The sequence below is a fragment of the Amycolatopsis sp. PS_44_ISF1 genome (genome assembly GCF_032335455.1).
GTDB lineage: Bacteria > Actinomycetota > Actinomycetes > Mycobacteriales > Pseudonocardiaceae > Amycolatopsis.
This window is the reverse complement of sequence record NZ_JANUXO010000002.1, coordinates 55,971-113,641: the sequence shown is the minus strand read 5'-3', so window position 1 is coordinate 113,641 and position 57,671 is coordinate 55,971. Positions and strand designations below refer to the sequence as shown.

At 72.1% G+C, this 57,671-nt stretch carries 39 protein-coding genes and 2 pseudogenes (2 of these 41 cut by a window edge); 12 read left to right on the top strand and 29 right to left on the bottom strand.

Annotated features, from left to right (window positions below; translation table 11 throughout):
* From NYF13_RS15600 to NYF13_RS15570, 7 genes and pseudogenes are all read right to left on the bottom strand, one after another.
* Nucleotides 1-8,985, bottom strand: partial view of an SDR family NAD(P)-dependent oxidoreductase gene (locus NYF13_RS15600; RefSeq protein ID WP_315657526.1) — the 5' portion only. It extends 8,931 nt beyond the left edge of the window; only the first 8,985 of its 17,916 coding nucleotides appear in the window; its start codon is at nt 8,983-8,985; the stop codon falls past the left edge of the window.
* 287 nt (nt 8,986-9,272) lie between these two features.
* Nucleotides 9,273-10,150: pseudogene (locus tag NYF13_RS15595) on the bottom strand (IS5 family transposase).
* A 38-nt stretch (nt 10,151-10,188) separates the two neighbouring features.
* On the bottom strand, nt 10,189-10,953 hold the full coding sequence (locus NYF13_RS15590) for an alpha/beta fold hydrolase (protein WP_315657524.1): 765 nt from the start codon (nt 10,951-10,953) through the stop codon (nt 10,189-10,191).
* A 20-nt stretch (nt 10,954-10,973) separates the two neighbouring features.
* Entirely contained in the window at nt 10,974-13,736 is a 2,763-nt protein-coding gene (locus NYF13_RS15585; RefSeq protein ID WP_315657521.1) for an AAA family ATPase, read from the bottom strand.
* Nucleotides 13,733-14,281, bottom strand: coding sequence for a hypothetical protein (locus tag NYF13_RS15580; RefSeq protein ID WP_315657520.1), 549 nt, complete (start codon nt 14,279-14,281; stop codon nt 13,733-13,735). The genes NYF13_RS15585 and NYF13_RS15580 overlap by 4 nt, the downstream gene beginning before the upstream one ends.
* A 669-nt stretch (nt 14,282-14,950) precedes the next feature.
* Entirely contained in the window at nt 14,951-16,165 is a 1,215-nt protein-coding gene (locus NYF13_RS15575) for an FAD-dependent monooxygenase (RefSeq protein ID WP_315657518.1), read from the bottom strand.
* Nucleotides 16,153-17,130, bottom strand: a complete 978-nt coding sequence (locus NYF13_RS15570; RefSeq protein ID WP_315657517.1) for an NADP-dependent oxidoreductase — start codon at nt 17,128-17,130, stop codon at nt 16,153-16,155. The genes NYF13_RS15575 and NYF13_RS15570 overlap by 13 nt, the downstream gene beginning before the upstream one ends.
* 127 nt (nt 17,131-17,257) lie before the next feature.
* On the opposite strand from NYF13_RS15570, the gene NYF13_RS15565 reads away from it, so the two are divergent.
* Nucleotides 17,258-18,130, top strand: coding sequence for a helix-turn-helix transcriptional regulator (locus NYF13_RS15565; protein WP_315657515.1), 873 nt, complete (start codon nt 17,258-17,260; stop codon nt 18,128-18,130).
* 361 nt (nt 18,131-18,491) lie between these two features.
* Here the strand turns inward: NYF13_RS15565 and NYF13_RS15560 are convergent, their stop codons facing one another.
* Together NYF13_RS15560 and NYF13_RS15555 are read right to left on the bottom strand one after the other, a co-directional pair.
* Nucleotides 18,492-18,668, bottom strand: coding sequence for a hypothetical protein (locus NYF13_RS15560; RefSeq protein WP_315657513.1), 177 nt, complete (start codon nt 18,666-18,668; stop codon nt 18,492-18,494).
* 300 nt (nt 18,669-18,968) lie between these two features.
* Entirely contained in the window at nt 18,969-19,373 is a 405-nt protein-coding gene (locus NYF13_RS15555; protein WP_315657512.1) for a hypothetical protein, read from the bottom strand.
* A gap of 89 nt (nt 19,374-19,462) precedes the next feature.
* Between NYF13_RS15555 and NYF13_RS15550 the strand changes: the two genes are divergently transcribed.
* Together NYF13_RS15550 and NYF13_RS15545 are read left to right on the top strand one after the other, a co-directional pair.
* Nucleotides 19,463-19,777 (top strand): hypothetical protein, encoded by a 315-nt coding sequence (locus tag NYF13_RS15550; RefSeq protein ID WP_315657510.1) that lies wholly within the window; start codon nt 19,463-19,465, stop codon nt 19,775-19,777.
* Nucleotides 19,778-19,798: 21 nt separating this feature from the next.
* Nucleotides 19,799-20,128, top strand: a pseudogene (locus NYF13_RS15545) (transposase); the annotation flags it as partial.
* Nucleotides 20,129-20,689: 561 nt separating this feature from the next.
* Here the strand turns inward: NYF13_RS15545 and NYF13_RS15540 are convergent.
* From NYF13_RS15540 to lanKC, 5 genes are all read right to left on the bottom strand, one after another.
* On the bottom strand, nt 20,690-22,783 hold the full coding sequence (locus NYF13_RS15540) for a prolyl oligopeptidase family serine peptidase (protein WP_315657509.1): 2,094 nt from the start codon (nt 22,781-22,783) through the stop codon (nt 20,690-20,692).
* The gene (locus NYF13_RS15535) at nt 22,780-23,985 is read right to left on the bottom strand and encodes an MFS transporter (RefSeq protein ID WP_396287334.1); all 1,206 of its coding nucleotides are present in this window, start codon (nt 23,983-23,985) and stop codon (nt 22,780-22,782) included. The genes NYF13_RS15540 and NYF13_RS15535 overlap by 4 nt, the downstream gene beginning before the upstream one ends.
* A gap of 65 nt (nt 23,986-24,050) precedes the next feature.
* Nucleotides 24,051-24,146: a class III lanthipeptide gene (locus NYF13_RS15530; protein WP_315657507.1), complete on the bottom strand. Its 96-nt coding sequence runs from the start codon at nt 24,144-24,146 to the stop codon at nt 24,051-24,053.
* 62 nt (nt 24,147-24,208) lie between these two features.
* Nucleotides 24,209-24,301, bottom strand: a complete 93-nt coding sequence (locus NYF13_RS15525; RefSeq protein ID WP_315657505.1) for a class III lanthipeptide — start codon at nt 24,299-24,301, stop codon at nt 24,209-24,211.
* A gap of 87 nt (nt 24,302-24,388) precedes the next feature.
* Complete coding sequence (lanKC, locus tag NYF13_RS15520) at nt 24,389-26,944, bottom strand: class III lanthionine synthetase LanKC (protein ID WP_315657503.1); 2,556 nt, start codon at nt 26,942-26,944, stop codon at nt 24,389-24,391.
* Between the two features lie 228 nt (nt 26,945-27,172).
* Here lanKC and NYF13_RS15515 point away from each other — a divergent pair, with 228 nt between their 5' ends.
* Both NYF13_RS15515 and NYF13_RS15510 read left to right on the top strand, forming a co-directional pair.
* Nucleotides 27,173-29,890, top strand: a complete 2,718-nt coding sequence (locus NYF13_RS15515) for an AAA family ATPase (RefSeq protein ID WP_315657501.1) — start codon at nt 27,173-27,175, stop codon at nt 29,888-29,890.
* 383 nt (nt 29,891-30,273) lie between these two features.
* Nucleotides 30,274-30,561, top strand: coding sequence for a hypothetical protein (locus tag NYF13_RS15510; RefSeq protein ID WP_315657500.1), 288 nt, complete (start codon nt 30,274-30,276; stop codon nt 30,559-30,561).
* Between the two features lie 453 nt (nt 30,562-31,014).
* On the opposite strand, the gene NYF13_RS15505 is transcribed toward NYF13_RS15510, so the two are convergent.
* Genes NYF13_RS15505 through NYF13_RS15490 form a run of 4 tightly spaced genes read right to left on the bottom strand, consistent with a single transcriptional unit; the run spans nt 31,015 to nt 36,261 of the window.
* Entirely contained in the window at nt 31,015-32,211 is a 1,197-nt protein-coding gene (locus NYF13_RS15505) for a P1 family peptidase (protein WP_315657499.1), read from the bottom strand.
* Complete coding sequence (locus tag NYF13_RS15500; protein WP_315657497.1) at nt 32,208-33,584, bottom strand: APC family permease; 1,377 nt, start codon at nt 33,582-33,584, stop codon at nt 32,208-32,210. Before NYF13_RS15500 ends, NYF13_RS15505 begins: the two co-directional genes overlap by 4 nt.
* Nucleotides 33,581-34,468, bottom strand: coding sequence for a carbon-nitrogen hydrolase family protein (locus tag NYF13_RS15495; protein ID WP_315657496.1), 888 nt, complete (start codon nt 34,466-34,468; stop codon nt 33,581-33,583). Before NYF13_RS15495 ends, NYF13_RS15500 begins: the two co-directional genes overlap by 4 nt.
* A gap of 53 nt (nt 34,469-34,521) precedes the next feature.
* Nucleotides 34,522-36,261, bottom strand: a complete 1,740-nt coding sequence (locus NYF13_RS15490; RefSeq protein ID WP_315657495.1) for a hypothetical protein — start codon at nt 36,259-36,261, stop codon at nt 34,522-34,524.
* Nucleotides 36,262-36,482: 221 nt separating this feature from the next.
* Here NYF13_RS15490 and NYF13_RS15485 point away from each other — a divergent pair, with 221 nt between their 5' ends.
* From NYF13_RS15485 to NYF13_RS15475, 3 genes are all read left to right on the top strand, one after another.
* Nucleotides 36,483-37,370 carry a LysR family transcriptional regulator gene (locus tag NYF13_RS15485; RefSeq protein WP_315657494.1) on the top strand — a complete coding sequence of 296 codons (888 nt, stop codon included), beginning with the start codon at nt 36,483-36,485 and terminating at the stop codon, nt 37,368-37,370.
* Between the two features lie 169 nt (nt 37,371-37,539).
* Nucleotides 37,540-38,166, top strand: a complete 627-nt coding sequence (locus NYF13_RS15480; protein WP_315657491.1) for a TetR/AcrR family transcriptional regulator — start codon at nt 37,540-37,542, stop codon at nt 38,164-38,166.
* Complete coding sequence (locus NYF13_RS15475; protein WP_315657488.1) at nt 38,163-39,767, top strand: carboxylesterase family protein; 1,605 nt, start codon at nt 38,163-38,165, stop codon at nt 39,765-39,767. The genes NYF13_RS15480 and NYF13_RS15475 overlap by 4 nt, the downstream gene beginning before the upstream one ends.
* 159 nt (nt 39,768-39,926) lie before the next feature.
* On the opposite strand, the gene NYF13_RS15470 is transcribed toward NYF13_RS15475, so the two are convergent.
* Entirely contained in the window at nt 39,927-40,433 is a 507-nt protein-coding gene (locus tag NYF13_RS15470) for a 2'-5' RNA ligase family protein (RefSeq protein WP_315657487.1), read from the bottom strand.
* A complete protein-coding gene (locus NYF13_RS15465) occupies nt 40,430-41,665 on the bottom strand; it encodes an MFS transporter (RefSeq protein WP_315657485.1) in 1,236 nt (411 codons plus the stop codon). The genes NYF13_RS15470 and NYF13_RS15465 overlap by 4 nt, the downstream gene beginning before the upstream one ends.
* Nucleotides 41,666-41,852: 187 nt before the next feature.
* Between NYF13_RS15465 and NYF13_RS15460 the strand changes: the two genes are divergently transcribed.
* Both NYF13_RS15460 and NYF13_RS15455 read left to right on the top strand, forming a co-directional pair.
* Nucleotides 41,853-42,605: a nucleotidyltransferase domain-containing protein gene (locus NYF13_RS15460; protein ID WP_315657483.1), complete on the top strand. Its 753-nt coding sequence runs from the start codon at nt 41,853-41,855 to the stop codon at nt 42,603-42,605.
* Entirely contained in the window at nt 42,602-43,939 is a 1,338-nt protein-coding gene (locus tag NYF13_RS15455; RefSeq protein WP_315657482.1) for a GMC oxidoreductase, read from the top strand. Before NYF13_RS15460 ends, NYF13_RS15455 begins: the two co-directional genes overlap by 4 nt.
* A 193-nt stretch (nt 43,940-44,132) precedes the next feature.
* Here NYF13_RS15455 and NYF13_RS15450 read toward each other — a convergent pair whose 3' ends face one another.
* The 7 genes from NYF13_RS15450 to NYF13_RS15420 are packed head-to-tail and all read right to left on the bottom strand — an operon-like array spanning nt 44,133 to nt 53,940.
* Nucleotides 44,133-44,390, bottom strand: a complete 258-nt coding sequence (locus tag NYF13_RS15450) for a phosphopantetheine-binding protein (protein WP_315657479.1) — start codon at nt 44,388-44,390, stop codon at nt 44,133-44,135.
* Nucleotides 44,387-45,256, bottom strand: coding sequence for a phytanoyl-CoA dioxygenase family protein (locus tag NYF13_RS15445; protein WP_315657476.1), 870 nt, complete (start codon nt 45,254-45,256; stop codon nt 44,387-44,389). Before NYF13_RS15445 ends, NYF13_RS15450 begins: the two co-directional genes overlap by 4 nt.
* Nucleotides 45,253-46,734: a condensation domain-containing protein gene (locus NYF13_RS15440; RefSeq protein WP_315657474.1), complete on the bottom strand. Its 1,482-nt coding sequence runs from the start codon at nt 46,732-46,734 to the stop codon at nt 45,253-45,255. Before NYF13_RS15440 ends, NYF13_RS15445 begins: the two co-directional genes overlap by 4 nt.
* Nucleotides 46,731-50,054, bottom strand: a complete 3,324-nt coding sequence (locus NYF13_RS15435; RefSeq protein ID WP_315657472.1) for an amino acid adenylation domain-containing protein — start codon at nt 50,052-50,054, stop codon at nt 46,731-46,733. Before NYF13_RS15435 ends, NYF13_RS15440 begins: the two co-directional genes overlap by 4 nt.
* A 13-nt stretch (nt 50,055-50,067) precedes the next feature.
* On the bottom strand, nt 50,068-50,928 hold the full coding sequence (locus tag NYF13_RS15430; protein ID WP_315657470.1) for a phytanoyl-CoA dioxygenase family protein: 861 nt from the start codon (nt 50,926-50,928) through the stop codon (nt 50,068-50,070).
* Nucleotides 50,925-52,676: a thiamine pyrophosphate-binding protein gene (locus NYF13_RS15425; RefSeq protein ID WP_315657469.1), complete on the bottom strand. Its 1,752-nt coding sequence runs from the start codon at nt 52,674-52,676 to the stop codon at nt 50,925-50,927. The genes NYF13_RS15430 and NYF13_RS15425 overlap by 4 nt, the downstream gene beginning before the upstream one ends.
* A gap of 31 nt (nt 52,677-52,707) precedes the next feature.
* The gene (locus NYF13_RS15420; RefSeq protein WP_315657467.1) at nt 52,708-53,940 is read right to left on the bottom strand and encodes a hypothetical protein; all 1,233 of its coding nucleotides are present in this window, start codon (nt 53,938-53,940) and stop codon (nt 52,708-52,710) included.
* A gap of 568 nt (nt 53,941-54,508) precedes the next feature.
* On the opposite strand from NYF13_RS15420, the gene NYF13_RS15415 reads away from it, so the two are divergent.
* Both NYF13_RS15415 and NYF13_RS15410 read left to right on the top strand, forming a co-directional pair.
* Complete coding sequence (locus NYF13_RS15415) at nt 54,509-55,846, top strand: condensation domain-containing protein (protein WP_315657465.1); 1,338 nt, start codon at nt 54,509-54,511, stop codon at nt 55,844-55,846.
* Nucleotides 55,847-55,885: 39 nt separating this feature from the next.
* Nucleotides 55,886-56,944 carry an LLM class flavin-dependent oxidoreductase gene (locus NYF13_RS15410; RefSeq protein WP_315657463.1) on the top strand — a complete coding sequence of 353 codons (1,059 nt, stop codon included), beginning with the start codon at nt 55,886-55,888 and terminating at the stop codon, nt 56,942-56,944.
* A 43-nt stretch (nt 56,945-56,987) separates the two neighbouring features.
* Here the strand turns inward: NYF13_RS15410 and NYF13_RS15405 are convergent, their stop codons facing one another.
* The gene (locus NYF13_RS15405; RefSeq protein ID WP_315657462.1) at nt 56,988-57,278 is read right to left on the bottom strand and encodes an isoamylase; all 291 of its coding nucleotides are present in this window, start codon (nt 57,276-57,278) and stop codon (nt 56,988-56,990) included.
* Between the two features lie 202 nt (nt 57,279-57,480).
* Nucleotides 57,481-57,671 carry the final stretch of a hypothetical protein gene (locus NYF13_RS15400; RefSeq protein ID WP_315657460.1) on the bottom strand. It continues 238 nt past the right edge of the window, so 191 of the gene's 429 nt are visible here — the last part of the coding sequence; the start codon falls outside the window, past its right edge; the stop codon is at nt 57,481-57,483.

The window sequence follows — 57,671 nt, the reverse complement described above, 5'->3', positions numbered from 1 at the left end:
CACCCAGACCGGCGCGGCGGTGCGGGTGGCTTCCCCCGTGACGACGGTGGGGTGGCCGGCCAGGTCGCCGAGGCCGCGGACGGCGTCTTCGGCGCTGGTGCCGAGCACGACCGCGCGGTGTTCCCACGGGGTGCGGTCGGCCAGCGCGCGGGCAACGGCGGGAAGGGCAGGGCTCGCGGGCTTTTCGGTGGACGCAGCATCGCCGGTGCCGGAAGCGCGGTCCGCTCGCTGGCCGGCCTCGAGCGCCCCCGCGAGCCGGGCTGCCGCTGCCTCCAGCGCCGGCGCCGAGCGGGCCGACAGCACCAGCGGCACCCACTGCGACCGCACTCCTCGGGGCTCCTCCCCCGCGGCCGGCGGCTCGGGCGGCTCGGGCGGCTCCGCCAAGATCACGTGCGCGTTCGTCCCGCTCAGCCCGAACGCCGACACCCCGGCCCGCCGCGGCCGGTCCACCTCGGGCCACGGCCGCGCCCGGTCCAGGACCCGGACCGCGCCCGCGGTCCAGTCCACGTGCGGCGACGGCGAGTCCGCGTGCAGCGTCGCGGGCAGCCGTCCGTGCCGCATCGCCAGCAGCATCTTCAGCACCCCGGCCATCCCGGCGGCCGCCTGGGTGTGCCCGAGGTTGGACTTCACCGACCCCAGGTACAGCGGCTCCGAACGGTCCGCGCCGTAGGCCGCGAGCAGCGCCTCCGCCTCGATCGGGTCGCCCAGCGCCGTGCCGGTGCCGTGCGCTTCCACGGCGTCCACCTCCGACGGGGCCAGCCCGGCGCTCGACAGCGCCGCCCGGATGACCCGCTGCTGGGCCGGTCCGCTGGGGGCGGACAGCCCGTTGGAAGCCCCGTCCTGGTTGACCGCCGTGCCCGCGACCAGGCCGAGCACCCGGTGCCCGCGGCGGCGGGCCTCGGCGAGCGGTTCGAGGACCACCACCCCGGCGCCCTCGCCCCAGCCGGTGCCGTCGGCACCCGCGCCGAACGCCTTGCAGCGCCCGTCCGGGGCGAGGCCGCCCTGGCTGGAGAAGTCCACGAACAACTGCGGCGTCGACAGCACCGTCACCCCGGCCGCCAGCGCGAGCGAGCACTCCCCCGCCCGCAGCGACTGCACCGCCAGGTGCAGCGCCACCAGCGACGACGAGCACGCCGTGTCCACCGTGACGGCGGGCCCGGACAGCCCGAGCAGGTACGAAATGCGCCCGGACAGCACGCTGGCCGAAGTCCCGGTCACCAGATGGGCTTCGGTGTTCTCGGCGCCCGCGCGCAGCAGATCGGCGTAGTCGCGCAGGTTTGACCCGACGAACAGGCCGACGTCCCGGCCGCGCAGCCCCGGCGCCGGGATGCCCGCGCGTTCCAGGGCCTCCCAGGTGATCTGCAGCAGCAGCCGCTGCTGCGGGTCCATGGCCAGGGCCTCGCGCGGGGAGATGCCGAAGAAGTCCGCGTCGAACCCGGCGACGTCGTCGAGGAACCCGCCGGTGCGGACGTGGCTGGTGCCGGGGTGCGCCGGGTCCGGGTGGTACAGCGCGCCGAGGTCCCAGCCGCGGTCGGCGGGGAATTCCGTGATCGTGTCGGTCTCGTCGGAGAGCAGGTCCCACAGCCGTTCCGGCGTGTCGGCGCCGCCGGGGAACCGGTAGGCCATGGCCACGACGGCGATCGGCTCGCCCGCCGCGGCGGAGGTCCGGGCCGGGGCGGCCGGTTCGCCGGCCCCGTCGAGGTAGCGGACGACGTCCGCGGGCGTCGGGTGGTCGAACACGAGCCCGGCGGGCAGGTCCACGCCGAGGCGCGCGGCCAGGCGGTTGCGGAACTCGACCGAGGCCAGCGAAGTGAACCCGAGGTCGGCGAAGGTCAGCGTGGGGTCGATCGCGGCGCCGGACGGGTGGTCGAGCACCGCGGCGGCCTGCGCGAGCACGAGATCGCGCAGCCGCGCCGGGTCGATCCGCGGCGACGGCGCCGCGTCGATCCCGCCGGAGAGCAAGCCGGTCCGGGACGCGGGCGAATCGGCTTCGCCGGACAACGAGCCGGGCCGGGCGGCAACCGGCCCGGCGAACTCGCCCGGCGGCAGACCGGGCCGGGCGGCAACCGGCCCGGCGAACTCGCCGAACAGCGGGCTCGGCCGGGACTCGGCCAGCCGCGGCCAGTCGACGTCCGCGACGACCGCAGTGGGTGCCTCCGTGCCGAGCAGCGCGTGCAGCGTCGCCAGCGCGGGCGCCGGCCGAAGCGGTTCGAGGCCGATGCGGCGGAAGTGCCCCTGCACCGGCCCGGCCATGCCGTCCCCGGCCCACGGCCCCCACGCGACGGCCGTCGCGGGCAACCCGGCCGCGGCCCGCGACTCGGCCAGGGCGTCGAGGTACGCGTTCGCGGCGGCGTACCCGGCCTCGCCGATGTCGCCGACGACTCCCAGCACCGACGAGAACATCACGAAGGCGGAAAGATCGAGCCCGGCCGTCAGCTCGTGCAGGTTGCGCGCGGCCGTCGCCTTCGCCCGCGCGACCGCCCGGATCCGCTCGGGTGTGAGCGAGTCGATCAGGCCGGCGTCCACGACCCCCGCGGCGTGCACCACCGCGGTGAGCGGGAACTGCGCCGGAATCCCGTCGAGGACGCGGGCGAGCGCGTCCCGGTCGGCGGCGTCGCAGGCCTCCACGGTGAGGCGGGTCCCCGGGGCAGCCAGGCCGGCCGGCACCTCACCGCCGGTACGGCTGAGCAGGAGCAGGTGCCCGGCACCGAGCCCGGCCAGCCACCGGGCCACCTGCGTGCCGAGCGCACCGGTGCCCCCGGTGATCAGGACGGTCCCCCGCGGCCGCCAAGCGGGCTCCCCGGCCGGGAGCACGGGCCCCTCGGCCAGCCGCCGGACGTGCACGCCGGACGCGCGGATCGCGAACTGGTCCTCGCCACCGGGCGCGGTGAGCACCGCGCACAGCTCGTCGAGCGCGGCCGGTCCGGGCTCGCGCGGCAGGTCCACCGCGCCGCCCCAGCGGGACGGCACCTCCCGGGCCAGCACCCGGCCCAGGCCCCAGACGGGCGCCTGCTCCGGATCGACCGGCTCGTCGGCCACGCGTTGAGCCCCGGCCGTGACGCTCCAGAGCACCGCCGCACTGCCGAGGTCGCCCAGCGCCTGCACGAGCGACACGGTCGCGGCCGCACCACCGTCGCCGTCCTGAGCCAGCAGGGACAGCACGCCGTCCGCCGGAAAGTCCTTCAGCCGCGAGGCAATCGAGTCACGGTCCACAGTAGATACATCCACTGTGGACAAATTCATACCGCGCGCGACGAGACCGTCACGAAGCTCGCCGACCGGCGCGCCCGGCGGTGCGACGAGCAGCCACCGCCCGGCGGGCACCGCGCGCGGCAGCGGCGGGAGCGGCCGCCAGGCGGTCCGGTAGCACCGGGCGGTCGCGATCGGGCTCGAAGTCGTGGCGGACAGCCAGAACCGGCGCCGCTGGAACGCGTAACCCGGCAGATCGACCGTCCGGGCACCGGTGCCCGCGAAGTACGCGGACCAGTCCACCTCGCCACCGCGGCCGTGCACCCGGGCCAGCGCGCCGACGAGCGAGCGGACCTCCGGGCGCTCGCGGCTCAGCAGCGGCACGCAGGCGACGTCCGCGGGCAGCGTCTCGGCCACCATCGGCGCCAGGACGGCGTCCGGTCCGAGCTCCACCAGGACCGCGGAGCCCGCCTTCCGCAGCGCGACCACGGCGTCGGCGAACCGCACCGCGTCCCGCGCGTTGCGCAGCCAGTGCGCGGGCGTGCGCAGTTCGTCGGTGGCCGCGGCCCCGGTCGTGGTCGAGACGACGTCGAGGACCGGCTCGCGGTACTCCACCGACGCCAGCACTTCGCCGAACTCGGCCAGCATCGGCTCGATCAGGGTCGAGTGGAACGCGTGGCTGACGCTGAGCCGCTTCGTGCGCACCCCGCGCGCGGCCAGCTCCGCCGCCGCCCGGGTCACCGGCTCCTCGGCGCCTGAAAGGACCACCGAACGCGGGCTGTTGACGGCGGCGATCGAGACACCGTCGGTCAGGGACGCGCGCACGTCGGCTTCCGCGGCCGCCACGGCCACCATGGCGCCGCCTTCGGGCAGCGCCTGCATCAGCCGGCCCCGCGCGGCCACGACCTCGCACGCGTCCGGCAACGACCACAGCCCGGCGCAGTACGCGGCGCTCAGCTCACCGATGGAGTGCCCGGCCAGCCGGTCCGGCCGCACGCCCCAGTGCTCGAGCAGCCGGAACAGCGCGACCTCGATCGCGAACAGCCCGGCCTGGGCGTACTCGGTCCGGTCGATCAGCTCACCGTCCTCGCCGAACACGACGTCGGCGAGCCGGCGGTCCAGGTGGCGGTCCAGCTCCGCGCAGACCTCGTCGAACGCGGTCGCGAACACCGGGAACTCGCCGTACAGCTCGCGGCCCATGCCGGCGCGCTGGGCGCCCTGGCCGCTGAACACGAACGCGACCGGGCCGCCGGCGGCGCGGTCCGGCTCCCCGAGCCCGGCCAGCGCGCGCAGGGCCTCGTCCCGGTCGGCGGCCACGACCGCGCCGCGGTAGGCCAGCGCGGATCGCGTGGTGGCCAGAGAAAGCGCGACGTCGGTCAGGTCGGCGCCGGGCTCGGCCTGCAGGTGCGCGCGCAGCCGCCCGGCCTGCGCGCGCACCGCGTCCGGATCGGCGCCCGAAAGCAGCAGCGGCACCACGGCCGGCCGGTGCCGGATGGGCGTCGGCGCGGGGGGCGCCGCGGGCGGCTCGGCCAGGACGACGTGGGCGTTGGTGCCGCTGATGCCGAAGGACGACACCCCGGCCCGGCGCGGGCGGCCGGTCGCCGGCCACGGCTCACCCTCGCTCAGCAGCCGGACGGCCCCGGCGGCCCAGTCGACCTTCGGCGTCGGCTCGCCGGCGTGCAGGGTCGCGGGCAGGAACTCGTGCCGCAGGGCCAGCACCATCTTGATCACGCCGACGACGCCGGCCGCGGCCTGCGTGTGCCCCAGGTTGGACTTCGCCGACCCCAGCCGCAGCGGCTCGGCCCGGCCGTCGCCGTAGACGGCGAGCAGCGCCTCCGCCTCGATCGGGTCGCCCAGCGCGGTGCCGGTGCCGTGCGCCTCCACGGCGTCCACATCGGACGGTGCCAGCCCGGCGGACCCGAGCGCCCGCCGGATCACCCGCTGCTGCGCCGGCCCGTTCGGCGCGGTGAGGCCGTTGGACGCGCCGTCGGAGTTGACCGCGCTCCCGGCCACCACCGCGAGCACCCGGTGGCCGCGGCGGCGGGCATCGGACAGCCGTTCCAGCACGAGCACGCCCGCGCCTTCGGCCCACCCGGTGCCGTCCGCGGCCGAGGAGAACGCCTTGCACCGGCCGTCGGCGGCGAGGCCGCCCGCCGACGCGAACTCGGCGAACAGCCCGGGACCGGCCATCACCGCGACGCCCCCGGCGAGGGCGAGGTCGCATTCACCGTCCCGCAGGGCGCGGGCGGCCAGGTGCAGCGCCACCAGCGACGAGGAACACGCGGTGTCCACGGTCACCGCCGGCCCTTCCCAGCCGAAGGTGTAGGCGACCCGGCCGGAGAGCACGCTCGCGGTGGTCCCGGTCAGCAGGTAGCCCCGCGACTGGTCGGTGCCCTCGTGCAGGCGCGGGCCGTACTCCTGGGACATCGCGCCGACGAACACGCCGGTTTCGCTGCCGCGCAGCGCGTCCGGCGCGATCCCGGCGCGTTCGAGCGCCTCCCAGACGGTCTCGAGCAGGACGCGCTGCTGCGGGTCCATGGCGGCGGCTTCCCGCGGGCCGATGCCGAACAGCGCCGGGTCGAACTCCGCCGCGTCGAGCAGGAACCCGCCGCGGCGCGGGACGCCCGCGTCGAGCGCGGCCAGGTCCCAGCCGCGGTCACCGGGGAAGCCGGACACCACGTCCCGGCCCTCGCGCAGCAGGTCCCAGAACTCCTCCGGCGAGCCGACGCCACCGGGCAGCCGGCAGTGCATGCCGACGATGACGACCGGGTCGTCGCCGTCGACGCGCACCGCGGGCCCGGCTTCGGCGGCGGACTCGCCGGCGAGCAGGCCGTCGAGGTGGCGGGCGAGCGCGTCGGGCGTCGGGTGGTCGAAGACCAGGCCCGGGACCAGCCGCAGCCCGGTGGCCCGGGTCAGCCGGCCGGCCAGTTCGACGCCGAGCACGGAGTCGAGGCCGAGTTCGCGGAAGGTCAACGCGGGCAGGACGTCGTCGTGCCCGTCGGTGCCCAGCACCGCGGCGGCTTCCTCGCGCACCAGCTGCAGCAGCGCGGACCGGCCACGGGTCCGCCGCGGTGCCGGTGCGGGCGCGGTCGCCTCGATCGGGGCGGGCGCGCCTCGCGGGACGGCACCCGGCCGCAGCCAGAAGCTCCTGCGCTGGAACGCATAGGTCGGCAGCGCGGTCCGGCGGCCGCCGGACGCGGCGAGCACCGCGGTCCAGTCCACCTCGACGCCGGCCACCCAGGCCGCCGCGAACGCGCGCAGCAGCCGCTGCGGACCGCCGTCGAAACGGCGCAACGACGACAGCGTGACGGCGTCGGCTTCGGCGTGCTGGACCGTCTCGGTGAGCCCGACGACGAGCACCGGGTGCGGGCTCATCTCGGCGAACGCCGTGGTCCCGGCGGCCAGCAGGGTCCGCGTGGCGGCCTCGAACCGCACCGGCTCGCGGAGGTTGCGGTACCAGTAGCCCGCGTCCAGCTCGGCGCCGTCGGCGACCGCGCCGGTCACCGACGAGACGAACGTCGTCGTGCCCGCCCGGGGCCGCACCGGCGCCAGCACCTCGAGCAGGTGCTCGCGCAGCTCTTCGACCTGGGCGGAGTGGGACGCGTAGTCGACGGCGACGCGCCGCGCGCGGACGTCCTGCTCCTCGCAGTGGCGCAGGAGCTCGTCCAGGGCGTCGGCGGTGCCGGAGACGACGGTCGCGCCCGGGCCGTTCATCGCCGCGATGCCGATCCGGCCCTCCCAGGGGCCCACCAGCTCACGGGCGCGCTCGGCCGAGATCGGCAGCGACACCATGCCACCCCGTCCGGCCAGGCGGGCCAGCGCGCGGCTGCGCAGCACGACCACCCGCGCGCCGTCTTCGAGCGACAGCGCACCGGCCACCACGGCGGCGGCGATCTCGCCCTGGCTGTGCCCGACGACCGCCGCGGGCACCACGCCCGCGGCGCGCCAGACGGCGGCGAGCGACACCATCACCGCGAACAGGACCGGCTGGACGACGTCGTCGCGGTCCAGCGGCCCGGCCAGCTCCTCGAAGAGGTCCCACTCGACCAGCGGCGCCAGCGCGTCGGCGCACGCGCGCATCGAAGCGGCGAACGCGGGCGAGGACGCCATCAGGTCCAGGCCCATCGCCGTCCACTGCGAACCCTGGCCGGGGAAGACGAACACGGTGTCCCCGGCCGGGCCGGCCGGCCCGGTCACGACCTGGGCGGCCGGGCGCTGCTCGGCGACCGCGGCCAGCCCCGCCCGCAGCTCGTCCGGGCCGGCGCCCACCACCACGGCCCGGTGGCGGAACGGCGAGCGGGTCGTGGCCAGCGAGACCGCGACGTCGGCGGCGGGCAGGCGTTCGGCGTCGAGCCGGTCCACCAGTGCCGCGGCCTGCCCGGGCACGGCGTCCGCGGTGTGCCCGGACAGCATCCAGGGCGGCGCGGTGCCGGGGCCGAGGACGGCCGGGGTGTGCAGCCGGGCCACCACCGCGCGGGGGCGGCCCGCCTGACCGGTGAGCACGACGTGGCAGTTGGTGCCGCCCATGCCGAACGAGCTGACGCCGGCCACCAGCGGCCCGTCCGCCGGTGCCCACGGTTGCGCCCGCACCTGCACCGCGAGGTTGAGCCGGTCGAGCGGGATGGCGGGGTTGGGGTCGGCGAAGTTCAAGCTGGGGAACAGTTCCCGGCCCCGCAGGCTCAGGGCCACCTTGATCAGCCCGGCGATGCCGGCCGCGCCTTCGAGGTGCCCGATGGTGGTCTTCACCGAGCCCACCGGCAGCGGCGCGCCCGCGGGCCGGGACTCCCCCAGTGCCGCTCCGAGGGCCGCCGCTTCGACCGGGTCGCCCAGCGGGGTGCCGGTGCCGTGCAGCTCGACGTAGCCCGCGGACTCCGGCGGCAGCCCGGACCGGCGGAAGGCCCGGCGGATCACGGCTTCCTGGGCGGCCCGGTCCGGCGCGGTCAGGCCGGTGCCGCCGCCGTCGTTGTTCACCGCGCTGCCCGCGATCGCGCAGTAGACCGGATCGCCGTCGGCGAGGGCGTCGGAGAGGAACTTCAGCAGGACGAACCCGCCGCCCTCGCCGCGGACGTAGCCGTTGGCGCGGGCGTCGAAGGTGTGGCAGACCCCGTCGGGGGAAAGCGCACCGAGGTGCGCGACGGCCAGCGTGCCTTCCGCGGTGAGGTTGAGGTTCACCCCGCCGGCGAGGGCAGCCGTGCATTCGCCGCGGCGCAGGCTTTCCGCGGCCAGGTGCACGGCGACCAGCCCGGACGCCTGCCCGGCGTCCACCACGACGCTCGGGCCCCGCAGGCCCAGCGCGTACGACACGCGGTTCGCGATGACCCCGCGGTGCAGGCCGGTCAGGCTGTGGTGGCCGAGCGCGCCGGGGCCCTGGCTCTGCACGATGCCGCTGTAGTCGCCCGACATGGCGCCGACGAACACCCCGGTGTCGCTGCCGCGGAAGCGGTCCCGGACGATCCCGGCGTCTTCGAACGCCTCCCAGCCCAGCTCCAGCATGAGCCGCTGCTGCGGATCCATGGCGAGGGCCTCGCGCGGCGAGATCCCGAAGAACTCCGCATCGAAGAGGTCGACCCCGTCGACGAACCCGCCGCGCAGGCCCCCGACGGCGGCCACGTCGGCGGCGGCGTCACCCAGGTTGGCCCGGCGCTCCGGCGGCATGTCGGTGATCGCGGACTCGCCTCGCCGCAGCAGTTCGGCGAAGCGCTTCGGCCCGGCAGCGCCGGGGAATCGGCACGAGACACCGGCGATGACGATCGGATCGGTCGACGGCACCGCTTCGCCGTTGCCAGACTCAGCCACTCGCGTGTTCCTCACCAGGTCGGATGGGCACCTTCAGCAGACGCGGCCACGCTAAGCCCCGAGCAAGACCCCTCGGCCCCCTAACGGCGGCGGGTGGTCCACACATCCGCGCCCGGCCGGGCGGCGAACCGGAAAATCGCCGGCGACCGGGAAGGTCGTCGGCAATCGCGGAATCCCGCCGCCGCCGCGCGGCGGGCGGAACCGGTTGCCGGTGCGGGGAAACCGCCGCCGGTTCCGGGGTGACCCCCTAGCCCGGCGGGCCCACCCCCTAGGAGCTGTCCTGTAAGTCATCGGAGCCAGAGCACGATGGCAGCGATGGTCGGTTCGGCCTGGTAGTAGGCGGCGCGTTTGGCGTAGCGGGTGGCCAGGTCACGGAACTGTTTGAGCCGGTTGAAGCAGCGTTCAACGACATTGCGCTGCTTGGAGACCTCAGCATCGAACGCGGGCGGCCGTCCGCCCCGGGAGCCTTTGGCGGCGCGGCGGCCGATCTGATCGGCCCGTTCCGGGCTGACGAAAGCGATCCGCCGGTCGCGCATCGCCCGCCGGGTCGAAGGATGCGAATACGCCTTGTCCGCGATCACCGTCTCCGGTCGGCAACGCGGACGCCCGGGCCCGAGGCGGGCGACGCCGATGCCATCCAGCAGCGGCAGCAGGTGCGGGTTGTCCCCGGCTTGGCCTGGGGTAAGCAGGATCCGTACCGGCAGGCCTCGCCCTTCGACGGCACGATGGATCTTGGTGCTCAGCCCGCCGCGGGAGCGTCCGAGTCCTTCTCCGTCGCAGGCAAGGGCGTCGATCCCGTCGCTGCATCCCCTTTTTTCCGGGCGCCGGCCGAGTGCTGGTGGGCCCAAACCACGCTCGAGTCCACCGAGATGATCCACTCGAGACCGCCGACGGCGTCGTCTTTGACGATCACCCGGTCGAGGATCCGCTCCCCGGTGCCGTCCCTGGTCCACAACCGCAGCCGTTCATGCGCAGCTTTCCCGGGACCCTAGCGGCCGGGCAGATCCCGCCACGGGGCACCCGTGCGCAGCTTCCACAGGATCGCATTGATCACCTGCCGGTGATCGCGCCACCGCCGCCCACCGCCTTGCTGCGCTGGCAGCAGCGACTCGATCACCACCCACGCCCTCTCCGTCAACTCACCCCGACCAACCACCGGGCACAACCATCAGAAGTCCAGCTCAACCACTTGCAGGACACCCCCTAGCCGGCCCGGCGGGCCGTGGTGAGGGTTTCGGCGATCGCGCCGGTCATCCGGGCCGCGTGCGGCACCAGGTAGAAGTGGCCGCCGGAATACGTCCGCAGGCTGAACTCGCCGGTCGTGTGCCGGGCCCACGCCCGCGCCTCGTCGAGGGTCACCTTGGGATCGGCGTCGCCGGTGTGCACGTGGATCGGCGCGCGCAGCGGGCCGCCGCCGCCGAAGCGGTAGGTCTCCGCCGCGCGGTAGTCGTTGCGGATCGCCGGTAGCGCCATCCGCAGGATCTCCTCGTCCTCGAAGATGCGGGCTTGCGTGCCGGACAACGCCTTCAGGTCCGCGATGAGCCCATCGTCATCCCTCAGGTGGGTGAACTCCTCCCGGACCTCCGACGGTGCGCGGCGGCCGCTGGCGATCACCGCCGCCACGTCGGTGCCCGCCGCTTCCAGCCGGCACGCGACCTCGAAGGCGAGCGACGCGCCCATGCTGTGGCCGAACAACGCCAGCGGCCGGTCGCACCACGGCGCCAGCACGGGGACGAGCGCGTCGGCGAGCTTCCCGATGTCGTCGACGAGGGGCTCGTGGCGGCGGTCCTGCCGCCCGGGGTACTGGACGCACAGCACGTCCAGCCCCGGCGACAACGCCCGGGAGAGCGGGAAGAAGAAGCTCGCCGAGCCGCCGGCGTGCGGTAGGCAGACCAACCGCACCGGCGCCTCCGCGGCGGGGTGGAAGCGGCGGATCCAAGGGTCGCCGGCGGGTGTCGCACTGCTCATGCGCGTTTCCTTCGAAGAGGTCAGGCGGTTTCGGTCCGCGCCGGCCACAGCAACCGGGCCAGGTCCTCCCGGCGGGTGACCTGCAGCTTGCGGTAGACGCGGGTGAGGTGCTGCTCGACGGTACTGGTCGACAGGTGCAGGCGCGTGCCGATCTGGCGGTTGGTCATCCCCGACGCGGCCAGCGCCGCCACGCGCCCTTCCGCGTTGCTCAGCTCGTAGCGCGTCTGCACGTGCTCGTCGCCGAGCAGGTCGGCCAGGTCGAACCGGTAGCCCTCGCAGAGGATGCGGCGCACGTCCTCGACGGCCTCGCAGTCTTCGGCGATCTCCATGGCTTCCCGTGCACCTTCCTGCGCCTGCTTGGTGTCTCCCCGGGAATACCGCTCGTTGCTCAGCTCCGCCAGTGACAGCGCCAGTTCGAGGGCGTGCCCGGACTTGCGCAGCAACGCGACGGACTCCCGCAGCATACCGGCGCGGGCGTCCGGTTCGGACAGCCGCGCGAGCAGTCGCAGCGAGACGCCGCGCATGGCACCCGGCTCCCCGCGGCGGCGCCGGCTCTGCTCGTCGAAGAGGGCCTTGGCTTCGTCGGTGCGGCTCAGCGCCGCGTGGACCAGGCCCGCGCCCAGCCGCCACGGCGCGATCACCGCGCGGTCGAGGCCCCACTCCCGCATGAGCCGGCCGCACCGCTGGAAATCCTCCAGCGCCGCGAAATGGCGTTCGGTCCGCAAAGCGTACAGCCCGCGGGCATACAGGTAGTTGAGGCCGAAAGCGGTCTCGAACGTCCCCGCCGGCATCGGCCGGCGCAGGTGCTCGGCGGCCTCGGCGTACCGGCCGAGGCCGCTGGCCGCAGCGACCAGAATGCTCTGCGGGTAGGCGATCACCACGCCCCAGCCCCGGTCGGAGATCAACGCCAGTGCCTCGTTCGCCCGCGCTTCGGCGGCCCTCAGCCTGCCCTGCCGCAGCGCGATGTCCGCCGACACCCCGAGCACGATCGCTGACAGCGTTGTCAGGTTGTGACGCCGCGCGTGGCCGAGCAGGTTCTCGCACCAGTACCCGGCGCGGTCGAGCCGGTCGGCGTAGACCAGCGCGAGCAGCGCGGCGAACACCGACTCGTCCGCGTGGCTGCCCATTTCCGTGCTCTGCAGGACGAACTCGGCGCTCGAGCAGTCGGCACCGACCCCACCGGTCAGCACCGACACCAGCGCGGTGGCCGCGTGCAGCCGGAGGTCACCGGTGGCGTCCGGTTCCCGGGACCGCCCCCGCTCGGCCGGGTCGGCGGCGAGCGCGGTGTCGCGCCGGGGGTGCAGGTACTGCATCCAGTGGCGGGTCGCGTTGAGGGCGTCCTGCGTGGCCGGTGTGCGGCCGGCCCGCACGGACTCCATCCACTCCACGACTCCGGCGGCCTCCTTCACCCGGCCGTGCCACAGGAGGTAGCCGGCCAACCGGCCGGCGTCCTGATCGCCGAGGTGGCCGGCCAGGAGCGCTTCGCGCAGCGAGGGCAGGTAGCTGGCCGCGGCCCGGGGGTTCGTGTGCCACTTGATCCGCGCGAGCAGCCCCAGGCTGCGGGCCCGGGTGTGCTCGTCGACCTCGGCGCGCAGGGCGAACTCCAGGTAGGCCGCGGCCCGGTCCAGCTCCCCGGCCACGCGGGCCTCTTCGGCGGCCTCCACCAGCACTTCGACCGCCCAGGGGGCCGGCGACTCCTTGGTGGCCACGAGGTGGCGGGCGACCGCGTCGCCCGCCGCCCCCTTTTCGTGGAGGAGTTCGGCGATCTTCCCGCGCAGCCCGGCCTCGATCGCCGGCGCCATGGTCTCCAGCACCGCCGTCCGCGCCGCCGCGCTGTGGTAACCGCCGTCCGGCCCGAGCACCCCGGCCGCCACGAGCGCCTTCACCGACTGGTCCACGTCGTCCGCGGGTGCGACGAGCAGCTGCGGGACGAGCTCGTGGTCGCCTTGCTCGCGCAGCAGCGCCAGCGCCTGGGCCACCGCACGCATACCGGCCCCGCCGCGGTACAGGCAAGCCGACACCGCGTCCCGGAACCCGCGCCCGCCCGGGCGCACCACCCCGTCCGCCACCGCGTCCTTGAGGAGTCCCTTCAGCAGCAGGGGATTTCCGCCGGAAGCACGGTGCAGCACCTCCACCTGGCCGCTCAGCCGGTCGTCCCCCGGGTACCACCGGGCCATCGCCTCGACCCCGGCCCGGCTCAGCGCACCGACGTCGAGCGACTGGATGCGGGCGCGCCGGGTCAGCTCGGCGTCGAACTCGGTCAGCCTCCCGCTCAGGTGGTCGGCCACGCCGAAGAGGAACAGAATCGGCGCGGCGACGAGCCGGCGCTGAACGTAGAGCAGGTTCTGCAAAGACGCGTCGTCGGCGAAGTGCAGGTCGTCCACGCAGACCACCAGCGGCCCGGACCCCAGCCGCTCGACCAGTGCCTTGTGGAGCAGCTCGCCCATCCGCAGAGCCGCCGGCGGCTCGCCGGCCGGTTCGCGCGGGCCGCCGCCGAGGTCGTCGAACAGCTGCCGGACCAGGGCCTGCGGGCACGACTGCTCGGCCAGTGACCCGTTCGCGGTCAGCACGCCGGTCCCGCTCGCGGCGCAGTGGGTGACGAACTCCCGGATCACCGCGGTCTTACCGGTGGCGACGGGCCCGCGGACCACGACCGTCTGGCTGTGGCCCTCCGCCGCCGAACGCAGGAGCCCGTCGAGGTCGGCCAGCAGATCGTCCCGTTCGACGAGATCCGCGCCGGGCGCGGCGTGGTCCCTCTCGTGGGTGCCTCCGGCCGTCCTCACAGCGCGGTGTCGGCGGCGTGCGCGTCCCGGAAGCAGTTGATCAGGTCGACCTGCACCCAGTCCTCACCCTGCTGGACGAACCCCCGCTTGCGGTAGTGGTCGGGCGTGACGGGGGTCAGCTCCTCCTGGAAGACGAACGGCTGGCCGAAGGCGACGTACTCGCCGACACAGCGCAGCGACCCGTCCTCCCAGCCCTGGCACGTCGTGGTCCCGTGGTTGCCCCAGTCGTCGATGTAGTGGGAGAAGAACTTCTCCGCGACGCTGTTCCACCCGAAGGTCCACCGCACTCTGATCCCCGGCACGGGAATCACCTGGGTCATCTCGTAGTAGTGGCCGCCCGCGACGGCCTTGGTGTTCCAGGACGCCGTCCCGGAGGTCGGCGGCTCGCTGGTCAGGTTGACGTACTCACAGCGGAAGTCGCCGAGCAGGAAGTCCAGTTCGCGCAGTTGCGCCGCCGGCTCCGGAGCCGAAAAGCCCGCCACCGCGGCCTCCGCCTCAGCGCCGGTGAGCACGTCGGCAGGAATGGAAGATTCGTCGACGGTCATGTGGGCTCCCGAGATTTTCACACAATATTGATGGCACAATGACGCCGGCCCTTCGGCCAAATGGCGGTAATCCGTCTTGGACTCAGCGACTCGGCCCAGCGCTCACCTGAGCAATGGCGATCGAGACAACGAGGAAGGCGAGCCGCCACCCCGCGGCCCGGTTCCCGTTCACCGGCACCAAAATCGTGCCCGCGCCGCAGCAACTTTAGCCAGTCGACCCGACTCGCTGAACCGGGCGCCTCCCACTGAAGTCGTTCGGGTCACCGGGAGGGTACAGACGGGCAACCGCGCCACTACTACAGTGCGCGGCGCTGTCCGGACACCGACATTCGGGTGAATCCGATCATGCTCCCGAACGCATGGTTGCGAGTCATTTTTTGTCATCCTTGACATCGGTGATCACGCACGTTAAAAGCGGGCCACCAACGCGTTCGTTGCGTAACGGCAATACCTCGGTAAACGACAGCCGGTCACAATTCACGCGATGGTAACGGTGAGAGCACAGTGGACGGTACAGTGGACGGTAAGCTCACTCGCCTGCACTCAACCTGCCGGACGGCGGGCCGCCTCGCAGCGAGCTTCCAATCGCCCGTCGTAACCGCCGACGACGAGGTACCAGCGGAATATCCAGCGTTCGGTTACCTGAAGCCGGTATCACCGGCAATCGGCTCAGCTCGGTGGAGTGCCTGCATAGTCCCGGATGCGCACCGATTCGTACGTGCCGGCGCCGCCGCTGTTGAGCTTCGCCATCACCTTGGCCACGCCTGCCGGCATGGCCGAAACCAGCCGCGCACCGTAGACGAAAGCCCGTACGCCGAAGCTGGTGGCTGGGATGATCGTGCGGAGATCGCTCTGTGCGAAAGCGCGGCTCTTACGCACCACGTCCTTCATTTCCTTTTCGTACGCGTCGAAAGCTCGCACGTGGTCTCCTCCTGCCGAGGCCAATTCGCCGGCCAACACGTACGCGCCGAGCACGGCGAGGCTGGTTCCTCCCCCGACGGCGGGGCCAGGACAGTATCCGGCGTCACCGACCAGGGTCACGCGACCACGCGACCACGGCTCGAGATCGAGCTGGCTGATCGAGTCGAAATAGAAGGCATTCGGGTCGTCGAGCGTGGCCAGCCAACGGTCGACCTGTGGGTGCATACCGGCGTAGGCTTCCCGCACCAACTGCTTCTGCCGTGGAATGTCCCGGTGGTCGAGGTCGGGCTGGTGGTCACGGCGGAACAGGAAAATGGCCCGGGCGTCGGCGAGGTTTCGGGCGGTGTAGCACGCGGCAGTACGGCCGGGGCCGAAGTGGGCGACCGTCTCGCCACTGCCGGGACCCAAATCCTTCGGCAGCGAGAGGATGGCCAGGTAGGCGCCCATGAACCTGGTCGAGCCGCCCTCGTCGCCGAACACGAGCCGGCGGACGTTCGAGTGCAGGCCGTCGGCGCCCACGACCACATCGAACCGGCGCGGGGCAGCGCGGGAGAAAGTGACGTCGCCGTCGGGTGAGATACCGGTGATCGAGTCGTCGAAGAGGTACTCGGCGTGCTCACGGCCGGCGTCGTAGTAGATCTTGCTGAGGTCGTCACGCATGACCTCGACGTCCCGATCGGACGATGCCTGAAAGATCTTCGTCAGGTCGGCCCGGGCCGGCCGGTGCGCGCCCTCGCGATGGAGAGTCAGCTTCTTCGAATCGATCGCCACCGCCTCGACCTCAGGCAGCACGCCCATTCGCTCGGTGATGTCGACGGCGGGCCGGTACAGGTCCACGGCGTGGCCGCCGGCCTTCCGCAATTCCGGCGATCGTTCGACGACCGTGACGTCGAACCCGTACCGGCAGAGCCAGTAGGCCAGCACGGGACCGGCGATGCTCGCACCAGAGATCAGAATGCGCATGACTGCTTTCCGGCCTTCCCGGCGATGCGGATTACGTGCTTGCCGAGGACACCGCCGCGCTCGAAAGCGTTCTGTGCGGTGGCGACGTCGGCCAGAGGGTAGACGTGGTGGATCACGGGGCGCAGCGCGCCGGCCGAGACGTGGGCGGTGAGATCGCGTAGCAAGGCCGAGCGAGGATCGGCGCTGAAGGTGCGAATCCGCCGCGACCGGTGAACGCTGGAGAACGTGATCGCGCGAAGAGCCGGGCCGGACAGCACTACGGTGGCCATCCGGCCTCCTCGGGCCAGCCGGCTGCGGTAGCGGGGTAGCTGCGTGCCGACCGTGTCGATGATCACGTCGAACGGGCCGATGTGCTCCGGTGTGGTCGCGCTGCGGTCCAGCACGAGGCCGGCACCGAGCTCGCTCAGAGCCGTTGCGTGCCCGTCGGCGGCCAGGGCCGTGACGAAGGCGCCCATCGAGTGGGCCAACTGCACCGCTGCGGTGCCGACGCCGCCCGCCGCGCCTCTGACGAGCACCCGCTCGCGGGAGGTCAGTCCGATGATGTCGGTCAGCGCGATCAAGGCGGTGCTGCCCCCCACGACCAGTGACGCGGCCTCGACGCCGGAAAGGGTGGCGGGAGCGGGAGCGATGCGGTCGGCGGGAACGACCACGTACTCCGCGGCTCCGGCGAGGGTGTGCCGGCGCCGCGGGTGCACCGTCCCCCACACCCGGTCCCCCACCCGGTGATCCTCGACTCCGGGCCCGGTCCGGACGACGACACCCGCGAAGTCCAGGCCCACCCCGATGGGGAACGTGCGGCCGGACACCACTTTCACGCGGCCGGACCGCACGAGGACGTCGTGGCCGTTCACGCTCGACCCTTCGACGGCCACGAGCACTTCGCCCGGCCCCGGGGCCGGGCGAGCGGTCTCGGCGATCCGGATGACGTCCGGCGCTCCGAACCCGGTGATCTGCGCGGCTTTCACGGCACGTCCTCCCCTGGCTGATCCGATGTGCCACCCATCGTCGGGCCGGCTGAGGTGGTCTCGGTCGTTCCGTTCATCCTGGGTCGGCCAGACCCACCCTGAGCGGGACTGGGGCACAATGGCGATCATGAGCGACGAGGCCCGGCGGGCGCTGGCCGACTTCCTGCGGGTGCGACGCAGCCGCGTGCAACCGCAGGACGTGGGGTTGGAGCCGGGCCCACGGCGCCGCGTGGCCGGGCTGCGCCGGGAAGAGCTCGCGCTGCTGGCCGGGGTGAGCCCGGACTACTACCAGCGCATGGAGCAGGGCCGTGATGTGCGCCCCTCCGACCAGGTCCTCGACGCCATCGCCCGTGCGCTCCACTTCTCCGAAGAGGAGTCGCGGCACCTGCACACCCTCGCGTCCGCAGCGCGCAAACCGCCCCCAGCCGCCGGCCGCTACTCCACGGAGGAAGTGGCAGCGACTACCAAGCGGCTGCTGCACGGAACACCGACCCCGGCGATGGTCATCAGCCGCTTTCTGGACGTGCTCGCCGGCAACCCGCTGGCCGATGCCGTCCTCGGAGCTTTCACCGACCTGCCCCGCGACGAGCGGAACCTGCTCACGCTGCTGCTGCGGCCGGAGGCCAACCGGAACTGCCCGGATTGGGGGACGACCATCGCGGAGCTGACCGCGATGCTGCGGACCCAGGTTGCCGCCGAACCGAATCACCCGCGAGCGGTGGAGCTGGTGGGCCGGCTGTCGGAACTCAGCGCCACGTTCGTGTCGTTGTGGTCCCGCCACGACGTCGACGACACGACCCGCGGCCACATGCGGATCCTCCACCCCCTGGTCGACGAACTGCGGCTGGACTGGGATGCCTACCCGGTCCCGGACTCCACCGGGCAGATGCTCATCGTCTTCACCACCGAGCCCGGCAGCGTGGACGATCATCGGCTGCAAAGGCTGAAGGACCTGCTCCCCACCGGCGCCGCGCCCGTCTCACCGCCGCGGCACCCCTGACGCCGCGAACGAGCGCCTTCGCCGGGTGACACCGGCCGCCCCCTGATCGGGGGGCACGAGGACACGGCTGGCCACGAGCCACGCCGACCAAAGGTGGGGCCGCCGGCTGCGAGACCACGGGTGAGGGTGGGGACATCGATACCGACCCAACTCCCCGGTGGCGCCTGTCCACCCGGCTGGCCGCATGTGTTTTGGAGCAGCAGGCCCAGCCGAAGTCCCTGTCTGACCGCGAGGGCTCGATCGTGGGCGCCGAGCTTCTCTTGGAGCCAGCGGCTACGGGCCTTCACGACGGAACCGGCGGGCGGCGCTTACCGGACCACCCGAAGCGCCGGCCCCCAGGATCAGTCTGCCGCGACAAGACCTACCGGATGGCGATCACCCGCGACGACGCAGCCAGCCCGGCTGGGTCGCGTTCGAGCCCTCCAGCACGACCGGTCTTGCTCACGACGAGGTGGTGCCGACCGTCCACGCCCAGGACGGCCAGCACCACAACCGACACCGGCAACCCCGGGCCACCCGGCCCGGACGGTCTGCTCACCGGAAAACCCGGCCGGCTGGCCGTACTCCGAGCACCCAGATCGGCCCCGTCGAGGTCACTCTCCGGCTTCACCAGCAGCCACCCGCACTGACACCAGCCACTGGGACACGCGCGCAGAACGCACCCACGAGAGCCCCACCGGCAAGCTGGCTATCACCTCGATCTACAGCGGCGAACCACAGACACCGACCGTCCCGGCAGGCCACCTCAGCCTCCGCGTCTCCGTCAGAAACCGAGCCGACGCCTCCACCCAGCCGACACCACCGGACGCCGCGGTCGAGCACCACCACAGGACAGCCCCTAGCCGCAGGCGGGCATGCCCCCATCGGGACCTTCATTGGCGTACACGAGAAGAGCTCGTTGATCCAACAACCGCTGCATCCTGATGTTCCCGTCGGTGAAAAGGAGAAATTGATCGAAGTTTCGTTCGAGTGTTTGCGCCGCCAGCGAAAGGAAGACACGTTCGGTATCGTCGGCAGGGATATTGATCCTGTGCATCTCCGTGTATTCCAGGTCGTGATAACTGAGCAAACCATCTGGCTGGACCGCCGTGCCGGTCTCTTCGCCGGTGACCGTGTCCACCCAGTAAAAGTACTGCAGGACCTTACTCGCAGCGTCTTTGCAACTGTTCCAGACGCTTGCGTTCGCCGGCGCGCCGACTGTGTTCACAGCCACACTGAGACCCAAGGTCGTCGCCAGCGCCACCGCAAGAGTAGATGTCCTGGATGATTTTTGAAATAATTGCGTGAGCATATGCACCCTTTGCTTGATTTTCAATCCGATTCGGTAACGGCATGATTGTCACCGTCTGCGGTTTTCCTGAAGCCTCGAAGCGCGAGCTGGCGCAAGATTTTTACGCCACCAGCACCCCATCAGGCCCGAGCGCGGGCGGTCGGTCTCGACAACTCGAACGTCGCCCGGCCGCCCCATCCCGTCATCTGCGCGGCTCGCATCACACCGTCTTCCCGATCGATTTCGTCCCACCCATCGTCGGCGCCGCCGCCGCGAACTCGATCGTTCCCGTCATCCTAGGACCGCGGGACCCACCCACCCCGTTACCTTTTTCGCAGTTCCTGCTCGAGGAGCTGTGGGCACCAGGCCCGGCATGACTGACGCCCCCGGTCGAACCCATGATCCGGGGGCTGGTGTCACCGGGTCTGGTGGCCAAGCTGAAGGCCGTGTTCGACAGGCTTGCCGCGCACGGACCACTGCTGATCGTGGTGGACCAACCGGCCACGATCGGTGCGTTGCCGGGCACGATCGCCCGCCCCGCCGGTCACCGGGCCGCTTACCGGCCCGGCTTGGCGATGCACCGCATCGCCGACCTCTACCCCGGCCGCGCCAAGACCGACGCCCACGGCGCGTTCATTATCGCCGACGCAGCACGCTTGCTGCCGCACACGCTGCGCCCGGTCGACGTCGGCGACGACGCATCGGCCGAACTGGAGGTGCTAGTCGGTGTCCGGTAAGTCATCGGAGCCGGAGCACGATGGCGGCGATGGTCAACTCGGCCTGGTAATAAGCAGCGCGTATGACGTAGCGGGTGGCCAGGTCACGGAACTGCTTGAGCCGGGTGAAGCAGTGTTCGACCGCGGTGCGCTGCTTACCGGACCTCGGCCTCGAAGACCGGTGGTCTCCCGCCGCGCGAGCCTGTGGCGACGCGGCGGGCGATCCGGTCATCCCGCCCCGGGCCGACGAAGCCGACCCGCCAGTCCCCGCATCGCCCAACGGGTCGAGGGATGCGCATACGCCTTGCCCGCGATCACCGTCTCCGTCCGACACCGCCGCAGACGCCCTGATCCGGACCGGGCGACAAGAGCGAGGGCTTCGATGACGTCGCCGCATCCCCCCTTTCTCCCGGGCACCAGCGGCTGGTGCGTCCGGACCACGCTCAAGTCCACCGAGGTGATCCACTCAAGGTCACCGACGGCGTCGTCTTCGACGATCACCCGGTCCAGGATCCGCTCCCAGGTGCCGTCCTCGGTCCACGACCGCCAGGTATCCCGGCCCGCCCCCACGGTTCATCCGGTTTTTTCCGCGTGCTCCACGGCTTCCTCGCCGCAGAGCAGGTGAAGTCCCGTCTCGTGGGCGAGGAAGGCGATGGTGGTCGCGGCGGCGGAGACGGCCTGGGAGCGGGCCCGAGGGCCGTGGCCCATGTCCGGCCGGGTTTCGAACAGCACCGGCCGTCCGGCGGGGTTGGCGTGTTGCAGGCGCGCGCACATCTTCCGGGCGTGAAGGGGGTCGACCCGGGTGTCGTTGTCGTAGACCTGGAACAGCACCGCAGGGTAGTCGTCCCTGCGCTGGACGTGGTGGTAGGGCGAATACGAGAGCAGCCAGCCCAGTTCGTCGGGGTGATCGGCGGTGCCGTACTCCTGGCGCCAGGAGGGGCCGAGACCGAACGACTCGTACCGGACCATGTCCAGCAGCGGCGCGACGCAGACCGCGGCCCGGTACAGGTGCGGGTGCTGAGTCAGCGCGGCCCCGGCGAGGAGGCCGCCGTTGCTGGCGCCGAGGAGGCCGAGCTGGTCGGGGGTGGTCCAGCCCTGGTCGATCAGCCACCGGGCGGCGGCGGTGAAGTCGTCGAAGCTGTTCTGCTTGGCTTCCCGTGAACCGGCGCGGTGCCAGTCCTCGCCCTCTTCCCCACCGCCCCGGACCGCGGGAATGGCGATCAAGCCGCCCGCGAGGGCCCAGGCGATCAGGGAGGGGTCGTAGGCGGGACGCACGCTGAGGCCGAAGCCGCCGTATCCGGTGAGGAGGGTCGGGCGCGGACGGGAACGGTCCCGGAGAGCGTCCTTCGGGCCGATCAGGATCATCCTCACCGCGGTGCCGTCGGTCGAGGCGTAAGTGACGTGGCGGGTGGCTACCGGGTGGCCGGACCCGGCACTGGCGGCAATGTGCGGGCGCACCGCTTCATCACCGGTGCGGTAGTGGTAGATGCCCTCCGGGACGCGGTAATCGGTGTACTCCAGCCAGAGTTGCGCACGTTCGGGGTACGGGGTGACGGCTTTGACCTGGCCGTCGCCGGGGAGCCGGACGACGCGTAGCGGGCGGCCGGTCGTGCGGTCGTGGGCGGTCAGCTCGTGGATGCCGCGACGGGCGCGGACGACGAGCAGTTCCCGGCCGACGACGGCGACCGACGCCAGCACCGCCTGCGGGTCCTCCGGAATGTGCTCGCGCCACGGACCGGCCGAGCCGCCCTCGATGCCTGCGGTGCAGATCCGGCCGCGCGGCGCGCCGTCGGTGGTGACGAGGTAGGCGATGCCTTCTTCGGTGATAGACAGCTCGTCCGAGAAGTCCGGGTGGCTGCCGATCGGGCGGAAACGCGGGGTGTGGGCGGGCTGCTCGCGCAGATCGGCCAGCCACGTCCGGTTGCCCGCGCCGACACCGTCCCTCGCCTGCACGACCAGCCAGCGGTCGGCGTGCACGGACACCTGGAAGCTCGTGGCCGCCGGAAAGCCGAGACCGAACACGAGGCGGTCGGTCTCGGCGCCGGCCCCGATTCGCCGCAGCAGGACCCGGCGGTGGTAAGGCCGCCGGCTGGTGGGCTCGCCGGGCTCGGGAGCGCTGCGGACGTAGTAGAAGCCGGAGCCGTCAGGCAGCCAGGCGATCGGCGAGTAGCGGACCCGGTCGACGGTCCCGTCCACCGGTTCCCCGGTGTCGACGTCGAGCACGCTCAAGATCGAGCGCTCGTCGCCGTGCGCGGAAGTCTGATAGGCCAGCCGGTGGCCGTCCGGGGACGGGTCCCAGCGATCGAGGACGAGGGCCGGTCCGAGTTCGAGCAGGACCCGCTCCCGCCCGTGGGAGTCGCGCACGTGGAGGCGGGGCAACTCGTCACCGGCCCCCGTTCGCGTGAAGAACATCCGGTCTCCGCGGTGCAGCGGCGGCGAAACGCGCTCGTTGGAGGCGAGCTCGCGAATCCGTGCCTGCCAGCGGTCCCGGCGCTCCGGCGGGGGCAGGGCGGAGAAGTAGGCATCGGTCAGGTGCCGCTGCGCGGTGACCCAGGCCGTGGTGGCGGGGTCGCCGGCCGCCTCCAGCCGGCGGAAGGGATCGGCTACCTCCCGGCCGTGCACCACCTCGACCAGGGATTCGACCGGGACGTGCGGGTAGCCGGTCATGCCCGGACCTCCTGGGCGGGGACCGGGGACTGCGCGTGCCGCCGGGCCGGGATCAGCAGCGCGACGGCACCGGTGGAGATCACCGCGACCGCCCACAGGCACGTCCGGGTGCCGATCAGGTCGGCCAGGGCGCCGGCCGCGAGCGCTCCGGCGGTCGTGGCCACCGCGCTGCACATGTGCAGGGCGATCACCGCCCGGCCGAGCAGATCGACCGGGACCTGAGTGGTCACGTGCGCCGTGAAGCCGGCGTTGGACAGGGCCCCGAAGAACGTCGGCAGGGCGATGGCGATCGCGGCGACGGCCGCCGCCGACCACAGGGGACCGGCCGCGAGCGGGAGGAGGACGGCGGTGCCCGATGCGCAGCCGAACCCGAGGACGCAGAGCCGGGTCGCGGTCAGCCGCTTGCTCAACCGGCCGGCGAGGACCGATCCGGCCGTACCCGCGATCCCGACGAGCAGGAACAGCGAGCCGTACCAGAGAGCAGGGATGTGCAGGACGCGCAGCAGGAACGGAGCGGTCAGCGCACCCGTCATCCCGGACACCGCGGCGGAGAGCAGCAGGTAACCGATCAGGCTGCGGGTGAAGGGATCATGGCCGAGGGCGGTCAGGCCGCCGCGGGGCCCGGCGGTCTCGGTCTCGGCCGGGGACCGCCGGTCGCGGACGGTCTCCCGGCTTCGGATGAGCAGCAGGGTGCCGGCGCTGACGAGGTAGGTGGCGGCGTCGATCAGGAACGGGGCCGCGACGCCGGCGAGCGCGGTCGCGGGACCGACCAGCACCCTTCCCAGCACCCCGCCCGCGTATTCGCCGGCCTGAAGGCGTGCTCGCGCCGGGACGAGCCCGTCCCCCGGTACGACGCTGCGGAGGTGGGTGAAGTAGGCGGCTTCGACGAACAGGCCGAGGACGCCGATCGTCATCGCGAACGCCACGAGGGCGGTGATGCCGAGGGCCCGGCCCGTTCCCGTGGCCAGGAGTGCGGCCAGCGCGGCCAGCGCGAGCGCCGCGATCAGGTCACCGGCGATCAGCAGTGGCCGTTTGCGCCGCAGCCGGTCGACGAACGAGCCGATCGGCAGGCCGAACAGCAGCAGGCCGATACTGCCGGCCGCGGCGAGCAGCCCGGTTTCGGTGCCGTTCGCCCCGAGATAGCCCACTGCCACCAGGGGCAGCGCGACGGAGCTGAACGTCGAGCCTGCGCTGGAGGTCATCTGTCCGATCCAGAACAACCTGAAGTCCCGCTCCATCGCGCTACCTCCTCATCTGGTGCGGATCGTCAGTTGCTGCCGCAGCAGTTGCTGATGGTGCTCCAGGGGGCCTCGTCCTCGTCGACGACGGTGACCAGGTTCTGCAGGGCGAGAACGGTGTTCATGGTTTCTCCTCGGTTGTCTTGACGGGTGGTGCGGGAAAAAATCGAACGCGTGAAAGGACGGTTCAGCCGGCGCAGGAGTTGCTGATGGTGCTCCAGGGGGCCTCGTCCTCGTCGACGACGGTGACCAGGTTCTGCAGGGCGAGAATGGTGTTCACGATGTTCTCCTTTTCGGAACGAATCGATTCATGGCGGTTCGAGGTGCGGCAGTGCGGGCGATACCTCGAACGGAGGTCCGCGGACCTCTAGTGAGCCTCCTTCGTGTCCGCCCTGAGCACGGTGCTCAGGGCAAGCAGGACGCCGGCGGATCCGGTGGCGAGGTCGGCGCTGAAGTGCGAACCGTCCCCGCCCAGGAAGCGGAATCCGCCGTTGTGCGGCACGGCGTACCGGGCCAGCCCGGACGCCAGCCGCCGGGCGGTGGCGCGGTGGCCGGGCTCGCCGGTCCACGCGGCGTGCTCGGCGAAGAAGCAGGCCAGCCCGGCGAGGCCCTGGAAGAGGCCGGGAGCGATGGTGAACGGTTTGGCCGCGTCCGCGACGATCCGCGGCATCGCGCCGGCCAGCCGCTCGTCGTCGACCGTCGCGGCGTACCTGGTCAGGGCGAGGCCTACACCTGCCGATCCGATCGCGAGGTAGGGCATGGCCCGGCTGGAACGCTCGTCGTCAGCGAAGGACAGGGCTCCGCTGGGCAGTTCCAGGCCGCGATCGAGTTCGGCGTGCAGGAGCCGCAGACCGGCGTGCCGGTGGGAGTCGTCGCCGGTCACCGCGGCGAGCCGGTGGAGGAACAGGGCCAGCCCGGCCCGGCCGTTGGCCAGGCCGCGGGGGTCTCGCGGGCCGAGCGGGGAATCCGCCCGGGCGAGCGGGTGCAGGGTGTGCCCGATGCGGTCGGCCCAGTCCAGGTGCCGCCGGTCGGCGGTGGCGGTGTTGAGCCGCAGCAGCGCGAGGCCGACACCGGCGGCCCCGTCGCCCAGAGTGGCGCATTCGGCGGTCAGGGGGTGGTCCTTGGCCGCCGCGAGGAGTTCGGCGGCTTCGTCGAGGTGACCGAGCTGGGCGAGGACGTCGGCCACGCCGGCGGTGCCCGCGAACATTCCGGGCGGGAGTTCGTCGTGCCGGGCGTGGACTTCGGCGCGAAGCCGGTGCACGAGGTGGTCCGGCACGGTGGTTCCGGCGTGGGCCAGGGCGTGGACCACACCGGCCAGGCCGTGGGCGAGGCCGAGGTGGTTGGTGCGGTGAGCCTGGGGGGACGGGGGGAAGACCCAGTCCGGATTGCCGGGATCGGCCGAGGAGAGCAGTTCCTGGGCGACCCGGTCCCGCAGGTGCTGCAGGTGCGCGGTGCGGTCCGGGAACGACGCCGCGTCCAGCCCCGGGGGAATGCCGGGAACCCGGCCGTCGGGGGCCCACGCGCCGACGTACCTGCTCGCCTGCCGCCACAGCCGTGGCGGCAGCGGCGCTTCCTCGGCCAGGTCGCGCCGGATGAGTTCGAGGTTGCCGGGGCTGCGCTGGAGCACGGCGTAGGCCGGGGAAAGCGTGAAGAGCGTGACCGACGCCCGGGCGAAACGGTCGTGGGCGAAGGGGTCCTGCGGGGTGACGAACCCCCGGGGTGGGTGGAAGACCGGTGTGCCCACCCGCAGGGGTTCCTCCGGCGGGACGTGGGCGGTCTCGAAGTCGATCAGCCGGGGCACCCCGTCCTCGACCATGATGTTCGTCGGGGTCAGATCGCCGAAGACGTAACCGATTTCGTGGAGTTCGGCCAGGTCCTGGTCGACCCGGTCGAACAACCGTGCGCACTGGTCGTAGTAGGCGGCGAACGCGGCCCGCTCCCGGCCCGCTTCGAGCAGTGGCGAATTCCGGGCCACCCAGCCGTAGAGCGTGTCACCCTCGACGAATTCGGTGACCAGGAATTCGTGTTCCCATTCCTGGAAGTAGTCCAGGGGTTCCGGGCACAGTCCGGGGGACGCCACGTGGATGCGCACCAGGCTCCGGTGCTCCGCGCGCAGCCGTTCCCGGGCGGGTACGCCGTCCCAGCTCAACCCGTTGGCAGCCCGGGCTTCCTTGACGAACACCCGGGTGCCGTCGCGGGTGTCCTTTCCTTCGTAGCTTCCCCCCGCGTTGCTGTGCTGGAGCACGCGGACGATCTCGTACGGGCCGAGCAGCAACGGCCCGGGAGGCCCGGCTTCGGCGGGTGAGGCGAACGGATCACGCACACCGGCGGGAAGCCGGAACGCCGCCTGCCGTTCATCGACGCGGTCGGCGCCGTCCGCGTCCGTGACGAGCAGTTCCCGGGTACCGTCGGGCCGCAGGCGGGTGCGGGAGTGGAAAGCCCCGTACCGGTAGTACACCGTGGCGCAATCGGCGTAGCGGCGGTCGGTGAGCACGTAGGGTCCTTCCTCGCCGCGCCGCGCGGCGGCCAGCCGGTCCAGGACTCGGCGGGCCGTGGCGTCGTCGCCGGGGTAGATCGCGAGGAACTTTCCCGCCTGCACCCGTGATCCGTGCTTGTGGTGCAGGTACAGGAAGAAGAGCCGGGCCGCGAGGTGCTTGAACGGGATCTCTTCGTCGGCACAGATCGCCGCGACCGTGTCGAGAGTGGACTGGGCGCGGTCCAGCGTGGTCGAGACGTGGACTTTCCATCCCTGCGCCGGCAACCGCGCCCCCGGCGGTGTCCACATCGCCCAGACGCCCTCCTGCCCGCGGGTCCACCCGTCCGGTGGTGCGGCGGGGGCGAACGGCGTACCCGGATCGGCTATCCGGTCGATGGGGAGGTAGAGATCGTCGTCGGTGAGGGCGTAGGTCAGGGTGTCGGTCATCAGGATTTCCGTTCCCGGTCCACGGTGGCGTCTCCGCCACGAGCTTTCACCGAGCGAAGGGGGTCGGTACCCGGCCGTAGCTGTTGTCGTCGTTGCTGAAACCGAGCGTGCCGGTTCAGCCGGTCTGGTCGCGTCGGCAACAGGTACGTAGGTACCGGGCGGTTTTCGGTGGTTTCGTCAGGATTTGTCCGGCCCGGACGTCGGCGCAGCGCGCCTAAAGTGGGTGGAGTGCGATCTACGATGGGACGCCGGCAGCCGCTCGTGGGCCGCCGGGACGAGATCAGGGTGGTCGAGGACCTGATCGAAGCAGCCCGGCTCGGCCGGGGCGGCGCGCTGGTCCTGAACGGTGAAGCCGGCATCGGCAAGAGCGCGCTGCTGGAACACGCCCAGCGGGCCGCATCCGGATTCCTGCAGGTGCGGGCCCACGGTTCGCAGTTCGAATCGGAACTGCCGTTCGCCACCCTGCACCAGCTCGACCGGCAACTGCGCGCACCCGGCTCCGGCGGCGGACTGTCCGACCGGCATCGGGCGGTCCTCGACGTCGCGTTCGGCCTGGCGGCCGGCCCGCCCGATGTGGCTCGCATCGGCCTGGCGGCCCTGGAGCTGATGACCACCGCGGCCCGGGAACGCCCGCTGCTGTGCGTGGTCGACGACGCGCACTGGCTGGACGCGGCGTCGTTGCGGGCGCTGGCGTTCACCGCCCGCCGCGTCAGTGCCGACCCCGTCGTCCTGCTCATGGCGGCCCGGCCATCCGGGGCGGCCGGGGCGCTGGGTGAACTGCCCGGCCTGGACATCGGCCGGTTGGGCGACAGCGACGCTCTCGCCCTGCTGGAGACCGTGGACCGGGCACCGCTCGACGAACAGGTGCGGGCGCAGATCGTCGCCGAGTCCCGCGGAAACCCACTGGCGCTGCTGCACCCGCCCGCTACCGCGGGGTACGCCACGGCGAGTGCGTCACCGATGCCGAACCGGATCGAACAGGGCTTCCGGGACCGGCTGGCCGCTCTCCCCCGCCCGTCCCGGCTGCTACTGACCATCGCGAGTGCCGATCCGACCGGCGACCCCGGCCTGTTGTGGGCTGCCGCGCAGCAGGTGGGCCTCGACGTCACCACCACCGGTGAAGCCGCAGCCGCCAGCGGGCTCGTCACCTTCTCCACTCGCGTGCGTTTCTGCCACCCGCTGGCCCGTTCAGCGGTCTACCTGGCCGCCGACGACCCCCAGCGCCGCACGGCGCACCACGCGCTGGCCGAGGTCACCGATCCGGAACTCGACCCGGATCGCCGCGCCTGGCACCGCGCCGCGGCCAGCGCCGGTCCCGACGAAGACGTCGCCGCCGAACTGCAGCGATCGGCCTCGCGGGCCCGGTCACGCGGCGGCACGGTGGCCGCGGCGGCGTTCCTCGAACGCGCGGCGGAGCTCTCGCTGATCCCGGGCAACCGGATCAAGCGGACGATCGCCGCAGCGCAAGCCAGATTCGACATCGGCGCTCTCGACACGGCGACGGCGCTGCTCGCCACTCTCGACCACACCCGGCTGGAGGACGGCCGGCACGCGGACGCCGATCTGCTGCGGGGCCGGATCGCTTTCGCCCGCCACCACGACCAGGAGGGTGCGAACTTCATGATCCGCGCCAGCCGGCGGCTCGCGACCGCGGATCCGAAACGGTCCCGCGAATGCCTTCTGGACGCGCTGGAGACGAGCGTCGCCGCCGGTCGTCCCGACGGCGTCCTGGACCTGATCCTGGCCGAGGCACGGAGTTCGGCGCCGGTGGGGCGGGCTCCGGAGTCCCTGGACATCCTGGACGCGCTCCCCCAGCTGGCCGGCGGGGACTACCGGACCGCGATGCCCCTGCTGCGCAAGACCCTGCAGGAGCACGCCACCGCCCTGTGCGCGACCCGGCCCTCGCTCGCGGTGATCATCTCGGTTTCGCTGTGCGATCCCGACGCCTACGCCGCGATCACCGAACAACTGCTCGAGGCCGGCCGGAAGTCGGGATCACCGATCACGCTGCGTCTGGCCCTGGCCCAGGTGGCCTCCAGCGCGGTGCTCAGCGGCGACGTGGGACGCGCGATGGCAGCGATCGCCGAGGAGGAAGCCATCACCGACGCGACGGACGGGGAACCGGTGCTCTACCACCGGCTCCACCTCGCCGCGATCCGCGGACGCCGCAAGGAGGCGATGGAACTGATCGAGACGGCCAGGGCAGCGCTGGGCGCGCGCGGCACCGACCAGCTGATCGCCAATGTCCACTGGGCCGCTGCCTTGCTGCACAACGGTCTTTCCGAGTACCCGGCCGCGTTCACCGCGGCCCGGCAGCTCATCGGCCACGACGACGTCTTCATCAGCAGTCTCGCCCTGCCCGAACTGGTGGAGGCGGCCGCACGCTGCGGTAAGCACGACGAGGCCACCGCCGCACTCGAAACCCTGACCGTCCTGGCCGAAGCCAATGCAACCGACACGGCGCTGGGTGTCACCGCCTACGCACGGGGCTTGGTGACGGGTGATGAAGAGCATTACCGCGAGGCTGTGCACCGTCTCGAAAAGAGCCCGGCGCTTCCGTATCGGGCGCGGGCGCACCTGCTGTACGGAGAGTGGCTGCGCCGCGAAAACCGCCGGAAGGAATGCCGCCCACAGCTGCGCACCGCCCACACCCTGCTGTCGGAGGCGGGCATGGAGGCCTTCGCCGGACGGGCCGCCGGCGAACTGCTGGCCACCGGCGAGAAAACCCGCGGACGGCTCAGGCCGGCCCACGACCAGCTCACCATGCAGGAAATGCACATCGCCCGGCTGGTCGCCGCGGGCGGCACCTCGATCGAGGTCGCGAACCGGCTGTTCATCAGCCGCCGCACGGTCGACGCCCACCTGCGCAACATCTTGCGCAAACTGGACATCACCTCCCGCAGGCAACTCGGGAACTGGCCCGACCTGCGCACCGGAGCCCCCTGACCAGGGGCCCGGCGCGCCCGGTGGCACCACGAGGGGCGCCCAAGAGACGAACGGGTCCCCATGGCTGCTTTCGGCGCCCGCGCCGATCTGATCGACGATCACCCGCCACCGGCGCGCACGCCGGCTACGGCACCAGACGGACCGAGTGAAACGAACTCGGCGCCGATGACGACATTGCCCGAGCGCCCGCCGAGGCGTCCCGAATCCGTCTTCCGGGCCACCGCCGGGTTCGGCGAGCCCGTGCTGCTGGGTGCCGTGGGCGGCTTCGCCCTGCCCGAACTGCTCGGGCCCGGCGAACTGCGTTGGGGGAACCGAGCTTTCGACCCTCTGCCCGACGGCCGGCGGGGTGGCCCAGGCCAGGGCTGGAGGCCGCGACAAGGGCGGTGAGCAAGACCTACCAGACCTGGTACACGCTGCCGACCCTCGACGGCAGCGCCGACCTCGCGTGGGCGGTGCTCTCGATCGGCGCATACCGCGCCCGGGTGCTCGGCTGGGTGCCCGCCCTCGGTGTGGCGTTCCTGCTGACCCACTGCCGCCGGTCCCGGAGGGCACCGACCTCAGCACCGTCACCGGCGCGGCACTGCTCGCCGCCGGGTTCGTCCCGTTCGGCATCAGCCTGTGGCAACGCGCCGAACTCCGTGTCACGCACCGCTATCGCACTGAACGGGTAAATCCGGGGCCGGACAGGTGAGATCGCGTAGTCGCGTGTCGCGGGTTCTTCACGACGGTGACGGTGTGTGGTCACCCTGGTGTGGCGGCTCCAGCGAAGCTGGGTCTGGTGGTGGCCAGGGGCTGGTGATGGGCCGGGTGAAGGCACCGATGGGCATGTGCCGTCGGGTCCGATGTCGGCGCTGGTCATGGCTTCGGCCACCGGCTCAGCGGGATCCGCCCAGGGAATGGCGAAGCCGCGACATCGAGCACCTTGGCCGGCCTGGTGTGCTGATGGCCGACGGCACCGGGGCGCTGGAGAAACTGCCAGCCGCCCCAGTCCGTACCGGTACTCTCGTCGGACCGGGACATTCAGGAGGGTTCGAGACCGAGCGTGCCCACGTCGGCGTGCGGCGTGAACACCTCCGGGAACCGCTGGCGGCAAGACGCCCGGCAGCGGCCCTGGACCCGCCGGGTCACTGAGGCAGCCGGGCCGTCCGCACACCCTGTTCGCGCAGCAGCCGCACCAGTTCCCCGTGGGGCAGCGCCGGGCTGCGGTGGCCTTCCCGGCCGGTCATCTCTTCGTTCGCGACGAGCGCGTTGAGCACGGCCTCCTCGACCGACTGGACCACCGCGTCGTAGCACGGGTTGATCCGCCCGGCGGGGAGCGAATGCGTTGTGTCGTAGCTTTCCCCGCTGCCGAACGAAGAGGCGAACGCACCCTCGTTGGCGGTGGAGAAGGCCAGGAAGAGGTCGCCGGAGAAGTGCGATCCCGTGGTGCCGGTGCGCGCCAGGCCCAGCGGGACGCGCCGGGCCAGGGCCTTGCACTGGTGCGGCAGCAGGGGCGCGTCCGTGGCGATGGCCACGATGATCGAGCCGGCCCCGCCGGGCGGTGCGAACACGGCGGAGTTCGCCTCCCGGCTGTCCTGCATCGGGTTGTCGGCGAGCAGGTGGCGGCCCACCGGGCGCCCGGCGACGGTCAGTTCGTGGCGCGCGCCGAAGTTGGCTTGCACGAACGCCGCGACGGTGAAGTGGTCGTCCCCGTAGGGAACCAGACGGGAGGCGGTGCCGTTGCCGCCCTTGTACCCGTAGCAGTTCATGCCGGTTCCGCCGCCGACCGAGCCCTCCTCGACCGCTCCCCCCTCGGCTTCTTCGATGGCGGCCACGGCGTGTTCGGGCCGGACGGGCGAGGCGGTGATGTCGTTGAGATAGCCGTCGTAGGTCTCGCCGACGACCGGGAGCAGCCACCCGGTCCGCAGTTCGGGCCGGCCGGCCACCATCCAGTCGATCGCGCCGCGGTGGGCCGCGCCCACCGCGTGGGTGTTGGTGATCAGCAGCGGGGTGTGGAACTGGCCGGACTCCTCGATCCAGTGGCTTCCGGTGAGCTCGCCGTTGCCGTTCAGGGAGTAGTGGCCGGCGGCGACGGGGACGCCCACACCGTCGCGCCCGCGCGGCAGGATCGCGGTGACCCCGGTGCGGACGCTCTCGCCCTCGATCAAGGTGACCGTGCCGACCTGGACCCCGGGCACGTCGGTGATCGCATTGGCCGTTCCCGGCGTGCCGTCGAAAGGAATGCCGAGGGCCCGGGCCCGCGGCCGGCCTGAGGGCGTGTACCGGTGCGCGGGGGTGCCGGACAGCCGGGCGAATCCCCGCGACGGTGAGAACAGGGTCATGCCGCCGCCGTTGTGCGCGGAGGGTCTTCGGGCGCGGGGACCGGTTCGCGGCCGACGGCGGACAGCTCGGGCGGAGGCCGCCGGAATCCCCTGGTGAGCACGGCCAGGTAGAGGATGCCGAGCGCCAGCCACACCAGGCCGATCACCAGCGCCGTACCACCCAGCCGGCTCAGCAGATATCCGGAGACCGCGGCTCCGGCCAGCGGCAGCACGATAAAGGTGAAGAGGTTGTGGCGGCGGCCCTCCTTCCGCTCACGGATCGACCAGGCGACGACGGAGACGTTGACCAGGGTGAAGCCGAGGAACGCGCCGAAGTTGATGAAGGACGTGGCGGTGGCCAGGTCGAGCCCCATCGCGATCACGCCCGCGGCGGCGGTCAGCAGCAGCCCGGTGACGGGAGTACCCAGCTTCGGCGAAAGCCGGCCGAACACGCGCCGGGGCAGCACGCCGTCGCGGCCCATCACGTACATCAGGCGGGCGGTGGACGCCTGCAGGGCGATGCAGGACGCCACGCCGCCCGCGACCGAGATGAAGTTGACGATGTCGGCGTACGTCCGGCCGCCGACCATGATCTTGATGGCGAAGGCCGCGGCGTCCTCGTCGGCGAATCGCCCGCCCGGGTGGACGAGCTGAAGAATGAACGAGAGCACCAAAAAGATCGCCCCGGCGGCGACCACGCAGGCGATGACACCGCGGCTGACGGTCTTCGTACTGTCCTTGGTCTCCTCACCGAGGGTGGAGATGGCGTCGAAGCCGAGGAAGGAGTAGGCGGCGACGGCGGCGGCCGCGGTGATGGCGCCGACCGAGCTCTGGGAGTTCCACACGGCGCCGGTCACCGGACCGGTGTCGTGGTGGCCCAGGTAGACGACGCACAGAACAGCGAAAAGGGCGAGCGAGCCGATGGCGACGGTCATCAGGACCTTGTTGACGCGGTCGGCGAGTTTCATGCCGAAGGCGTTGACCCCGGTGGTCAGCGCGACGACCAGGACCAGCCAGACCCACCGGGGCACGGCCGGGAACTGGGCTTCGCAGTAGGTCGCCTGGATCAGCCAGCCGACCATCGGGATGAAGAAGTAGTCCAGCAGCATCGCCCAGCCGGCGAGGAAACCGATGCGGCGGCCGAGCATCGCGCGGGCATACGAGTACACGGACCCGGCGCCCGGCACGACGCGGGCCATCTTCGCGTACGACAGCCCGGTCAGCAGGATCGCGACGGTGGCGACGGCGTACGCGGTGGGCGCCGCGCCGCCGCTGGTCGCGGCGATGACGCCGAAGGTCGTGACGACGATGCCCGGCGAGATGTACGCCAGTCCGAACAGGACGACCGAGGTGAGGCTCAGATCGCCGGTCAGGCGCGGCTTCCCGGCGCTCACGGCCGCTCTCCCCCGCCGGGGCGGCCGGAGGGGACCGCCGCCCAGGTGCCGGGATCGATGCGCCCGCCGTACAGCGGCAGCTCCAGTACCGGGTCGCCGGGGCGGAACTGCTGCCAGATCCGGTTGAGCCCGGCGGTGCCGTAGCGGCGCACGTTCGCGACCTCGTCGAGGTCGATGACGTCGGTGAGGGTCGCGTCGCCGTCGTCCGGGGTCTGGGAGCGGACGGTGCCCTGGGGGTCGATCAGGAGGCTGCGGCCGACGCCGGACGGGGCGGCGGAATTGACGCTGGCGACGAACACCTGGTTGGCGATGGCGTTCGCCCGGTTCAGCACCTCCTCCTGGGTCCGGTCGCTGGTGCCGGTGCGTACGACGTTGACGATCAGCTCGGCGCCCAGCCAGGCGAGGTGCCGGGAGATCTCCGGGAACCAGGTGTCGTAGCAGATGGAGAGGCCGATCCGGCCGACGCCCGGCAGGACCACCACTTCGAACCGGCTACCGGGGCGGGTCGTCTCGTACGGGCGCCAGGGGCAGATCTTGCGATACGCGGCCAGGTACCGGCCCTCCGGCGAGTAGACCGGCGCCGTGTTGTACACCTGCCCGTCCTCGCCGCGCTCGTAGACGCTGCCGGGCACCAGCCAGATGCCGAGGTCACCGGCGAGCTGCGAGAAGAAGCCACCCCGTTTGCCGTCCATCGGCTCGGCGGCGTCCTCGGGTGCGGCCGCGCGGCCGGGAACGCTTTCGCCGAGGTGCAGTTCCGGGTAGACGACGAGCGCGCCGGGCGGTCGCAGCCGGACGCGGCGCTCGACGTCCTCGGCGAACCCCGCCCAGTCGCCGGCCGGCCGGCCGGGTGCCTGCGCGAGGATCAGCGGCAGCGGTCGGGACACGGGTGATCACCAGCCAATCGGGGCGGTACGAGCGGATACGGTGCGGATCGCCGTCACCAGCCGGGGGTGCCTTCGGCCGCGGGCAGCTTGTGCAGTTCGAAGACCGGCCAGAGGTAGGCGTACTCCAGGTTGTCGGAGAAGTAGTAGTACGTCGCGCCGTTGGGCATCATCACGATCTCGTCGCCGCTGACGCCGGACATCGAAGGAACCCAGAAATCCGTCCCGGCCGGGTATCCGTACTCGTCGAACGCCGGGTTCGCCGCCTCGACGTGCACCGCCCAGGTGCACTGGTTGTAGTACAGGTAGGACTTGCCCGAGGAGAGACAGGGCAGACCGTGGTCGGCGGGGTCGCGCTGGAGCGCGGCCAGCAGGTTCTTCCGGTCGAGGAGCTGACGGCCGCCGGCCCGTCCCAGGTCGACGTTGAGGAACCGGGACAGCTTCGCCGCGTCGTCTTGGGTGAAGTACAGGCCGTAGCCACCGAGCGGCTGCCCGGTGGCGCTGTTGTCCGTGCGCAGGCACTGGGCGCGGAAGCCGGCGCTCAGCCCGGCGGGCCGGTAGACCTCCTCGTCGAGGAACGCGTACAGGTCCGCGCCGTCGCCTTCCTTGCGCTCGAGGTATCGGGAGAGGGCGAGGGCGGCGAGGTAGATGTCCGAGGTGCGGTAGTTCCAGTAGGTGCCGGGGCGGGCGGCGTGCGGCCAGTCGAAAGCGAGGGTGGTCTTGCGATCTTCCGGCTCGGCGAAGACGAAGCTGTCCATGGCTTTGCCGTCTTCGTCCACCTCGTACCCGGGGGACGCGTAATTGCCCGTCGCCATGTCGAGGACGTTGTCGACGGTGACCGCAGACCAGTCGCCCGGCGAGCCGGCCGCCTCGGGCACCAGTTCGCGCACGAGCAGTGAGCCGACGTCCTCGCCGTACTTGCGGGACAGCCGCAGCCGCGCCAGGTTGGTCAGCGCCGTCTTGGCGAGCGAATACGAGGCCAGGCGCAGGGACTCGGGAAACGCATAAAGGCCGTGGCGGGTCCGGGCCGCCGCGGTGTAGTTGACGCCGTTGTAATAGACGCCGAGGGCGCTGATCGCGCTCGCGGTGACTCCACGGCCGAAGTTGGCGACGTCGATCCCCGCCGCGGGATGGTCCGCGGCGAGCTGCTCCAGCGGCCGCACCGGGATCCGGTCCGCGACTTCGGCCAGGTGCGCCCGGCGGAGGCGGGCGGATCCGGGAACGGTTTTCCGGACGTAGGCGGCCCGGCGCCGGCCCCAGCGGTCGAACCGCAGCCAGGTGCAGATCTCCTGGGTGATCTGGAACCGGACGTCGCTGACCCCGCCGCCGTCGAACAGGAACGTCATGGCCCCGTTGAAGGTGTCGTTGGAGTTGCGGTGGCAGAGGGTGAAGGGGAACGCGGCCCGGTCCGCTCCGCCGTCACCGTCTTCGTGCCAGATCCGGCCGGGGCCGACGATGACGTTCCACGCGGCGTGCCCGGTGTACTGCAGTCCCTGGGTGACCGGCACCAGATGATCGCCGGTCTGCACGAAGGTCAGGTCCATCTCGGGCAGCGACCGGTACACCGCCGAAGCCGCCAGGCCCCGCTCGTCGGTGAGCACGGTCCAGCCGCCGCTGTGGTCCTGCGCGCCGAGCACGAGGGAGCCGGAGAAGCAGTGGCGTGGCCCGGCGGCCCCCGCGGGGATCGCGAACGCGGAGTCGTCCACGGGGCCGGTGGCCCGGCCGCCGCGCAGCTCCTCGGCGGTGAGCACGGACCGCCGGGGGTGACGGGCGGCCCGCGCCGGCCCGGCGGTCATGGGCAGGACGGCAGCGGCGGCGGCGGTCGCGGCACCGAGGAGAGTACGACGGCTGAAAGACACGGCGGGCACCTAACGCGAGACGGCGGGGGAAGCTGGCCGGCGGAGATACCGCATGATTGTTGAAGAACGCGGCGATACTGTCCAATACTTGATTCGCAGCATTCCCATGCCTGGGAGATATACTGGCCCGACGCCGGTGAAGGATGGGAGCGCCACGGATGGAACTACGGCACATCCGGTACTTCCTCGCCGTGGTCGACACCGGTTCCACGGTCCGGGCCGCCCAGCAGGTCCACGTCGCGCAGCCGTCGCTATCCCGGCAGCTTCGCGCGCTGGAGGCGAGCCTGCGGGTGAGCCTCTTCGAGCGGGGCGGATCGCGGCTGAGCCTGAGCGCGGCCGGGCACCGGTTCCTGCCGGTCGCCCGCGACCTGGTCGCCCGGGCCGACAGCGCCGCCTCCCTGGTGCGGTCCCTGGCCGACGGGGTACCGCCTCGCCTGACCATCGCCGCGCCTTCGGCGACCGTCGCCGACGTGATCGCCCCCTACGTGGTCTCGACCGGCCGAAGCGGTCCGCTGGTGGACGTGGTGGAGGCCAGGGGCGAGGGGCCGTACGCCGCGTTGGCGGACGGCGTGGACCTCGCGGTGTCGGCGAGCCCGCCACCCGCCGGCACCGACACCCTGACCGTCGGGCACCCACCGTTGTGGGTGTACGCCCCACCAGGGCATCCCTGGCACACCCGGCGGGAGCGCTACGTCGACCTGGCCGAGCTGGTGGCCGAACCCCTGCTGCTGCCGACCGTCGACCACGACACGCGCAACATTCTCGACCGGGCCATCGCGGCGGCGGGCTGCCGCAACCCGACGATGCTGTCGCAGTCGTCCAGCCCGCTGCTCGCCCAGGCCCTCGGCGTTGCCGGGCACGGCGTCGCGGTCGTCTCCGAGGACCCGCGTTACGGCGTCGAGCCCCTGCTCATCCGCGGCCCGGACGGCGAACCGCTCACCATGACGCTCACGGCGGCCTGGAAACCGAGCCACTACACCGCCGATCTGCTCGCCTCGTTCGCGAAGGGCCTCGCCACCTACTGCGCGAACGCCTATCCCTTCTGACCCCGGAACGACCCTTCCTCCCCCGTTCACCCACTTCAACGCGGGGTGTCCGGAGTAATCGCACCGGTGTGGCCGACCCGGGCCGCCAGGTCGTGGGCCCGGTCCACACCGTAGCTGGTCGTGTTCGAACAGGACTGTTTAAATTCGAGCACACCTGTATAGTGAGGGCATGACACCGGACGAGGATGCCGCCGGTCCGGCGAAAGGGCCGTCGTTCGTCCGGGTGGCGCGGCGGCACCAGCTGGTCGAGTCCGCGATCGAGACGATCGCGGAGCTCGGCTTCGAGAAGGCGTCCACGGTGGTGATCGCCCAGCGCGCGGGCGTCAGCCGGGGCGTGCTCACCTACCACTTCCGCGACCGGGACGAGCTGATCGAGCAAGTGGTGCAGACCGTCTACGACATCGGCTTGCGCGAGGTGCACCCCCCGGTGCTCGCCGCGCAGGACCCGAGGGCCGCGCTCCTCGCGTTCGCCGGCAGCAGTGTGGACTTCTACGTCGCCTACCCGCGCCACGTCGCCGCCCTGCGCGAGATCTTCGACGCGGGGCGGCACACGAACGCGCCGACCCGCCCGTCCACGGCCGGGCACGCCGCGGAGATGACCACCTTCCACGAGACCCTGCGCGCCGGCCAGAGCGCGAACCAGTTCCGCGACTTCGACGTCGAGCTGATGGCGTCGTTCATCCGTGCCGCCCTCGACGTGGCCGCCGCCCACCTGCGGCAGGGGCGGCCGGCCGAGGTGGTACGCACCGAACTGCTGCGCACCCTCGACGCCGCCACCCGCAAGGAGGACACATGAACCGCGCAACCGCGGTGCTCGCCACCGTGCTGGCCGTGCTCGTCCCGGTCGTCTCGACCGGGTGCTCGTCCGGCGACGGCCCGGCCCCCGACGCGTCGCTGACCGTGCCGACCAGCAGCGGGACGCTGCACGGGCTGAGCACACCGAGCGCTCGTGAGTTCCTGGGCATCCCCTACGCGCTGCCGCCCACCGGGCCGCGGCGCTGGACCCTGCCCCAGCCGCAGCCCGCAGCGGCCGGGGTCGTCGAGGCGACCAAGGCGGGGCCGCCGTGCGCGCAGACCCCCACGGTTCCCGGGGCCAGCCGGTCCGATGCCGAGGACTGCCTGTTCGCCAACGTCACCACTCCACGCGACGCCGAGCCCGGCGCGAAGCTGCCGGTGATGGTCTGGTGGCACGGCGGTGGCTACACCACCGGCTCCGGTGCGCAGTACGACGCGCAACGCCTCGCCTCCCGCGGCCACGTGGTCGTCGTGTCGATCAACTACCGGCTCGGGGTGTTCGGCTACTTCGGGTTGCCCGGCCTCGCCGGCTCCGGCGACTTCGGCTTCGCCGACCAGATCGCCGGGACCCGGTGGGCCAAGCGGAACGCGGCCGCCTTCGGCGGCGACCCGGACAACGTCACGGTGTTCGGCGAGTCGGCGGGCGGGATGTCCGCCTGCGCGCTGCTGACCTCGCCCCAGGCGAAGGGCCTGGTGCAGAAGGTCGCCATCTCTTCCGGATCGTGCCTGTTGAAGTGGCCCGCCGGCGGCCTCTACCCCGGCCTGCCTTCGACGACGCCCTACACCTCGGTCGCGGTCACCGGCCAGGACGGGGTCGCGGCGGCGAAGACGCTGGGCTGCGCGCAACCCGATCCGCTCCCCTGTCTGCGCGCGTTGCCGGCACCCGTGGTGATGAAGGTCAACCAGACCTTCGCCAACCACCTGAGCTACGACACGGACCTGCTGCCCGCCGATCCCGCGCAGGCGGTGCGGCAGGGCCGGCTGGCCGACGTGCCCGTGCTGTCCGGCGGCAACCGCGACGAGCACAACGCGTTCGTCGCCGGGGTGGTCGCCGCCGTGCCGGAGGCGGTCACCGCCGCGTCGTACCCGGCGCTGCTCAAGACCGCGTTCGGCCTGGATGCCGACCAGGTGCACCAGCGCTACCCGCTCGATCAGTTCGCTTCCTCGGGGCCCGCGGCGTGGGCGAAGGTCGTGTCCGACAGCGCCTGGGCCTGCCCGACCCTGGCCGGTGAGCACGCGATGGCCGCGAAGACCAAGGTCTACGGCTACGAGTTCGCGGACCCGGACCCGCCGAACCTCAACGGCACCAAGGATCCCCGCCTCATGGGCGCCGCCCACGCCACCGACCTGCCGTACCTGTTCGACCTGGCCGGGCGGAACCTGCTGACCCGCCCCGGACAGGCCGAGCTGGGCGACACGATGATCGGCTACTGGAGCAGTTTCGCCCGCACCGGCGTGCCGACCGCCCCCGGCGCGCCGGCCATGGCGGCGATGACCCCCACGTCGGCCACCGTCACCACCCTGGCCCCCGGCGCCGTGCACGGCGAAGACACCTCAGCCATCCACCGATGCGACCTGTGGCGGGAAGTAAGCACGCCATGAGATCCGCGGCCGGCCGTTCACCGTGCCCAAGGCGATGACGCTACCGTCCGTTTCCGGACGGTGAAAGACAAAGCCCGCCTGCCGAGCGGACCGACGCCGATCCAGTCACCGGCCCGGCCGTGGTCGAGCGCGTTCGCGGCTGGGTGAACCCGGGCCCGGTCAACTACGTGGGTCACGAAAGGAAAAGGACGCGAGCGTCCGGCAGTTCTGCCGCTCGTACCAGTTGAGCTCGGCTCGTTCGGCCCGGACGGTGAGGGGGAGGAACGCCTCGAGGTCCTGCTCCCCCGCCGGTGCGGGATCCCTCGCCCAGGAGTACTCGATGGTCAGGTGGGGTGGGTGGGGTGGCGGGGGCAGGCCGGGCAGCGACGCGATCAGGCGCTCGAGCGGATCCAGGGGTTCGGGAGTGAGGTAGCTGCCGCCGTCCGGTGTCCGGTGGAGGGTGGGACGGAAGGTGAACGAGCAGGCGGGCACCCGAGCGAAACGCGTCGCCAGCTCATCGATCAGCGCCGGGCCGAGGAGGTCCTCCGGGATGGACGCCGTGAGGCTGACGTGGGCGTGGGTGGCGCTCGGATCCGGGAACACGAAGGCAGGCAGAGCGCGCCGCATGCGTGGGCGGACCAAGGGTTCCAGCGCCGGAACGGGGATGACGAGGGCTGCGTGCGTCATGGTCGGTCCTCTGCGGCGGCGAAGGCTTTCGGGGACAGGGTGCGCCAAACGATGAGAGCGGTGAGCGCTTGGAGGGCGGCGGTGGCCAGCCAGACGGTGCGAAGGCTCCAGGCCGCGGCGATGAGGCCGCCGGTGAGCGCCCCCAGGGGGGTGAGGCCCCAGGCCAGGGCCCGGTGGCTGGTGAGGACGCGACCCAGCAGAGGCGGCGGGGTGAAGCACTGCCGGATGGATTGGGAGCAGACGTTCCAGATCAGGGTCGCGGCCGAGGAGGCGGCGAGCAGGGCGCCGACGAGCGCGGGCCAGGGTGGAGCGATGGCGATGAGGAGTGGTACCGCGGCGGTGATGCTCTGGGCGGCACGCATGGAGCGGGGGGCGCCGAACCGGGCCACCAGGCGGTCGGCGACGAAAGACGAAGCGAGCCATCCGGCGGCCAGGCAGGCCAGCAGGAGACCGTAGCCCACCGGCCCCAGCAACAGGATCTCGGTGGCGTACAGGACCAGAACGGCACTGGCGGCGCTGCTGGCGAACGAGCCGAGTGCGACGGTGATGGTGATCGAGCGCAGCAGCGGCGCGGAGACGAGGGCGAGCAGCCCTTCGGCGATCTCCCGCAGGGGGCGGCCGCCTCGCGTACCGGTTGCCGCAGACGGGATCGTCCTGGTGAGGGCGAGTCCGGCGAGCGCGCCCGCGCACGCGGTCCAGGCGGGCAGGCCCGGGGTGAGCGCCAGCAGCAAACCGGTCAGCGGCGGCACGACGAACTGGACCGCGCCCCGGCCGATCACCTGCAGGCGGGCGTTGGCCGCGATGAATCGATCCGGTGGTAGCAGGGACGGGACCAGTGCGCTGCCGGCCCCGTCGCCGAGCACCTGCGACGACGCGATGACGAACGCCACCACCATGAGCAGGGGCAGCGTCAGCCAGGAGCCCGCGGTGGCGAGCCCCAGGAGCAACGCCGCGCCGACCTGCAAGGCGCACGCCAGCGCCAACGCGGTCGTACGCCGGGTGCGGTCGATCAGCAGCCCGGCGAACAACGACAGAAGCAGCCAGGGAGCCTTGCCCGCGACATTCACCAGGGAGACCGCGCGCGGATCCTTGGTCAGCGACACGGCGATCAACGGCAGTGCGGCCAAAAGCAGGCCCTCGCTCGTCGCGGTGGCGAGGACGGTGGCTTGCAGGCGGCGCCAGGGACTCCAGGAGGAGCGCGGGATTGCTTTGCTCGCAACGCCTTCCGGCACACCGGCCCCCACTGGCTCATGCACCGATCCGGTGAATGCCGTCCAGTCGAATGTCCAGTCGAATATCGTCCAGTGCAGCTAATCCCGCTGCCTCTCGAGGTTAACAGCAGCTCGTGAAGCGGCGCAAACGTATGAGATTGCGCGACAGCCGAATTCGGCCGGGGTTCCACTGGTAATGTGCGGGGCCATGTTCACAACTGCCGAGCGGGATCACGTGCGCGACGAGCTGGTGGCAGCGGCGAAGGCCGATCCGCGGATCGCGGCCGCGGGTTTCGCCGGGTCGAGTGCGCACGGCAACCAGGACCGGTGGTCCGACATCGACCTCGCGCTGGGGCTGGCGCCCGAGGTCGACTACGACGATGTGGTCGCTGCCTGGACCGGGTCGCTGTACCGGGATTACGGCGCGGTCACCCACCTGGACGTGTGGGCGGGCAGCACACTGTTCCGGGTCTTCCTGCTCCCGGGCACCCTCCAGGTCGATGTCGCGTTCTGGCCCGCCGGAGATTTCGGCGCGACCGGGCCGCGGTTCGAGGTGCTGTTCGGCCAGGCGAACGACGTCGAGCAGACCAAGCCCCCGGTGGCGGCGAACCTCGTCGGCTGGGCCTGGCTCTACGCCCTGCACGCCCGGTCGAGCATCGCCAGGCGACGGCTCTGGCAGGCGGAGTACATGGTCAGCGGCCTGCGTGACCAGGTGTTCGCGCTCGCCTGCCTCCGCCACGACGTGCCCGCCACCCAGGGGCGCGGCCTGGACGACCTGCCCGCCGAGGCGACCGGCCCGATCACGGCGGCGCTGGTGCGCTCGCCGGACCCCGCCGAACTGAGCCGGGCGTTCACCGCGGCGTGCGAGGCCCTCCTGACCGAGGTCGGGCACATCGACCCGGAGCACGCCGAGCGGCTCGCGCCGTCGGTGCGCGAGCTGGCCGCCAGCGCCACCCCGTGACCGGCGCGGACGTCGCGGTCATCGGCTTCGGCGTCATCGGCGCGGTCCTCGCGCGCTGTCTGGCCGACCGGGGCGCCGATGTCATCGTGCTCGACGCCGGGTCGCCGATGGCCTGGCCCGCGGGCTCGCACCTCCGCAACCTCCCGGCGGGCCGGGACGATCCCGCCTACGTCAACGACCTGGTCCGCGTCCACCTCAGACGAGCCGCCGCCGGGGCCACCACGTCGAGGCCGGCCATGGCCGCCGCGCGGACGACGAACCTGCTGGGCGGTATGGGCGTCCTCTGGAACTGCGTGGCCCCGCGCCTGGCCGCCCGGGAACGGTGGCCGGGCATCGAGGACGAGGAATGGGCCCGCTTGTACCGCCGGGCCGAGCACCTGCTGCGAGTCTCGCCGAGCCCGTCCGGACGACGGCAGAGTGCGGTCATCTCCGCACTCGAGGGAGCCGGGCCCGCGCCGATCGCCTTCGACGGCCGCCGGTGGACCGGGCCGGCCGAGATCGCACGCGATGTGAAGATCCTGGCCCAGCACGCGGTCCGCAAGCTGGACTGCCGCGGCAGCCGCGTCATCGCGGCCGAAGCGGTGGATCTCGCCACCGGGCGGGCCCGCACGGTCGAAGCGGACGACTTCATCGTCGCGGCCGGAGGACTGCGGACCCCGGCCCTGCTGTGGGCATCCGGAATCGGCAGGGATCTGCCCGTCGGGAACTACCTCACCGACCACCCGCTGTCCTACGCCCAGGTCCTGCTCGACGCGGGCCCCGCCGACGACCCCGACCCGTTCGCGATCGTCCCGGCGCAGGCCGGCCGGCCGTTCCACGGCGTACTGCTCACCGACGCCCACGGCTCGCCCCTGGTGGAGGGTCTCGACGAGCGAAGGGTCCTTTCCCTGTACTGGTACACGCCGACCGAGCAACGACGGGAGAACCGGATCGTGTTCACCGAAGCTTCCGGCGACGCGTTCGGGTTGCCCCGGCCCACCTTCGAGTACTCCCTCTCCGCTCACGACGAGGCCCGCCGCGCCGACACTCTGGCCGCGATCGAAGCAGCGGGCGAGCGGATCGGCGCCTTCACGCCGGGCGGTCGACCCCGCCAGCTCACCGCGGGCAGCTCGATGCACGTCATGGGCACATCGCGGATCGGCACCGGCAGTACCGACGGCGCCAGCAGCGCCGACAGCGTCGACTCCGTCGTCGACGGCTACGGCCGGGTCTGGGGCATGGACAACCTCCATCTCGGCGGCACCGGCCTCCTCCCGACCGCCACCGCGACCAACCCGACCCTGACCGCCGCCGCGCTGGCGGTACGGACGGCCGAGCACCTGAACCGGACGTAGCGGCTTCCGGTTGTGCCCCTTCGGAACGAGGAGGCGATGGGGCGCACTGCCGCCGGAAGCAGCCAGCGGGATCCAGAATGGCGGGGGCCGCTCCGGATCTGGCTCACCGCGCGCGCTGGGACACCGCGCCAGGACCGGTCATCCTGCGGGCGGTCGGCGAAACCGCCGAACCGCGTCAGCGACGCCGGATCGGCTAGGGCCGCTCCCGGTCGGCCCGGCGCTCGGTGCACAGGGCGACCAGTTCGGCGAACGTGCTCGTCATGAGTTCGACCATGGTGGGCCGGAAGTCCCAGGCCAGTTCGACCCGGTTGGCCAGCATCGTCGCGATCAGCGAGTTGCCGCCGAGGTCGAGCAGCAGGTCGCCCGGACCGATCTCCTCGATCCCGAGGAGCTCTCGCATGAAGTCGGCGAGGGTGTCCCGGGTGCCGTCGACCATCGTGTCGTCGCTCATCGTGCCTCCGCCTTCCACAGAACCGGGCACACTGCCGGATCGGCGTAGTCCGGGTCGCCGTTGTCGTCCTTGCGGCAGAGGAAGTCGTTGAGGTGGACCAGGCGCTTGCCGTTCTCGTCGAAGACGGAGGTGTAGCGGTTGGACTCGTCCTGCATGTGCACGGCCAGGGCCACCCGGGGGCGGTCCGCACGGTTGGGCCTGCTGCCGTGGATGGTGCGGCAGTGGTGGAAGCTGACCTGTCCGGCGTCCAGCACCAGCGGGACCTCGGTGATCGGCTCGGTCCCCCGCTCGATCACGGCCGCCACGCCGGGCAGATCCGGCTCGTGGAAGAACTCCAGCCGGTCGTTGCCGCCCCAACGGTGGCTGTGGTCCAGCACGGTCATGGGACCCATGTCGGCGGTGACCGGGTGCAACGGTATCCAGGCCGTGATCAGATTGCGCGAAGAACAGGTCTTCCAGTAGGCGATGTCGGTGTGCCAGCCGACGGTGGCGACCGAGTCGGAGACCTGCGGCGGCTTGTAGATCAGCTGGTCGTGGAACAGGCGAACCTCGGCCGTGCGGGCCAGGACCGCCGCGGTGAGCGCGACGAGCGGGTGCTGGGCCAGCACCCGTAACTGCTCGATCTGCAGCGAGACGTAATCGTTCTGCCGCAGCACGTTCCCGCGGCTGGCGTTCCAGTCGGTGCCCGCCTCGAACAACAGGGCCGCATCGCGCTCGCCGTGGTAGTAGCGGTCGACGCCGAACCGCGCGTCGTCGATGACCTCGTCTTCCACGATGCGGGGCGAGATCCACCAGCCGTGCTCCTCGTAGAACCGGACGTCGTCCTCGGACGGCAGCAGCGCGATCTGCTCCTCGGTGAGGTTCATGCTGCGCCTCCTTGCTGGTGGGGGTGGTGCCACACGCCGACGGGGCTGAGGGCGTCGACCGGGCCGATCTCCCCCATCTCCCGCAGCCGGCCCGGTGAGCCGCCGGCGGCTTCCCGGGCCGGAGCCGGCGCCGGGCCGGGGAGCACGAGGTCGGGCACGGGCAGCTCGGGCGCGTCGCACAGGGCCGCGAGCACCTCGACGTAGGCGTCCATCGCCGCGCGGATCGACCCGTCGTCGAACGAATCGCCGGAGTAGAGCACCGAGAGGGTCAGTCGTGCACCGGTCTCGCGGACGAAGAAGGTCAGGCCGGCCGAGGTGGCGGCGGGGATCGTGCTCACCTCGCAGCCGTCGTCGACGTACAGGCCCGTGACGGTGCAACCGGTCAAGGCCAGGCCCTCCATCGGGTAGCGGTCCATCTGGAACACCACACCGGGAACAGCGGCCCAGCCGAACTCGCGCTTCACGCGCTCGGCGAGGACGGCGAACGGCAGCCGCTGACGGTCGAGCGCGGCCAGGGTGCGCTCCGCCGTGCGCAGCAGGCACTCCGCCAGCGACGGGTCCCCGCTCAGGTCGGTGTTGAGGAGCAGCGGGTTGTAGTGCGCGCCGAGCACGGCCGCGCTGTCGGCGGTCGGCCGGTTCGCCGCCAGCGTGCCGATGACGACGTTCGCGCATCCCGACCACCGCTCGATCAGCACCTCGAACGCCGTGAGCAGCACGACGAACAACGACGTCCCCGCCTGTTTGGCCAGCGTGGTCAGCTCAGTGGTCAGCGCCCCGGGCAGCGCCTCGACCTGCCTGCGGATTTCGCCCGGCTGCCGGTGGTCCCCCAGCAGCGCCGGCCGGGCCGTGGCCCCGCGCAGCCGGTCGGTCCACCAGCTCAGCTCCGGCTCGACGGCCGGGCCGCGCGTCCACTCCAGTTGGCTGCGGGCCAGCTCCAGGCACTCGACCCGGGGCACGCCCGGATCGGGCCGATCGCCGCGCTTCAGCGCCGCGTAGCTGCGGGTGAGGTGCTGACGCAGGACGAAGATCGACCACCCATCCCCCGCGATGTGGTGCACCGACACCAGCAGGATGTGCCGGTCCGGCCCGAGCCGGAGCAGGCGGGCCCGGATGGGCGTCTCGGTGGCCAGGTCGAAGGGTCTGGACCGATCCTCCCGGATGAGCCGCACCGCCTCGGTTTCGCCGACGAGGCACGGCGCCAGCTCGACGGCGGCCGGCGCGACCTCCGCGGGGACGACCTCGGCGACGACGTCGTCCCCCTCCGCGAAGTAGATCGTGCGCAGCGGCTCGTGCGTGCGCACCAGGCTCCGGAACGCCTCGCCGAGAGCGACCACGTCGAGCGGGCCGTCCACCGCCAGCGCGTAGCTCAGGTTCAGCGCGCCGGGATCGGGTTCGCGCTGGTCCAGTGCCCACATCTGCCGCTGGGTCTCGGTGAGCGGCCCTCGCCGGGGCGGGACGGGCCGCGTCGCATCGCTCATCGGCGCACCGCGTAGACGAAGTGGACGACCGTGCCCGCGTGCAGCGGGTCCTGCTCCACGGTGACCCGGTAGCCCCGGTCCGCCAGCAGCCCGGCGATCAGCCCGACCCGGCCCGACAGGTCGTGCGCCTCGACGACGATCTGGTCGATCCCGGGCCAGTCCTCCTCCCCGAGGCCGGCCAGCACCTCCAGCTCGGCCTTCTGCACGTCGATCTTGAGCAGGTCGACGTGCCCGATCCCGGTTTCGGCGAGAACCGAGCCGAGCGTCCTGCGCTCGCAGGTGAACGTCTCGGCCGCCAGCCGCTCGTTCAGGTACTGCGGCGAATCGGCCAGCAGCGCGCCCTCGCCGCCCCGGTTCAGGTGCGCGACGTTGCCGAGGATGCCCGACAGCAGCGTCCGCTCCTGGGCGTCGTCCGGGTGGAACGACGACATGCCGGTGAGGTGGGGGTAGTAGGTCAACGCGGCGGAGTCCGCGCTTGCCCCGAGCCCGAACCCGTACAGCTCGACCCCGTCCAGCTCGCCGACGTTGCGCCGCAGCGGGTCGAACAGCGGCGGGCACGGCTCGAACGCGAGCACCCGCAGACCCGGCGATTTCCGCTTGGCGTACAGGGTGAACAGGCCGATGTGCGCCCCGACGTCGAGTACGACGCCGGTCTCCGGGTAGCGCAGCCCGCCCCGGTCGTAGGTCTTGTGCTCGAAGACGTCCTGGTACAGGTACTCGGTCTCGGCCGGTTGCGGCGCGTACACCCGCAGCCCACCGGGCAGCTGGACCGTCGCTTCGCGGGACGGAGCCCCGTCGGAGGACGGCCCGGCCGGGGCGCCGTACCCGCGGGCGGCGTCGATCTCGGCGGCCAGGGCCGCGACCGTCGTACCGCGAAGCAGGCTGCGAAGCGGCAGCGAAATCGAGAACAGCTCGTTGAGCTGCGCGACGACCTGGATGCCGACGAGCGAGTGCCCGCCGAGCTCGATGAAGTCCGAGTCGCGGCCGACGCTTTCCAGCCCGAGTGCCCGTGACCAGATTCCGGCGACGGTCTGCTCGGTGTCGCCCTTCGCGACGGCCGACCCGACCGCCGGCACGGCGGCGCGGGGCAACGGCGGCAGCTCGCGCCGGCTGACCTTTCCGGTCGAGGTGAGCGGCAGGGCGTCGGTGAACACGAACCCCGAGGTCGCCGGGACCATGTGCCCGGGCAGGTCGGCCAGCAGCCGCCGGCGCAGGTCGGCGGGATCGAGCTCGTGGTCGGCGACGACGAACGCGGCCAGCTGCCGGCCCAGGGCCGCCGTCTCGTGCACGACCGCCGCCGCCAGGCGCACGCCCGGCTGCCTGGTCAGCACGGCCTCGACCTCGCCGAGCTCGATCCGGTAACCGCGGATCTTGACCTGGTCGTCGCGACGGCCGAGGAATTCGATGTCGCCCCCGGCGAGGAACCGGCCCCGGTCCCCGGTGCGGTAGAGCCGCTCGCCCCGGGCGCCGAACGGGTCGGGGACGAACCGGCCGGCCCGGTCCCGCTCGTCCAGGTAGCCCTCGGCCGGGCCGACGCCCGCGACGTGGATTTCGCCGGGTACGCCGGGCGGTACCGGCTGCGACCACGCGTCCAGCACGTGGACCCGGACGTTGCGCACCGGCTGGCCGATGGGCGGCGAGGCCGGCCAGCGCGTGCTCGGCCCGGTCAGCGCGAACGCGGTCACGACGTGGGTCTCGGTCGGCCCGTACTGGTTGTCGAGCGAGCAGCCGAGCTGGTGGAACAGCCGGCGGACCGGCATGGAGATGTGCAACTGCTCGCCGGCGACGACGACCTCGCGCAGCGTCCGCAGGGCCCGCTGCTCCAGGGTCGCGGTCACGGCCAGCTGGTTCAGCGCCACCGGCGGGAGGAACAGCCGGGCGATGGCGTAGCGCTCGACGTACCCGGGCAGCAGGGAGACGTCGTCGCGGACCTCGTCCGAGGCGACGACGAGGCTGCCGCCGAAGCCGAGGGTGGAGAAGATCTCCTGGAAGCTGACGTCGAAGCCGATCGACGTGCGCTGCAGCGTCCGCCGGCCGGCGGGGTCCTCGCCCCGCTCACGCTGCCAGCACACGAGGTCGACCAGCCGCCGGTGCTCCACCACTGTCCCTTTCGGACGGCCGGTCGAACCGGAGGTGAACAGCACGTAGAGCGGATCGGCCCCGGTCACGCCGGAGTCGGGGTCGGCTTCGCCGGCGCCGGCGATCTGCTCGGCGTCGCGGTCGAGGCTGACCACCACCGGCTTCGGTGCCGTGAACCGGTCCGACAGCGAAGAATGGGTGACCACCAGCGTCATCGCCGAGTCCTCGACCGTCATCCGGTTCCGCGGCTCGGGGAAGGTCGGCACGATCGGCACCACGGCCGCGCCGGACTTGAGCACCCCCAGGGTGGCGATGGTCAGCTCGGGGGTCGCGGGCACGCACAGCCCGACCCGGGTGCCGCGCCCGGCCCCCAGCGATCGCAGGTGGTTGGCCAGGCGGTTGGCCCGCACGTTCAGCTCGCCGTAGCTGATCACCTCGTCGCCGTGGACGAGCGCCTCCCGCTCGGGGTGCGCCAGCGCCGCGGCTTCGACGAGCTGGTGCAGGCCCGGCCCGCCGGACTCCACGCGCTCGCCCTGGCCCCAGGCCAGCAGCGCCGCCCGATCGTCGTCGAGCAGGTAGTCCACGGCCCGAACCGGTGTCTCCGGCGCGGAGCGGCTCCGCCCGGCGAAAGCGAGGACGTGCCCGCCGAACCGGGCGATCGCCGCTTCGGCGTGCACGTTGGCGTTGTACTCCAGCTCCAGATCGCCGGCGGTGACCGTCACCGTGACGTCGTTGCGCAGGTCCGTGATCGGGCGGTGCCGGCCCTCGACGCGCAGGACGACGGGGAACAGCGGGTGCCGGTCGGTGACCTCCTCCACCCCCAGCGCCGCCCACAGTTCGCCGACGTCGAAGTCGGTCTTCGGCTCGCTTTCGGCGATCACCCGGGCCGCCTCGCCGACCAGCTCGGCCAGCGGCGTCTCCGGGTCGACCGCCAGCAGCATCGGCAGCGCGGTGCCGACCTCATCGGACCCGGCGGGCGGTGACCCGACGACGATCCCCTCGGCCTCGGCGGTGCCCCGGTACCGGTACAGCACCGCGGCGATCGCGGCCAGGAACACCGCGTGCGCCTCGGCGGCGGGGACCGCGACCGTGAGCGGCAGCCGTAGGGTCATGCTCTTGCGGCGGTACACGCTGGACCGCTTGCGAAACAACGGCGGACCGGCCTCCACCCGCCGATGCCCCAGCCGCTCGGCCCACCAGGCACCGTGGGTGCGCGGTGGCGTGCTCGTCCTTTCGGTCAAGGCGCAGTTCCTTTCAGACGGGCCAGAGAACCGGGCAGATGTCGGGGTCGGCGTAGTCGGGGAAGCCGGCGTCGTCCTTGCGGCAGAGCAGGTCGTTGAGGTGCACGCTCCGTCGCCCCGACGGATCGGTGTGCGGCACGTAGCGGTTGGCGCGGTCCTGGAAGTGCAGCGCCAGCGCCACCCGGTCGCGGGAGCTGTGGTTGGCGTCGCTGCCGTGGATCGTGCGGCAGTGGTGGAAGCTGACCTGTCCGCGGCCGATCCGCAGGGGCACCTTGCGCACCGGGGCGGCGCCCGCGAAGGAGCGCTCCAGCTTCGTCAGGTCGTGCTCGGTGAACGTGCGCATCCACTCGGTGTCGTCGCGCAGGTGGCTGCCGTCGATGAAGGAGATCGCGCCGATGTCGTCGTCGCAGTCCTGGAACGGGATCCAGGCGGTGAGCATGTCCCGGGACGAGCAGGTCTGCCAGTAGGCGGCGTCGACGTGCCAGCCCACGGTCGACTCGCTCGGAGCCATTCCGGCGGGCTTGCAGATCAGCTGGTCGTGGAACAGCCGGATCTGCCCGGTCCCGGCCAGCCGCGCCGCGATCTCGGCGATGAGCGGCTGCTCGACCAGGTGGCGCAGGTCGTCGTTCTGCAGGGAGACGTAATCGTTGAGCCGGATGACGTCACCGTGCTGGGGCTGCCAGTCCAGGTAGCCTCCGGTGATCAGCAGCTCGTGGTCGCGCTCGCCGGCGTAGTGCCGCTCCGCACCGAGCTGGGCGGCCTCCAGCACCTCGTCCGGGACGACCACGTCGCTGACCCACCAGCCGTGCTCGGCGTAGAAGCCGACGTCTTCGGCGGTGGGCAGCAGGTCGCCGTGGGCCGTCGTCCGGATCATCGTGTCTCCTCGACCTGCGCGCAGGACTCCATGGCGGTGATCGGCGCACCGAACGGGACGTTGGGGTAGACGTTCAGCTCGGTCGGCACCCGCACGTGCAGCAGGGCGGGCTCCCGGTGATCGCGCCACAGCCAGCGCAGCGCGTCGTCGACCGCGTCCGGCTCGGACACCGACGCGGCGGCCACGCCGTAGGCCTCGGCCACCCGGGCGAAGTCGGGCGCGTCGTAGCCGATCACGGTCGAGGGGTACCGGCCGCCGAAGACCGCCTCCTGCAGTTGCCGCACCGATCCGTGGCTGCCGTTGTCGACGACCACGATCTTCACCGGCAGACGGTCGCGCACCACGGTCTGCAACTCCTGGATGTTGAACTGGAACGCGCCGTCGCCGACGAACAGCACCACCGGGCGATCGGTGACCTCGGCGACGCCGATCGCGGCCGGGAACGCCCAGCCGCACGGTCCCAGCCCCAGCGCGGGCAGGAACCGCTGCCCCTCGGCCGGCTGAACCGATTGGCAGGCCCACCACAAGTGCTGCCCGGCGTCGACGACGACGGCCGCCGCACCCCCGGACGCGGCCGAAAGCCGTCGTACCAGGATGTTCGGGTTGATGCCGGGCGAGCCGGGTAGCTCGGCGGTGTCCGGCCACGCGGCGCGCAGCCCGGCCACGCGGGTGGCCCATTCCGTCCGGTCCGGGAACTGCCGCGCCCTCGCCGCGGGCAGCGCGGTGTCGAGGAACGCGCCGAGATCGGCCGCAATCGTCCGCGCGCCGCGTACCCGCCGCATCTCCCCGGGTTCGCAGTCGACCTGGAACGTGGTGCGGTCTCGGGCCCACGCGGCGACGTCCGCCCCGATCGTGCCGAAGTCCAGCCTCGTGCCCAGCGCGACCACCAGGTCGGCCTCGGCCGCGGCGTGGTTGACCCACCGGTTGCCGTACATGCCGATCAGGCCCAGCCGCAGCGGATGGGTTGCGGGGAGCACGTCGAGGGCCATGACCGACGCGGCGACCGGCGCGCCCAGCGCGTTCAGGAAGGCCCTGGCCCGGTCGGCCGCCCGCGCCGCGTGCACTCCCCCGCCGATCAGGGCCAGCGGCCGCCGGGCCGAGGCGAAGGCGTCCAGTAGTTCTTCGACCGCCCCGGTGTCGGTGAACCCCGGTGGCCCGGGCACCGCCGGATCCGGCTCGGCGCCCGCCGGGACCGGCATGGTCTGCACGTCCGACGGGAGCTCCACCAGCACCGGCCCCGGGCGTCCGCCGGCGGCCAGCGCCATCGCCCGGTCCAGCAGCCCCGGTAGCTGCGCGCCGGACCGGGCCCGCCACGCCGCCTTGGTCACCGGCGCGGCCATCGACACCACGTCGCACTCCTGGAAACCGAACTGGCGCACCGGCCGGTCGCCCTTGAGCAGGTAGCTCTGCACCTGCCCGACCAGGAACACCGCGGGAACCGAATCGAGGTAGGCGCTGCCGACGGCGGTCAGCAGGTTGGTCGCGCCCGGCCCCGCGGTCGCGATGGCCACCGCGGGCGCGCCGGTGTAGCGGCCGACCCCGTCCGCGGCGAAAGCGACAGCCTGCTCGTGGTGCATGGTGACGATCCGCACCCCGCCGTCCCGGTGGAGGGCGTCGAGCAGCGCGGCGATCATCCCGCCGGGCAGCGTGAAGACCGAAGAGACACCGTGGGCGCGCAGCCAGTGCACGACGTGATCGCTGACCGTCCGGGGTGTCGTCCCGGTCGTCGTGGGCGGAGCGTCGATCATGGGACGAACTCCTCGAGTCGTCTCGGACTGGTCAGCGGGACAGGCGTTCGGCGAGTTCGGCCGAGGCGGGGACGGTCGGGTCGACCCGCCGCGACAGCGCGCAATAGTGCGCCGCGCGCTCTCGATCCCCGAGCAAGTCGTGTATCCACGCCAGGTGGTAAGCGGCGCGGGCCACGGGCAGGCCGCCGAGCGGGAGCGCCCGCCCGAACGCCTCGGCCGCGTCCTCGGGCCGGCCGGCCGCGAGCAGCGCCTGCCCGCGCACCGCCCAGGTCCGCTGGTCGTGGGGGCTCAGCTCCACCAGCCGCGCGGTCGCGGTGACCGCCGGGCCGGCGTGGCCCAGGCGCAGGTGCGTCTTGGCGATCGTCTCGTAGAGCGGGAAGGCGTGGTCGATCCAGGCCAGCTCGCGCAGCGGATCGGTCACCTCGGCTTCAGCCGCCTTCTGGCGCGCCTCGGCCAGGTCCAGGGCCCGCAGCGTGCCGTCGGCGTCGCCCCGGAGGAACGGCACGTACGCGGTCGCGCGGTGGACCGTCTGCCAGGCGAGGTTCCCGGCGAACGGATCGGCCTCCCACTCCTCGGCCGCCGCGAGGGCCAGCTCCGCGGACTCGTGCAGAGCGGGGGTATCCGTCCCGCGCCGCCCGTTGCGCACCACGACGAAGTTGGCCGCGATCATCCTCACCCGGGCGGTGTGGGACCGGTCGCGGGCAAGATCGAGAGCCCGGGCTTCGAGCACGGCCGGGTCGTGGCGGCGGCGCAGCAGAACGGCCAGCTCCGCGATCGCGCATTCCCGGCTGAACGCGTGCGACGCCGGATCGGGCGCGGCCATCCCGAGCACCCGCGCCGCCGTCCTGGGGTACCCCAGCCGCAGCATCAGGTCACTCGCGTGTGCGCGCTCGGCCGGCTCGAGCCCGCCGGGATCGGCGACCACGCCGGCCACCTGACGCCACAGATCACCGGCCAGGTCGGCGGGGAAATCGGCCATCGTGTCGGACAACGCGTCGACGCGGCCGAGCGACGCGGCGGCCAGCACCCGCAGGATGGGCGGCGGGTTGGTGTTGAAATGGGGCAGCTCCACCGACCGGTCGGCGACGTGGCGCGCCCGCGCGTGGGTGGCTTCGGCGTGCCTGGCCGAAGCCGGGCCGGGGTCGGCCAGACCCGGGTACACCCCGCAGGCCACCGGGACCCCGGCGGTCAGCAGCGCGCGCAGCCGCGCGGCGAGGGGCGCGGACCCGGCCGGGGGGAAGTAGGCCGGTGGTCCCGCAATCATGAGAACTCCCACCTTTCACCACGATTTCCGCTGCGCTGTACGGTCGCGCGCCGACCTGGACCGCTCTGGACGGGGGCGTCATGTCTCGAGCATGACGCCCCCTCACGCATCAGCCGTGCGCCCACTCGCCGAGGGTCTCGTACTCGAACTCCGCGGCCACCGTCTCGATTCGCTCCATGACTTTCACCTCCATTTCTCCACCTGCGGGACCACGCGACGCACAGGGGTGTCCGTCGCGGTATCAGGGAAATCGACAGGGAACCCGTCCGGCATCCCCAGAACGAGCTCGGACCACTTTCGAAGCTACACACGGTACCTGGTCGTGGCAAGGGTTGTGATTCCAGAACTGTTTAACATCCATTGTGGACAAACAAATCGAATATCCTTTGAGGAATCTGGTGCATGTGGGGGATTGGCTACGCCCACCCCGATCACCCTCCGTCATAGGAAAACCGGCCGGCGGCCCGGGAGAACTCTTGACGGGTCCCGGTGTGGCTGATTCACTGAATGCGTTTTCGCCCGCACACGAGGTCGGATCAGCCACCAGGACGAGGTTTCGCGATTCGCTATGGCCGGTGCACCGGAAATCCCCGCACAATCCTGCGCCGCGCCGGGCGAAGGACACCCTGTCAGCCAGGGCCAGCGGCGCTGTGCCGAGCGTGACGCGCAGCTGAGCAACCGCTCGGTTCTCAACGTCGCGCTCCGCATCGACATCACCGGTCCGCTCGACCCGGCGGCGCTCGCCGCGGCGGTGTCGTCGCTCGTCGAGCGCAGGCACGTGCTGCGGACCCGGTTCCGCCGCGACAGCAGCGGGTTCACCCAGGATGTCGGGCCCGCGGCGCCGGTGGAGCTTCCGGTCGCCGACCTCTCGCCGGGGGACGATGCCGCGGTGTCGGCGTGGTGCTACGAACAGGCCCTGCCGCCGTTCGACTTGTCCGGCGGGGAGGTCGCGCGGTTCGCACTGGCCCTGGCCGGCGCGGATCGGTGGGTTCTGACGTTCGTGCAGCACCACATCATCACGGACGCGACCTCGCTGAGCATCCTCATGGCCGATCTCGCCGCAGGCTACCGCGCTGCGGTTTCCGGCACCGCCGGCCACCGCGAAGAACCGGTTCAGTTCGCGGAGTTCGTCCGGTGGGAGCGGGAGCACCTGGCCGGCGCGGCGGGAAAGCGGTCCATCGAGTTCTGGCGCGCGGAGCTGGAGGGCGCGACGGTGTCGCTGCCGTTGCCCGGCGACCGGCCGCGTCCGCCCGTGCTGAGCGGGCACGGCGCCCTGCAACCGTTCGACGTCGAACCGGGCCTCGCGCGCCGGCTCGCCCAGTGGGCCGAGGCGCACCGCGTCACGCTCTACGCGGTGCTGCTCACGGCTTTCGGCCAGTTGCTGCGCGGGCTCGTCGGCCGGCGCGAGGTCACCGTCGTCGGCGCGTTCCCGAACCGCACCCGGCAGCGGTTCGAAAACCTCGCCGGCCCGCTCACCAACTCATTGGCACTACGCCTTCCCGGCGATCCGGGCGGCACCATTCGCGAAGCCGTTTCGGGCATCGCGCATCGGCTGTGGACGGTGGCGGACCACGTCGGCGTGCCGTTCTCGGTCGTGCTCGACGAGGCGCGCGTCCGCGAGCGACCGGGCGCCGAACACTTCCCGCAGGTGTGGTTCTCGCTGCACCCCGACCCGGGACGGCGGCTGGACCTGCCGGGCCTGCGGGCCGTGGCCGAGGAGATCGCCATCCCCGGTGTGCGCTCCGACCTCGGCGTCCTGGCGGTACCCGGGGTGGACGGTGTCCGGCTGTGGGTCGAGTCGGCCGACTACCTCGACCCGCCGACCGTCACGCGCTGGATGGCCGACTACGAGCGCCTGCTGCGGCGGCTGGTGGACGACCCCGCCACCCCGCTGCGCGCATGGTGACACCGCCGGACCGACCACGACCACGAGAGGGGCGTTGACGTGCACGTCGGCTTCGAGGCGGCCTTCCAGCACCGGGGCAGTTACCCCGACGCGGAGTTCATGCGCAAGGAACTGGACTACTGCGTCCAGGCCGAGGCGCTCGGCTTCGATTCGGTCTGGCTGACCGAACACCACTTCAGCAACTACGGCCTGATCGCCGACCCGCTCCAGGCGTTGTCCTACCTGGCCGCGCGCACCACCCGCGTCCGCCTCGGCACCGCGGTCCTGGTCCTGCCCTGGCACGACCCGGTCCGGCTCGCCGAACAGGCCATCCTCGCCGACCACCTGTCCGCCGGGCGGCTCGTTCTCGGCCTCGGCCGCGGCTTGGCCAAGCACGAGTTCGAGGGCTTCCGCGTGCCGCTCGCCGAGTCCCGCGCCCGCTTCGCGGAATGTGCCGAACTGGTGCTGTCGGCCCTGGAAACCGGGGTCGTCGAAGGCGGGGAGGTACTCCGCCAGCCTCGTCGCGAGCTGCGGCCCCGGCCGTTCAAGTCCTTCCGGGGACGGGTGTTCAGTGCGTCGGTGTCGCCGGAATCCAGCCCGTTGGTGGCCAGGATGGGGCTGGGCCTGATGCTCATCATCTTCAAACCCGTCCACCTCATCGCCCAGGACGTCCAGCGCTACCGCGCCACGTGGTCCGACCTGCACGGGGCGGCCGGCGAGCCACCCGGCCCGCTCCTGTCCGTCGTGGTCGTGGTCGACCAGAGCGCCGACCGGGCGAGGGAGATCGCCAAAAGGCACAACGACGACAGCCATCACGTCGCCGTGGCGCACTACGGAATGGCGGAAAAGGATTTCGGACGGACGGAAAGCTACGAGTTCTACCAGAACCTGCGAGCTGTGCCCCGGGCGGAAGTCGACCTGGCGCCCAGCACCGTGGTGCACGGCACGCCGGATCAGGTGCTGGAGCAACTGGAGGCGCTGCACCGGGCCTTCACCCTCCAGGGCCTGCTGACCATCTTCCACGGCATCCCGGACGAGGACGGCCACGCAAGCCTGCACACCTTCGCCGAGCACTGCCTGCCCGAGCTCAGGAGCTGGCCGGCGGAATCCACCTTCTGACCGGCACGGCCGGACCGGCGGTGGCGAAGGGCCCTGAGGAGCGTCAGGGCGACGGGGACGGCGCGGCAATCCGGTCGAGCCCCTGCGGATCGTCCGGATCGTCGAACCAGTGGCCGTTCTCGCCGAGGTACCGGAACTGCACCGGAACTCCCGCAGCGACTTCGACGACGGCAGAACGGCGCCCGTTGGCCCGGTCCTGGAGGTGATGCCGGCCCGGCGTCCAGCCGTTGAACGAGCCCACCACACTCACACAGCCAGACGGCGCATCGACGGGCAGGCTGAAGACGATGCGTTTCGCGCCGCTTCCGTCGCGTCCTCGGCAAACCTTGATCACTCGGCGATAGCCCTCTCGATGATGTCCCGGGAGATTGGCGCTCGACGCTGAGCGCGTCCATGATGCCATGCCGGCGCCGGGAACGGTCCAACCGACGACGCGGTAATCACTCGATCGATAGCCGCCGATCGTTTTCCGACGACCCCAGGGTGCCACGACCGCCGGGTGAAGACGACGCCGCGCTCGATGATGCAGGCGGGGCTCATCCGGCCCGGCTGCATCCGTGGTCAGTTCGTTCGGGCGCGCCGGGAACGCTGGTGATGCCGTTGCGGCGGGTCGACCTCGACCAAGTCGGGATCCAGCCATCTCCGGCCACCATCAAGTCCGACAGCGCGCCGCTGGTCACGGCGGCCAGGCTGCGGCGCAGACGGCTGAGGCTGGCGTTCATCGCGT

Excerpts from the sequence above, each read along its gene's own strand:
- NYF13_RS15425 (WP_315657469.1), bottom strand. The coding sequence starts at position 52,676 with ATGATCGACGCTCCGCCCACGACGACCGGGACGACACCCCGGACGGTC.
- NYF13_RS15420 (WP_315657467.1), bottom strand. The coding sequence starts at position 53,940 with ATGATTGCGGGACCACCGGCCTACTTCCCCCCGGCCGGGTCCGCGCCC.
- NYF13_RS15575 (WP_315657518.1), bottom strand. The coding sequence starts at position 16,165 with ATGCGCATTCTGATCTCTGGTGCGAGCATCGCCGGTCCCGTGCTGGCC.
- NYF13_RS15430 (WP_315657470.1), bottom strand. The coding sequence starts at position 50,928 with ATGATCCGGACGACGGCCCACGGCGACCTGCTGCCCACCGCCGAAGAC.
- NYF13_RS15415 (WP_315657465.1), top strand. The coding sequence starts at position 54,509 with ATGGCCGGTGCACCGGAAATCCCCGCACAATCCTGCGCCGCGCCGGGC.
- NYF13_RS15565 (WP_315657515.1), top strand. The coding sequence starts at position 17,258 with ATGAGCGACGAGGCCCGGCGGGCGCTGGCCGACTTCCTGCGGGTGCGA.
- NYF13_RS15590 (WP_315657524.1), bottom strand. The coding sequence starts at position 10,953 with ATGAGCAGTGCGACACCCGCCGGCGACCCTTGGATCCGCCGCTTCCAC.
- NYF13_RS15490 (WP_315657495.1), bottom strand. The coding sequence starts at position 36,261 with ATGACCGCCGGGCCGGCGCGGGCCGCCCGTCACCCCCGGCGGTCCGTG.
- NYF13_RS15440 (WP_315657474.1), bottom strand. The coding sequence starts at position 46,734 with ATGAGCGATGCGACGCGGCCCGTCCCGCCCCGGCGAGGGCCGCTCACC.
- NYF13_RS15470 (WP_315657487.1), bottom strand. The coding sequence starts at position 40,433 with ATGACGCACGCAGCCCTCGTCATCCCCGTTCCGGCGCTGGAACCCTTG.
- NYF13_RS15475 (WP_315657488.1), top strand. The coding sequence starts at position 38,163 with ATGAACCGCGCAACCGCGGTGCTCGCCACCGTGCTGGCCGTGCTCGTC.
- NYF13_RS15445 (WP_315657476.1), bottom strand. The coding sequence starts at position 45,256 with ATGAACCTCACCGAGGAGCAGATCGCGCTGCTGCCGTCCGAGGACGAC.
- NYF13_RS15485 (WP_315657494.1), top strand. The coding sequence starts at position 36,483 with ATGGAACTACGGCACATCCGGTACTTCCTCGCCGTGGTCGACACCGGT.
- NYF13_RS15460 (WP_315657483.1), top strand. The coding sequence starts at position 41,853 with ATGTTCACAACTGCCGAGCGGGATCACGTGCGCGACGAGCTGGTGGCA.
- NYF13_RS15535 (WP_396287334.1), bottom strand. The coding sequence starts at position 23,985 with ATGACCTCCAGCGCAGGCTCGACGTTCAGCTCCGTCGCGCTGCCCCTG.
- NYF13_RS15505 (WP_315657499.1), bottom strand. The coding sequence starts at position 32,211 with ATGACCCTGTTCTCACCGTCGCGGGGATTCGCCCGGCTGTCCGGCACC.
- NYF13_RS15450 (WP_315657479.1), bottom strand. The coding sequence starts at position 44,390 with ATGAGCGACGACACGATGGTCGACGGCACCCGGGACACCCTCGCCGAC.
- NYF13_RS15530 (WP_315657507.1), bottom strand. The coding sequence starts at position 24,146 with ATGAACACCGTTCTCGCCCTGCAGAACCTGGTCACCGTCGTCGACGAG.
- lanKC (WP_315657503.1), bottom strand. The coding sequence starts at position 26,944 with ATGACCGACACCCTGACCTACGCCCTCACCGACGACGATCTCTACCTC.
- NYF13_RS15550 (WP_315657510.1), top strand. The coding sequence starts at position 19,463 with ATGATTGTCACCGTCTGCGGTTTTCCTGAAGCCTCGAAGCGCGAGCTG.
- NYF13_RS15580 (WP_315657520.1), bottom strand. The coding sequence starts at position 14,281 with ATGACCGTCGACGAATCTTCCATTCCTGCCGACGTGCTCACCGGCGCT.
- NYF13_RS15480 (WP_315657491.1), top strand. The coding sequence starts at position 37,540 with ATGACACCGGACGAGGATGCCGCCGGTCCGGCGAAAGGGCCGTCGTTC.
- NYF13_RS15540 (WP_315657509.1), bottom strand. The coding sequence starts at position 22,783 with ATGACCGGCTACCCGCACGTCCCGGTCGAATCCCTGGTCGAGGTGGTG.